Raw genomic sequence first — 52,731 nt, 5'->3', positions numbered from 1 at the left:
CCGCCGCGTTTCAGGTTCCCGGAAGTCCGGGCGACGCCGTTCCCGGCAGTCGTCGGCGGCCGCCCTGCGGATGCTCTCCGCCGCGCCGCCGTGTCCCGAAGGCGCCGGGTCCCCGAAGGCTCCAGTGACGCCGTTCCCGCCGGGCCGAGCGACCGCGGGAACGGCGCCGCCTGCTACGGCCTGCGGAGCCAGACGGTCGTCTCGCCGGGCAGTTCGCCCTCGCCGAGCGGGCCGCTCGCCAGGAGCACCTCGCCCTCCGGCAGCGGCACCGGGTCGGATCCGAAGTTCGCCACGGCCTCCCAGCCGTTCGAGCGGCGGATGTGCAGCACCGCATTGGAAGCGTTGTGGACCCACTCGAGCGTCTCGCCGGTCTGGAGCTCGCGGCGCAGCGCCAGCGCGTCCCGGTAGAGCGAGAGCGTCGAGGACGCGTCGCCGGTCTGCGCCTCCACCGACAGCTTCCCGAACCAGTCCGGCTGCGGCAGGTGCGCCGGCCCGGACCCGAACCCGTACGACGGGCCCTCGACCGTCCACGGGATCGGCACGCGGCACCCGTCGCGGCCCACGTCCACGCCGGGGCTGCGGAAGAACGTCGGGTCCTGCCGCGCCTCGTCGGGAATGGTCGCGACCTCGCCGAGGCCCAGTTCCTCGCCCTGGTACAGGTACGCGGACCCGGGCAGCGCCAGCATCAGCAGCGTCGCGGCCCGCGCCCGGCGGAGCCCCTGCGCGGTGTCCAGCTCCGGCTCGGTGCCGCGCGAGAGCAGCCACGCCCGGTTGTACTTGCGCGGCTCGTCCCCGTTGGGCGGCAGGCCGTACCGGGTCGCGTGGCGGACCACGTCGTGGTTGGAGAACACCCACGTCGTAGAGGAGCCGGTCTCGACGGCCTGCTCGAGGTTCTCGGTGATGATGCGCCGGAAGGCGGCCGGGTCGAAGTCGGCTTCGAGGAGGTCGAAGTTGAACGCCTGGCCGAGCCCCTCCGAGCTGGCGTAGCGGGCCCGGCGCGCGGGCGGGTCGACCCACGCCTCGGCGACGGCGATCCGCGGCGGGTCGTACTCGTTGAACACCGACCGCCAGGAGGCGTAGATGTCGTGGACCTCGTCGCGGTCCCACAGCAGGTGCATGCCGGTGGCCTTGTCCATCGCCTCGAGTTCGGCCTGCGAGGGCAGGTCGGCGGGGAGGTGCTTGGCGAGGGCGTGCGCGACGTCGACGCGGAAGCCGTCGACGCCCCGGTCCGACCAGAACCGCAGCGTCTTGAGGAAGTCCTCCCGCACTTCCTCGTTGCGCCAGTTGAAGTCGGGCTGCTCGGGCGCGAACAGGTGCAGGTACCACTGGCCGTCGCCCACGGCCGTCCACGCGGGGCCGCCGAACATGGAGACCCAGTCGGCGGGCGGCAGTTCGCCGTTCGCGCCGCGGCCGTCGCGGAAGACGTACCGGTCGCGCTCGGGGGAGCCCTTCGGGGAGGCGAGCGCGGCCTGGAACCACTCGTGCCGGTTGGACGAGTGGTTCGGGACGATGTCCACGATGAGCTTGATGCCGGCGGCGTGGAGCGCGGCGATCATGGTGTCGAAGTCATCGAGCGTGCCCAGGCGCGGGTCCACGTTCCGGTAGTCGTCGACGTCGTAGCCGCCGTCGGCGAGCGCGGACGGGTAGAACGGGCTCAGCCACACCGCGTCGACGCCGAGCCGCGCGAGGTAGTCGACGCGCGAGGTGATGCCGCGCAGGTCGCCGATGCCGTCGCCGTTCGCGTCAGCGAAGCTGCGCGGGTAGATCTGGTAGACGGTGGCCTGGCGCCACCAGTCGGCCGCGGTGGGAGAGGCCGGGCTCGGAGCAGCCATCATGGGTGCCTTTCGGTGTGGTGGATCCGCGCCGGAGCGCGTGACGGTTCCTTGTGATTAAATCTAATACCAAAATCAAATCACTCCAGTCATGCTGCGACAGCGAAGGCGAGGTGTCAAGCGCGATCATGGAACCCGACGGACCCGACGACCGGGGTGCCCACCCCCAGCGGCGCCTGAACACGGCGGCCGTCCTGGATCTGGCCTGGGAATCCGAGGCGTTCACCGCCAGCGATGTGATTGCCGCCACGGGACTGACCCGCTCGACGGTCATCGCGCTCTGCGACGAGCTCGTCGAGCGCGGCTGGTTCGCCGAGCTCCCCAACGCCCGCGCCGCCGGCGGCGAGTACCGCAAAGGCCGCCCCGCCCGCCGCTACGAGCTGCGCGCCGACGCCGGAGTCGTCCTCGGCGTCGACGCCGGCCAGCACTGCATCACCGCCACCGCCGCGGACCTCCGCGGCCGCGAACTCGCCCGCGCCCACACCGAGATCGACCCCGACGGACGCGACGGCGCCGAGCGCCTCGCCGCCGCCGACGCCACCGTCGCGGCCGTCCTCGACCGCGCCGGCGCCCGCCCCGAAGCGGTCCTCTGCACCGCCGTCGGCGTCCCCGCCCCCACCGGCCTCGACGGCTCCTCTCCCGAAGGGGAGCAGCGCTTCTGGGAGCGCATGAACCCCGGCTACGCCGCGCACTTCCGCGCTCGCGGCTGGCTCACCGAGGTCGAGAACGACGCCAACCTCGCCGCGCTCGCCGAAGGCGCCCTCGGCGCGGGCGCCGGCGCCTCCTCCTACATCGCACTCGTCTCCGGCGAGCGGTTCGGCGCCGGCTACGTCGTCGACGGCCACCTCGTGCGCGGGCGACGCGGCGCCGCCGGCGAGCTGCGCCTGCTCGCCCTCGTCGAAGGCGTCGGCTCCACCCACGGCATCGGGAACCTGCTGCGCCGCTGGGCACTCGAGGTCCGGGCCGAAGGCGCCGCCGACCCCGGCAGCCCGCTCATGACCGCCCCCGCCGACCGGCTCGGCGCCGAACTCGTCCTCCGCGCCGCCGAGGCCGGTGACGGGGCCGCGCTCGCGCTGGCCGAGCGCATGGCCGAGCGCCTGGCGCGGATCTGCGCGGTCCTCGGCGGCCTGCTCGACGTGGAGCGGATCGTGCTCGCCGGGGCGGTGGCCGCGTCGCTCGACGTGGTCCTCAAGCGCGCGGCGCAGCGCCTCGACGAGCTGACCCACCCGCCCGCGCCCGAACTCGTGGCCTCGACCCTCGGGGGCGGGGTCGTCAGCCTCGGGGCCGTGACCCGAGCCCTCGAGGTCGTCCGGGCGAACGCGATGGACCTGCAGCCGGTTCGTCCCTAGTGGACGAGCCGGCCCGCGGCCTCAGACGTGCTCGTGCGGCTGCGCCTGCGGCTGCGCCTGCGGCCGCGGCTGCGGCGCGCCCGCCGGATGCGGCTGCGGCGACACGGGCGCCGCGGACCGGCGGCGCCTGGCCCGCCACCGGAGCGGGACGACGACCGCGGCGGCGGCCAGGGCCGCGAGCGGCAGGAACGGCAGGAGCACGCCGAGGACCACCGAGAGCGCGACGACGACGGCCACCGCGCCCTTGAAGCCGGTCACGAGGCCGTCCCAGAAGCTGTCGGGCCCGGTGTAGCCCGACTCCTCCGCGACCGGCACGTACGGTGCGGTGACGGTGAAGTCGATGGTGGACAGGGCGATCCGGTCCTCCAGGTCCGCCAACTGCTGCTGGAGCGAGGCGAGCTCGCCCTCGCGTTCGGCGAGCTCGGTCTCCAGCTCCAGGATCGCGGTCACCGACGTCGCCTCGGCGAGCAGCTCGCGCACGCGGGCCACGCTGGCGCTCTTGGTCGCGATGTAGGACTCGAGGTCGACCACGGCCTCGGTGACGTCCTCGGTGGTCACCGAGCGGCGGACCTCGGACTCGGCGAGCGCGGTGAGGCCGTCCATCGCCTCCTGGAAGTGCTCGGAGGGGATCCGCATGGACAGGTGCGCGCTGCCATGAACCGCGTCGCCCGCGGTCGAGAGGTCCCGCTCGTCGGCGCTGACGTACCCGCCGAGCGACTCGGCGAGGTCCCACGCCTCCTCGGCGACCCGGTCCGGATCGGGATCGGCCACTTCGAGCGTCGACTCGTAGATCACGTCGCGGTTCCCGGCGTCGACCTGAGGATCGGCCGCACCGGAGGCGCCGTCGACCGCGCCTTCCTCGACAGCGCCGTCCTCGACCGCGTCGGCCGCCTCGGGCTCGGCGGAGCCGCCGGAGGAGTCGGCGCTCCCGCAGCCGACGAGGAGCAGCGCCGCCGCAGCGGCCACAATGGATATCCTGAAGGTGCGCATGTGCTGCCTCGCAAAGGGGTGAGGAGGGGTGGCGGCCAGGGATCCGCCGCCGCCTCCAATGATCCCGATCCCGCGTAACGGACCGGAGACGAACCGCTATCGAACGGGAGGGATCAGACACCGGTCCGGAAACTATTGCCATAGACTTGCAATAAGCGGCATCATCCCGAGCCGCCAGGAATCGAGGAGACCCGTTGGCGACCGACCACACCGAAGCGGGCACCGGACCGAACCCAGGGGACCGGGGCACGGCCCGTCCCGTCGTCCGCTACGGCGAGCCCGTGCTGCACCGCGCGTGCGCGCCCGTCGAGCGGTACGACGACGCGCTCGCCGGTCTCGTCGAGGACATGTTCGCGAGCATGTACGCCGCGAACGGGGTCGGCTTGGCCGCCAACCAGATCGGCGTCGACGCCCGCGTGTTCGTGCTCGACTGCGAGGACGCCGACGGCGAGCGCACCGTCGCCGCGGTCGTCAACCCCGTGCTCATCCTGCCCCCGCCGCCGCGCGAACTCGCGGTCGACGACGAGGGCTGCCTGTCGGTCCCCGGCGCGTTCACCGAGACCCCGCGCTCGGCGACGGCGGCCGTCGAGGGCTTCGACCCGGCCGGGAACCCGATCCGCATCGAGGGCACCGGGACCCTCGCGCGCTGCCTGCAGCACGAGTGCGACCACCTCGACGGCACCGTCTACGTCGACCGCCTCCCCGCCAAGACCCGCAAGCGGATGCTCGCCGACGCGGGCCTGCGCTGAGGGCCGGCCCCGCCCCTCCGAGCCATGTCGCACCCCTCGGGCACCATCGCCCCATGGGATACGAGAAGGTCAAGGCCGACCTCCGCGCGGCCTACGACGCCGACGCCGACGCGCGCGAGGCGATGGAGGACGCGGTGTGGAAGCAGGACGAGCGGACCCGCTTCCACGCCCACCTGCGGGAGGCGGGCGCGCGGACCCTCCTCGAGATCGGCGCCGGACACGGCGTCAGCGGGCGCTTCTTCGCCGACCGCGGCCTGGCGGTCACCTGCACCGACCTCTCCCCGGAGCTGGTCGAACGCTGCCGCGCCAAGGGTCTCGACGCCCGTGTCATGGACTTCTCCCGACTCGACTTCCCCGACGGCGCCTTCGACGCCGTGTTCGGCATGAACTGCCTGCTGCACGTTCCGAAAGCCGAACTCCCCGGGGTCCTGGCCGGCATCGACCGCGTCCTCGCCCCCGGCGGTCTGTTCTACTGGGGACAGTACGGCGGACGGGACTCCGAAGGCGTCTGGGACACCGACCGGTACGAGCCCAAGCGGTACTTCTCGTTCTTCACCAGCGCCCGCATCGAGGCCGCCGCCGAGGAGTACTTCCGGCTCGGCGAGACCGCCCATGTCCCCATCGACGGCGGCATCGACCAGTACCAGGGGCTCGTCCTCCACAAGCGCTGAACCGCAACGCCTCCGATCGGCCCTGGCGACGGGGCCGTTCCGGCTCTATCCTCGCCTCAGGCCGCCTCGCCGCGGCTCCACGGCCCGGAAAGGGGGACGCGCATTGTCCGCAGAGCGCCACCAGATCGCCGAACTCATCGCGACCGGCAAGGACGGGCGCATGTACGCGACCGAGCCGGACAGGCTCCGCCGCCTCGTCCACTTCGAACTCGCCCGCGAACCCCGCCTCCCGCAGCCTGAACTGCGCCAAGCGGGCGTCGGACTCATCGCCCTCGGCGACTTCGCCGCCGCCCAGAAGGTCCTCGCCGCCGCCGTCGACCGCGCCGAGACCCCGCAGCAGCAGGTGGCGGCCCTCGTCAACCTCGGCGACGCCCACCGCTACCCCGGGCGGCTCGACGCCGCCGAAGCGCACTACCGGCGCGCGATCGAACTCGCCCGCACCCGCTGCCCCGACTACGTCCACTACACCCTCCAGCACTACGGCAAGCACCTCATCGACGCCCGCCGGCCGCACCTCGCCGTCGACGTCCTCACCGAGGTCCTGGAGATCCGCGAACGCATCGGCGACCCGGCGCTCATCGCCTCGACACAGGACGCGCTGAGCGTCGCCCGCGCCGCGGTCGGGCAGCGTACTATCTGACCGCGCCGTTTTCCCGCCGCTTCCGACAGCCGCTTCCGACCGAACGGCCGCAGACCCCGGCCGCGTTCGGGCCGAACCGCTTCCGAACCAGCCGTTTCCGACCGAGCCGCGTACCGATCCGAAGGAGCGCCATGGCAATCGACACCGCCGACGCGAACGGGCGGGCCGCCGGCGGCCTCGCCCGCCTCTCGGGGATCCTCCGCGCCGAGGCCGCCAACGGCCTCTTCTGGGGCGCCGGACCCGCCGAGGAGGCCCGCCTGCGCCGCCTGCGCGAACTCGCCGCCGGACTCCTCGCCCAGGTCGACCACCGCCCCTACGAGGCGATCCTCGCCGCGTACGAGGCCGACACCGGGCTGCGGACCCCCATGCCCGGCACCGAGCTGCGCATCGACTGCGCCGACGGCACCCGCCTGGTGCGGCGCCGCCGCCTCAGCCGCACCTCCGGCACCCTCGGCCAGCGCCTCGAGACCGTCGCCGCGGCCCTGCGCACCCGCGTCCCGCCCGAGCCGGTCGCCATCGCCGACACCGACCTCGCCGGCCTGCCGTGCCCGCACACGTTCCTGCTCGTCTTCGAGTTCGAGACCCACCTCGACGCGCCCGCCGCCGCGGCCCTCCTCGAACCCACCGAGCCCGACCTGGAAGGCGAGGTCCCGAGCCTGAACCCCTCGGCCACCGCAATCGTGCCCGACCGCGGGCCGCTCCCGGTGTCCCCGGTCGTCAAGCAGCTCCTCGACGCGGTCGCCGCACTCGCCAAGGAGTCCCTCGCCGAGACGACGGACTTCTATGAGCGCGAACGCCAGCAGCGCGTCGCCGCCCTGTGCGAAGCCGCCGTGGAGACCGAACTGGAATACCCGCGCATCGACTGCGGCGACCTCACCGCCGACTGCGTCTCCACCGGCGCCGACGCCGCGGTCTTCGACGAGGCCGGGCGCCTCCTCGTCATCCGCCGCACCGACACCGGCCAGTGGGCCGTCCCCGGAGGCGCCGCCGAAGTCGGCGAACCGGTCGGTCTCGCCGCCGTCCGCGAAGCCTTCGAGGAGACCGGCCTCGACGTGGAGCTCACGGGCCTGTCCTGGGCGTTCGACAAGCGGGACACGAAACTCGGCGACGACCGCATGCCGATGATCATGAGCTACACCGCCAGGGCCCTCGACCCCGCGCAGCCGCTGCGGCTCGCCGAACTCGAGGCCTCCGAAGCCCGCTGGATCTCCCGCGAGGACGCCGACGGCATGGACTTCTTCCGAGGCCATGAACTGCGCATCCCGGCGGCGTTCGCCCGCCACCGCGGCGAGCGCTGAGCCGGACCGCCGGGACGCGGGGGACTACCAGAGCCAGGTCGCGCAGGACTCCTGCAGGGCGAGCTGCGCCTGGGTCTCCTCTTCGGAGCCCTCCTCGGTGTTGTAGAACCACGCGAGGTCGTCCAGGCATGCGCGCATGGACTCCGCGTCCGCGGCCTGCACTTCGAGCTCGCTGACCTGCGTCTCGGCGGCGTCCAGGTCCTCCTGGAGCTGCGCGATCTCCGCGTCCCGGTCATCGAGCTGCGCGTCGGCGTCGTCGAGGTCGCCGCTCGCGCGCAGCCACAGCGCCAGCGACAGGGCCGCGCCCGCGAACGCGATCACCGCGACGATGGCCAGGACCGGGACGAGCGGCGAGCGCCGCTGCGCCGGCGGCCCGGGCTGGAGCAGCGGCTGCGTCATCATCGGCGCGCCCGGCTGCGCCGGGACCTGCTGCGTCGGCGCGAACGCGGGGGCGCTGGGCGGCACCGGCGAGTACGCGGGCGGGGCGCTCTGGGGCTGCTGCGGAGCGTAGGAGGGCGGGGCGCTCTGCGGGGGCGGCCCGTACGACGGAGGCGCGCTCTGGGGCTGCTGGGGCTCGCCCGAATCCCCGAAGCTGTAATGCGGGGGCGGGTTGTAGGTCATGACGGGCTCCTTCGACGGGTGTTGTTCGTCCAAGGTAGGACGATGGTGCGAACCGGGAGCTGCACCTGAACTCTGACGAGTACCTGAGTGAACCGGTTGCACCCGTGATGCAACCGTGACACACCGGTCCGACGGTCCCTTTTTCGCACACCCGCCCGGGGACCCCTCCCGGAAGCCGGCGCAGGGGCCCCGGGCGGAGGCCGCGTCCGACCTCCGCCCGGGCCCCTCCGCCCGCCGATCCGCTACGCGGCCTTGAGGGTGCCGCCGTCGATCACGTGGTCGGCGCCGTGGATGTTCGCCGCCCGCTCCGAGAGCAGGAACGCCACCAGGTCGGCGACCTCCTCGGGCTCGCCGATCCGGCCCGAGGCGATCCCGAACTGGCCGGGGATGTTCGCGAGCAGCTCCTCGTGCCCGACGCCGAACGCCTCGGCGACCTTGCCGCCGAACCGCTCCCGGTCGCGCCACAGCGGCGAGCCGATGACCCCCGGCGAGACCGTGTTCACCCGCACCCCGAGCGGCGCGACCTCCTCGCTGAGCCGCTTGGAGAACATCGTGAGAGCCGCCTTCGCCTCGGCGTACCCGACGGGCGCGCCCGAGGGGACGCGCCCGTTCACCGACGAGACGTTCACGATCGCGCCGCGGCGCTCCACGATCCCCGGCAGCGCCGCCCGCGTCGTCCAGACCGCGCTGAACAGGTTGAGGTCGAAGACCTCGCCCCACTGCTCCGCGGGGACGTCGAGGAACCCGCCGATGACCATGCGGTCGGCGTCGCCGCCGCCGACATTGTTGACCAGGAAGTCGATCCCGCCGACCGCCTTGGCGGCCTCGCCGACGATCGCCTCCGCGCCTTCGCGGGTGGACAGGTCGGCGGCGACGGCGGCCGCGGCGACCTTCTCGAGTTCGGGCGTGACGGTCCGGGAGGCGCCGACGACGCGGACGCCCTCGGCCGCCAGGGCCTCGGCGATCGCCAGGCCGATGCCCCGGCCCGCGCCGGTGACGAGCGCGGTCTTGCCGTTGATTCCCAGTTCCATGGTGGTGCCTTTCCTTAGGTGGTCACGATTTTTGAACTAGAAGTCAAAAATCACGGTGAGAAAAACGCCCTCAGGTGAGGGCGCGAGGACTCAGAAGCCGCTCAGGGCGGTCTCGATGATCTGGTGCAGGACGGGGCCGTCGTGGGTCCGCGCCATGACGCGCAGTCCCACGATCGTGTTCATGAGCAGGTGCGCCTGCGCGTCGGCGTCCACGTCCGGGGCGACGTCGCCGTCGCGCTGGCCGCGGCGCAGCCGCTCGGCGAGGAGTTCGATGGTCCGGTCGGTCATTCGGCGCACGGACTCGGTGGCCTCGGGGTCGCGGCCGCCGAGTTCGAGCGCGGTGTTGGCGGCCAGGCAGCCGCGCCGCACGGGGCCGTCGAGGTCGGTGTCGACGAGGAACGCCAGGTAGGCGCGGATGCGCTCCTTGGCGGTCCCCGGTTCGTTCAGGTACGCCTCGGTGATCTCCGAGCCGGCCCGGCCGTACAGGTCGAGGGCCTTGTCGAACAGCTCCCGCTTGGAGCCGAACGCGTGGTACAGGCTGCCCTTGCCGACGCCGGTGGCCTCGGCCAGGTCGGCGGGGGAGGTGCCCGCGTACCCGCCGGTCCAGAACGCGTCCATCGCCTTCGCGACGACCACGTCCGGTTCGAATTCCTTCGGCCTGCCCATGTCCGGAAGCCTACACCATTCTTGACTCGAAGGTCAACAACGGGTCCGCGTATCGACGCCGTCGTGAGACCTATTGGGGCCGAACCGGTTTGACTCGGACTGAACGGGCGGTGTCGCCTAGCCGTCGCGGCGGTTGCCGCCCTTGCGGGGCCGGGCGATACTAGAGCGGTGCTCAAACCCCTTGTGATCGCCTCCGATCTGGACGGCACCCTGCTCGCCCCGGACGGCTCCCTCTCCGACCGGACCCGCGAGGCCCTCGCGTCCGCCCGCGCCGAGGGGATCTCGGTCGTCGCCGTCACCGCCCGCACCCCGTACGGCGTCGACATGCTCCCCGACCTCCTCCCGCTGCTCGACGGTGCGATCTGCGCGAACGGCGCGATCGACTACGTCCCGGAGACCGGCCGGATCCGCATCCTCCGCTCGATCCGGGTCGGCCCCGGCCGCCGCGTGGCCGCCGCCATCGCCGACCGCCTCCCCGACGCCGTGTTCGCGGTCGAGACCGGCACCGGCATCATCGGCGAGGAGGCGTACCGCCCGCTCGTCGGCTCCTCGAACTGGGAGTTCGTCCCCGGTGTCGACGCGGTCTTCAAGCGCGCCAAGCGCGCTGTGAAGATCAAGGTCTACTGCGCCGGGCGCACCGGCGAGGAGATGGCCGCCGCCGTGGAGGGCGCCGACCTCGGCGGCCTCTCGATGTGCCACTGGGGCGACTTCGGGATGCTCGACTTCAACGCCCGCGGCGCCGACAAGGCGTTCGGCCTCGCCGCCTGGTGCAAGGACCGCCGGGTCGGGCCCGACGGCGTGATCGCCTTCGGCGACATGCCGAACGACGTCCCGATGCTCGCGTGGGCCGGCCGCTCGTACGCGATGGGCGACGCCCACCCCGAAGCCGCCGAGGCCGCCACCGACCGCACCGCGACCAATGCCGAGGACGGCGTCGCCCAGGTCATCGAGGCCCTCCTCGCGGGCGACACCGCCGCGGCGGCCTAGCGCCCGTCCTGTGAACGGGCCGGAGACCCCTTCGCCCTGATGCGCGGGATCGACTCCTGGGCCGATCCGAGGCGCGCTCCGCGCTCGGCGATCGCTCGACCGCTACCGCAAAGTTGCATCCATTGTGTCCGGATATGACGGAAGTATCGGGACTTGTCGGTCAAATGTATGATTAGGATCCCTTTGACCGCCCCTTCAGTCCGTCGTCACCGTCGGCGGGCCGAGAAAGGAACGGACACATGCAGATCAAGCGAAGGCTCGCGGCCGCGGGCGTCGCCCTCGGAGTCGCCGCGGCGGCCACCGGCGCCGCCGCACTCAGCGCACAGGCCGACCCGGCCGGACCGTCCTCTCCCACCGAACCCGTCACCTGGACCGTCGGCGGGCTCACCGCCAGCGACGTCGCCGAGCTCGAGCAGCTCGGCTTCGACGTCGCCCACGAGCACGGCGGCGACGTCCACATCATCGGCGACCAGGCCGTCGCCGACGACCTCCGCGCGCTCGGCCACACCCCGGAGTTCCACGACACCGTCTACAAGGATCTCGAAGTCACCGCCCAGCAGGAGGGCACCTACTACGGCGGCTACCGCACCGTCGACGCGATCGAGGCCCACCTCCACGGCGTCGCCGACGCCAACCCAGCCCTGACCCGCCTCTACGACATCGGCGACTCCTGGCTCAAGACCCAGAACGAAGGCGGCCACGACATCTACGCCGTCTGCGTCACCGCCATCGCCGCGGGCGACTGCGAGCAGGACCCCGACTCGGCCAAGCCCCGCTTCACGCTCATCGCCCAGATGCACGCCCGCGAGATCGCCACCGGCGAGATCGCCCTCCGCTGGATCGACGACCTGGTCGCCGGCTACGGCACCGACACCGAGGTCACCGACCTCCTCGACACCACCGAAGTGTGGGTCGTGCCCGTCGTCAACCCCGACGGCGTCGACATCGTCGCCTCCGGCGGCGACGACCCGATCCTCCAGCGCAAGAACGCCAACGACTCCGCCGGGAACTGCGGCAGCCGCTTCGGCGTCGACCTCAACCGCAACTCCACCTTCGAGTGGGGCGCCGACTCGACCAACCCGTGCGCGGAGACCTACCAGGGCTCCGCGGCCGGATCCGAGCCCGAGACCCGGGCCGTCGAGGACTGGCTCCGCTCCCTCCACCCCGACCAGCGCGGCGAGGCCGAGAGCGACCCGGCTCCCGACGACGCCCGCGACGTGTTCATCACCCTCCACTCGTACGGCGAGTACATCATCATCCCGTGGGGCTACACCGACACGGCCGCACCGAACGACGCGCAGCTCCGCGCCCTCGGCAAGGCGATGTCCGCCTCCAACGGCTACTTCGTCGGCACCAACGACGACACCGTCGGATACAGCACCAGCGGCACGACCGACGACATGGCCTACGGCGAACTCGGCGTCGCCTCCTTCACCTTCGAAGTCGGCCCCGACTTCGGCGACTGCGGCGGGTTCTTCCCCGCCTACTCCTGCGTCGAAGACACCCTCTGGCCCGAGAACCGGGGCGCCCTCATGACCGCGGCCCAAGCCGCGGCCGCCCCCTACACCGGCTGACGACCACCGGTCCCGGCGGGCAACGGCCCGCCGGGACCGCCCACTGCGGAGGACGACGCCTCGGGCCGTGCTCGCGGAGGACTGTCGGACCCCCGGGGCACCCTTGAAACCAGGGGCGCCGACGAATGACCGATTCGCGAAGACCCGCCGCAACACTCCCGACTCACCCGGCCAGTGCCATGTGACGCGCCGCTTACCGGCTTGCCCGCCCGGCTCCCGCCCCCGATACTCGAACCGTGCCTCTCCCCAAGGTGATCGCCACCGACCTCGACGGAACCCTCCTCGGCCGCGACGGCCGACTCTCACCCCGCAACCAGAAGGCCCTCCAGACCGCCCGCGAACACGGCGTCCTCACCGTCGCCGTCACCGCCCGCGCACCGCGGGCCGTCTACCGCGTCCCCGAACTCTCCCCGGTCCTCGACGCCGCCATCTGCTGCACCGGCGCGATCGTCTACGACACCGCGACCCGGACCGCCGACTTCCGCCACCCCATCCCGCTCGACACCGCCCGGGAACTCCACGAGCGCCTCCGCGCCGCCCTCCCCGGCGCGCTCTTCGCCGTCGAGACCGGCGAACGCCAGGTCGCCCAGTCGACGTTCTTCCAGCAAGGCGTCCACTACGGCGACCCCTGGACCTTCCTCGAACCCGGCGACGACCTGATCGCGGCGGCCGACGCCGTCGCCGAACTCATCGTCCGCGTCCCCGGCTCGAACGGCACGGACATGTACGAGGCCACCCGGGGCATCGAGCTTCCGGGTGTCGGCCTCTGGCACTGGGGGAGCTTCCCCGAGATCGAATGCACTGCGGCCGAAGCCACCAAGGGCCTCGCGCTGGCGTCCTGGTGCGCCGACCGCGGCGTCGACGCCGCCGATGTGATCGCCTTCGGGGACATGCCGAACGACGTCTCGATGCTCGCCTGGGCCGGCCGCTCCTACGCCATGGGCGGCGCCCACCCCGACGCGGTCGCAGCGGCCGACGACCGCACCGGCCCCGCCGCAGACGACGGCGTCGCCCAGGTCATCGAGGCCATCCTCGAACTCGAGGCCGCCTGAGACCCCAGTCGCTGAACTGGTCGACCGGCCCTGGCGCCCGGTGCTGCGCTGACACTTCGAAGGCACCGGCACGCCTCCAGGGCGAGCCGCGAACGCCGCCGCACCGCTCGCTTCCCGCAGTGCATAACAAGATATATATATCGAACCCGATGTTTTCTATTGCTGAGGAATGCCCGTAAGATTTTGGCTGCGAGTGCGGAGCAGCCGGAAGGCTTGGCGAGGTGCTCAGGCAATGGTTCGTGAGGTGTTCAGGGACCGGGCGAAGTCGGCGAGCGCGTGGAAGTCGTTCTCCCGTAGGCCGATCCGCGGATTGACGTGGTGCAAGAGCCCGGCACCCTGGTGGTGGGCGGTCACGTAGGTCTGATCCAGCTCGCTCTGCTCGTCGTCCACCCAGGCGAAAGGACGGCCGTCTGCGTAGTCCACCAGCGGCCCGGTCTTCCAGTGGACCCCATCAGGGCGTTCTCGGAGCAGGACGTCGCCGAAGTCTACGAAGGGAAGTTCTGGTAGGCCCAGGACCGGTGCGATCCACCGGTTGGCGTCGCCCATCCATGTGGTGGCCCAGCACAACTCGAAGCCGAGCTGGAGCAGGAGCCCTCCGTGCTCTGGGTTGAGCCGAACCTGCGAAGGTCGTCGAGAGGAGACACCTCTGTCGTGTTGATGGGCATCGTTCCGGGGAACGCTGATTGTGGTGTAGCCGTCGGGACGCCTCTCCGGCGCGGCCGCGTAAGGGCTGAGCGGCCCGTCCACGTCGAGGAACAGTAGTGGTCGGTTCAAGTCTCCCCCGGTCTTGGGCACTGTGGACTGCCCCACCAGCGTAACTGGAGGGTTGTCTCAGCACTGGGCCCACCTGCGTGATGATCATGCAGTGGCGAGGTGGTCACGGCATCAGAACCGACTTGCAACCCCGCTCACTGGCTGAGTCCGCGTTGCGGGACGACCGCGTCTTCTTCGCCGCCGTCGTCCGGTCATCCGGCTCGTCTGGTCTGCGCTGCCGAGCCCGGGTCAGTCCGCGTCGGGTCCGAGGGCTGCGCGCAGCGTCCGGTAGGTCGCCTCGATGTCCCCGGGGACGCTGTCGATCGCGATCGCATGCGGCCGTTCGGCGGCCAGCCGGTCGATCAGGGAGTGCCAGTCCCGCAGCGCATCATCGCCGCCGGCGAGCAGTTCATGCGCCTCCGCGTCGGCCGGATCGGCGGCGGCGCGGGTGCGTTCGGCGAAGCGGTGCACGATGCTCTCCACGCCGTCCAGCAGGAACACCTCGTCGAATCGCGCCCCGGACTCCGCTGCGGCGGAGGCGAGCCGTTCGATGAACTCGACCCGGCCCACGAGCTGGGGCACCACCACGTCGTATCCGGCCGCCAGGTGCTCCCGTGCGGCGGCGAGCGCGATCGATCGGATGCGGATCCCGGCTGCGGACGGGTCGTCGCGCCAGCGTCCGAGCATGCGCCGCAACCGGTCGAGATCGAGCACGAGCGCCAGCGGATGGTCCTCGGCGTAGCGGCATGCGAGCGTCGACTTGCCGACCGCCGGGGCGCCGTTGAGCAGGATCAGTCGGGGCACGGCACGATGCTACCGGTTTCCCGGGGAGTGCTCCGGCCTTTAGGCCGGTGGTGAATCCGGGACGATTGCCTGCTCGCGGTCCCGCGTCAGCGGGACTGGGAGCCTAGCTCGGGCGCTGCTGCCCTTCGATGTACCGGCGGACCACGTCCAGGGGCGTGCCCCCGACGCTGGCGGCGAAGTACGAGCCCGACCACAGCCGCTTCGCCCTCCAGTAGTGTCGCTCCAGCTCAGGGAACTCCTGACTCGAGACGGCGACCTTGGGCGGGAAGTTCACCACCAGGTGCACGTGGTCGCCCTCGCCGTTGCACTCCTTGAGCTCGACTTCGAAATCCGCGCACACGTCCCGCATGATCGCCTCCATCCGGGTCAGGTGCCGGTCGGTGAGCGCGCGGGCAGGACCTTCGCGGCAGTGGACCGGTACTTCCCGTCCACGCGCCTGTGCTCGGCCTGCGGTGTCCTCACCGGACCGAAGGGCCCCGAGGGCCTGAAGGTCCGAGCGTGGGCGTGCGGGTGCGGCGCGGTCCACGACCGGGATGCCAACGCCGAAATCAACATCCGCCGCGAAGGCAAGCGGATGGTCGCCGAGGGACACGCGGAGACCTCAAACGCCTGTGGAGGGCTGGTAAGACCGGGGAGACCCGGCGCGGCCCGCTGAAACAGGAACCCACCCGTAGTCGGACCGCACACGCGGACCGCAAGCCGGGAATCTCCTCTCTTCAGGGAGGAGAGGATGTCAAGCACCCGGACTCGGCACGAGCCCGCCGGCTGTGGCGACGGGATCCCGCGCTCTCGGCCTCAAGCTCGGTCGGACTGCTTGTGGCGCTGGTAGTGGCGGGCGACCCTGGCGCGGTTGCCGCAGCCGGACGAGCACCATTCCCGCCTGGGGTGGTTGCGGACGAAGTAGAGGACGCAGCCGGGGCCGTAGCAGGCGCGGAGCGGGAGTTCGGATGTCCCGGTGAGCAGGTCGGCGCCCTCGAAGGCGAGGTCGACCAGCGTCCGTTCGAACCCCTGCGCGGTGGAGCGCCAGTGGTGCCGGAAGCCCTCGTCCCCGTGCAGGAGTTCGGGCGTGCAGGTCGCCATGAGCGCGTTGAGATCCGCGAGTGCCGTCTCGACGCTCAGGGCGGTGTCGACGGCGCTGCGGCGGTCGTCGGCGACGGCCGCGGCCGCGAGGCGCCGGAGGGCGCCGCGGAGGGTTCGCGCGCGGTCGAGGTCCGCCGCGCCGGCCCGACCGGTGTCCGGCAGGCCGCACTGCGCCGTCCACCGCTCCAGTTGCGCGGTGGTGGCGAGCGCGTCGTGCACGCCGTCTTTGTCTGCCCAGACGGTGTTCATCAGGCGGACGGCGCGCGGCTCGGAGGGGTAGAGGTCGGGTACGTCGTCGGCCATGCGGGCTCCTCGTAGCGGATGGGCGACCCCCATCCTAGCGCGCCGCTAATGAGAAGCAGCACGGCTTGCATTAGGCAAGTTCAGGTGCGCCGACGGTTCCCTTGTATGTGATCCACGGCTCACTAATGATTAGTGGATTGTCTTTCATTAGATTGCCGGATAGCGTCATGTCTAACGGCACGCGAGCTTACAACCATTAGTCACCTGAGGTGGGTGGCGAGCCCGTGCCCTATCTGGAGGACGACGTGAGCAAACCGGCTCTCAAGACCGGCCACGTGGCACTGAACGTCACGGACCTGCAGCGGTCGATCGACTTCTACAAGGCGCTGTTCGACTTCGACGTCCTCGCGCGGTCGGACGACGAGCGCGCGTGGGCCCTGCTGGGAACCGAAGGCGTGCTGCGCATCGCGCTGTGGCAGCAGAGCGAGGGCGCCTTCGCGACCGGTCTCCCCGGTCTCCACCACCTGTCGTTCGAGGTTCCCGACATCGACGCGGTGCGCGAGGCCGAGCTGACCCTGAAGGGGCTCGGCGTCGAGTTCGCGTACGACGGGGTCGTCGCCCACGGCGAAGGGGCGCCGTCCGGCGGCGTCTTCTTCAGCGACCCCGACGGCGTGCGCCTCGAGATCTACGCGACGACCGGCGCCGAAGGGGCTCCGGCCCCCGTCGCGAACGCCCCCACCTGTGGATTCTTCTAGAGACCGATCGACCGGGCCCGGGGCCGAGCGCCCCGGGCCCACGGAAGGACCGACCATGTTCCATCCGGGCGAGACGAGCGTGCAGCGACGCGCCGGCATCCATGCCGCCGCCCACGGCAGCGCCGCCGTCGGCGACGAGATCCCCGCCGTGGCAGAGGAGTTCCTGTCCGCGCAGCGGATGGTCGTCGTCGCCGCCGAACGGGACGGAGCGATGTGGACCAGCGCACTCGCCGGGCCGCCGGGATTCCTCCAGGCGGTCGGCGCGTCGACCGTCCGCATCGGCGCCGAACTCCCCGAAGGCGATCCGCTCGCCGGCGCCTTCGACGCCGCCGCGGAGATCGGCATGATCGCACTCGAGCCGGCGACCCGGCGGCGCATGCGCATCAACGGCCGCGCCCGAGCCGAGGCGGGCGGCCTCCGCGTCGACGCCGCGCAGGTCTACGCCAACTGCCCCAAGTACATCCAGACCCGCCACGCCGAGCCGGCGCCGCCGACTCCTCTGCACCGGACCGAGGGCACGTCCCTCACCCCGTCCCAAGTGGACTGGGTCAGCGGGGCGGACACGTTCTTCATCGGCACCGTCGCCCCCGGTCTCGGCGCCGACGCCTCCCACCGCGGAGGCAGCCCCGGCTTCGTCGAAGCGGATGCGCACCGGATCACCTGGCCGGACTACACCGGCAACTCGATGTACATGACGTTCGGGAACCTCGAACTCGACCCCCGCGCGGGCCTGCTGTTCATCGACTGGGACACCGGGCACACCCTGCACGTCAGCGGCACCGCCGCCGTCGACTGGGACCCCGACCGCGCCGCCGCGCACCCCGGCGCCCACCGCCTCATCGACTTCGACGTCGAACGCGTCGTCCAGCTTGACCACCGCCTCCCGCTGCGCTGGCGGCTGGAGCGGCGCTCCCGATTCAACCCACCCGCGAAAGGCCGCTGACATGAGCATCGAAGTCGACATGGACACGTGCGAACTCCACGCCCAGTGCGTGTTCGCCGCCCCCGACGTCTTCTCCATCGACGAGGACGACGAACTGCGCTACGACCCCGACCCGGATCCGGCCCACGACGACGCCGTGCAGCGGGCCGCGCTCGCCTGCCCGGTCCAGGCCATCCGCCTCGGAATCCGATGAGGACGGTCGTGGTCGTCGGCGCGGGCACCGCCGGGCTCAGCGCGGCCGCCGAACTGCGGCGCCAGGGCTGGGACGGCCGACTGGTCGTGATCGGCGAGGAGCCCGAGCACCCCTACCGGCGCCCGCCCCTGTCCAAGGAGTACCTGCTGGCGGCGGCCGCGCCGACCGTCCACTTCCCGCTCCCGGACGACCTGGGCGCCGAATGGCGCCTCGGCACGGCGGCGGTCGGCCTCGATGCGCCGGGCCGGGCCGTGCTCACAGGCGACGGCGACCGGATCGCATACGACGGCCTGGTGATCGCCACCGGGGCCCCGGCCCGTCGTCTGCGGCCCGAACTCGCACACGAGCGGGTCCACACGCTCCGGACCCTCGCCGACGCCGCCGGGCTGCGGGCGGCCCTCGCCGAGGGCCGCCGCGTCCTGGTCGTCGGCGCCGGGTTCCTCGGCGGCGAACTCGCCTCCGCGATCACCGCGGCCGGCGGGTCCGTCACACTCGTGGACCGCTCGCCGCTGCCGCTGCTCGCCGCGGCGGGACCGGCGGTCGGCCGCTGGGCCGCCGGACTCCACCGCGCGCACGGCGTGGACTACCGGCCCCGCACCGAGGTCGTCGGCATCGCCGACGCGGACGGGGCCGCCGCCGTGCGGCTGTCGGACGGCACCACCGTGGCGGCCGACCTCGTCGTCGCCGCGACCGGGGCGAGCCCGGACACGCACTGGCTGCGCGGCTCGGGGCTCGCCGCCGACGACGGCGTGCTCCTCGACCACAGCGGGCTCGCGGCCCCGGGGGTCGCCGCCGCCGGGGACGTCGCCCGCGCGCCGCAGCCGCTGCTCGGCGGCGAAGCGGTCCGCGTCGAGCACCACTCGAGCGCCGTCGCCCAGGGCGTCCGCGCCGCGCGCGCCCTCCTCGGCCTGCCTGCGGGACCGGCTCCGGTGCCGTCGTTCCAGTCCCACCTCCACGGCCGGCGGATCCACTCGGTGGGCTTCACCGGCCGCCGCTTCGCGTTCACCGCCGTCGAAACGGGCGCGCGGGACGAGCCCGGCCTGCTCGGCGAGTACCGCCACCGGGGGCGCCTCGTCGGCGCCGTCGCGACCGCGCCGCGCCATCTGCGGTCGCTGACCCGCTACCGGCAGATCCTGGAGGCGTCCTCCTGACCGCGCCGGGCAGCGCCGCGGGGGGAGTGGCAGGGCGCATCGCGGCGGCGCAGCGACCGGCCGGCGACGAGGTCCGCGCCGACCCGTCGATCGATCGGCGCGCCGCATGTCTGGATCGGCGGGGACGGGGCAAGCGGCCCACGGTGACTCCGCCGGTTGCGACCCGGCTCGCCGTCAACGGCAGCGGTAGAAGACCGATTCCTTGTTGAAGTCGAAGGTCTCGTGGTGGGCGAAGTGGTCGGCCAGGAGCTGCTCGACCGCGCGGACGATGTCCTCGAACTCGTTGTCGCCGCAGGCGAAGAACGACCTGGCGGACCGCAGGAAGTCGAGGAGCGGCCCCGGCTCGGGCACGGCGACGACACCGCGGCGCTCGTACGCCTCCACCGAGTCGAACGCCGCCTCCAGGTATGCGGGCGCGTTCGCGGAGTCGAAGTGCGCCACGGTCGTGGTGCCGGTGTAGCCGACGGCCCCGGGCACCGCGGCCACGGCCCGGTTCCACAGGTCGTACAGCTCGGCCATGTCGGTGTGCGCGTTGGTCGAGACGACCAGGGTGCCGCCGGGCCTGAGGACGCGGCGGAACTCGCCGACCGCCTTCGCGACGTCGGGCACGTGGTAGAGCATGTGCATGGCGAGGACCGCGTCGACGCTGCCGTCCGGGTAGGGGATCGACTGGGCGTCGGCGACCATGGCGGGTTCGGGGACCTCGGCGAGCATCCCGGGGGACTTGTCGAGGGCGACGACCACCGCTTCGGGCCGCTCGGCGCGGATGCGCTTCGTGTACCGGCCGAAGCCCGCCCCGACGTCGAGGACGTATCGGAGGTCGTCGGGCAGGAGTTCGAGCGCGAGCGCCTCGAGGTCGAAGTCCGGTTTCCGGTACCGGTAGATGTTCACGCGGGATTTGAGATTGCCGGCGTCCCGGTAGTTGCCCATGGTGCGTTCGACGTCCACCGCCATGCAGTGCCCCTTTGCGACTCGCCATACGGAGCCGCTCACGCTACCGGAGCGCCCGCGCCCGGGCAAGCGGTGTCCATTGCGGTGCCGCCCTCAACCTGGATCAGTCCGGGCAACTCGTGGTCCCCGATCGGTTCTCTGTGAATCGTTCGGAAATCCGAGTCATCCGCGCATCGTCGTGCGAGCCAACGCGTTGCGCCGCGGACCGCCCCGCACCGGCGCCGACCGGGCTATGGTGGGCCGTATGCATGTCGTCATCGCCGGAGGGCACGGACAGATCGCGCTGCTCCTGACCGAGATCCTGGCCGCCGAAGGACATTCCGTCACCGGGCTCATCCGCAATCCCGATCACGCCGAGGACATCGCCGCGATCGGCGGGCGCCCGATCGTCATCGACCTCGAGCAGGCCGACGCCGAGCACCTCGCGGGGCTCCTCGCCTCCGAGACCGAAGCCGCCGTCGACGCGGTGGTGTTCGCCGCGGGCGCCGGACCCGGCAGCGGCGCCGCCCGCAAGGACACCGTCGACCGCGCCGCCTCCGTGCTCCTCGCCGACGCGGCCGAGCAGGCCGGCATCCGCCGCTTCCTCCAGGTCTCCAGCATGGGCGCCGGGACCGCGCCCGACCCGTCCCGCGGCGAGGTCTGGACCGCCTACATCGAGGCCAAGACCGCCGCCGAGGACGACCTGCGCGCCAGGGACCTCGACTGGGTCATCGTCCGCCCCGGCTCCCTCACGAACGACGGGCCCACCGGGACGGTCCTGCTCGCCGAACCTCCCGCGGGTCGCGGCGACGTCACCCGCGCCGACGTGGCGGCCGTCCTCGCCGAGCTCCTGCGCACGCCCGCGGTCTCCCGCAGGGTCCTCGAGCTGCGCGGCGGCGACGTCCCGGTGGCCGATGCCGTGGCCGCCTTCGCCTCAGCGTCCTGACACCGTCCGCAGTGGTCTGATCGCCCGCCGCAAACGCATATGCGGATTGCGTCGCCGAAACGGAGTGCTCGATACTGTACCGATGCGATTTGGTGTGGTTCCTTCCTCTGTCCGCCGCGACGTCCTCAACTGGCACGGAGGCGCCGGCCAGGCCTGGCTCGACGAGCTCCCCAGGACGGTCTGGAGCCTCAAGCGCGCGTGGGCGTTCCGGATCGACGGACCGCCCTACGGCGGCGGATCGCACTCGTACGTGGTCCCGGTGCTCCTCGAGGACGGCACTCCCGCCGTCCTCAAGGTGATCTACCGCGACGAGGAGAACCGCGCCGAGCCGACCGCCCTGCGCCAGTACGCCGGCGACGGCGCCGTCCACCTCTACGACTACGACCCCGAGACCGGGGCGATGCTGCTGGAGCGGGCCGTCCCCGGCAACCGGCTCAAGTCGACGCGGTTCTTCGGCCACAAGACGCCCGCGGCCGCATGGCGCCGCATCGGCATCGCAACCGGCCTGTACCGGCGGCTCTGGCGCCCTTACGAACCCGAGGCCGGCTACCCCGAACCGCCCGCGGCCACGGGCATGCTCGACGCCTGGCGCGCCGAGTACGCCGACGCGACGCCCGAGCTCATCGAGCGCGTCGGCGACGACCGCCTCCGCGACGCGCTCGCCCTCTGCGACGCCCTCGCCGACCCGCCCGAGCTCGGCATCGGCAACCGCGACACCCACCTGGGCAACATCGTCTCGGCCGAACGCGAACCGTGGCTCGTCATCGACCCCAAGCCCTACCTCGCCGAACGCGCCTTCGACGGCGGCTACTTCCTGTTCATGCAGCAGCTCTACGGCCCACACAGCGGCGGTGAGCTGCTCCGCGCCGTCGCCGAGGGGCTCGGCGCCGACGCCGACCGCGTCCGCGCCTGGGCGCTGCTCCGATTCACCGACCACCTCGCCGAGACCGACGACGAGCGCGACATCGAGGCCGCGTCCAAGGCCATGCGGGAACTCGAAGACGCCTGAACGGCCGCGGGCACCGCCGCGGCCGTGCACCCGCCGAATCAAGCGCTTTCAGGCTCGAACGGGTGAAAGCACCCGGGTCGGATTCCCGACTCCCGGGCGAGTCGCCAACGGGTCGACGATCCTTTCAGGACCCGTCGCGGCCCGGACGGCGGCTCGCCCGGAGCCCCCGCAGGCCGATCACCCCGACCGCCGTCCCGAGTCCGAACGACGTCACCGCGAGCGCGAGGTGCACCCAGAAATACGCCGTCGGATCGCCTGCGGCATCGAACGCCAGGCCGCTCGCGTCCCGGAACAAGTTGCGCACGAACGTGATCCAGATGAACCACGACCACACGCCGAAAGCGAGCAGGAACACCGAGACACCCCGACTGAGCTTCATGCGCCCAGTATCCGGCCCGCGCCTGACCGGGCCGTCGCGGGCGCGCGACGGCCGGTCGCCGGTCACGCACAGGACGGGCCCGAACGCCACCTGAGGACGGGCAAGTCGGATGCGCCTACTATCCTGGTCGTTGCAGACCCGGTGTCACTCTGTGCGGCACTTGCGTGCATACCGTGGTCTGCGATGATGGAGACCGGATTGTCATCTATACATGGAATGGCTGGCCCGGAATGAACGGATCCGAGACCTCGCTCCCGAGCGGGTACCCCGACCCAGAGACCGTCGGCTGGCTCCGTGCCGAGGACATAGCGTTCCTCGACTTCCACATCAGAATGACGATCACCCCCGGCGACCGCATCGTGCAGCTCTGGGAACTCGAGGAGGGCCGGCCGGTCCGCTGGATCGGCAACGTCTTCCGCATCGACTCCGAACCGCCCTGGCTCCGCCTCACCCACCAGTACGAGCGCCGCTTCAACCGGTCCCAGCGCGAATCCCTGGCCCGCCTCGGCGCCAAGTTCTGGAAGTCCTGACCGGCGGCGCGACCCGTCCGGAACCATCCATTGACCCTTTTAGAGGCACGGCATACAGTGGTGGCCCTGCGGCACGTGATCACGGGGGTGCGGTTATGGCGGCCAAGCAGGCGCGGGGACGGGAGACCGTGGAGCGGCTGCTCGACGCCGCCCTCGACCTCTACGACCGCTCCGGCCCCGAGGGCTACACGATGACCGGCGTCATCAAGGCCAGCGGCGTCAGCGTCGGCAGCCTCTACCACCACTTCGGCTCGTTCAACGGACTCACCGCGGCGCTCTACTCGCGACTGTCCGCCGAGCTCCTCGACCGGCTCGTCGAGACGCTCGAACCCCGCCGCACCGCCAAGACCGGCGTCCAGGCCTGCGTCACCGCCTACCTCACCTGGTGCGTCGAGCACCGCTCCAAGGCCCACTTCCTGCTCGCGATGCCCTACCAGGCCCACCTGATCACCCCGACCGAGGCGCTGCTGGCCGAGACCGCGCCGCAGCTCGCCCGCATCCTCGCGTGGGTCGCGCCGCACGCGGCCGCCGGGCGCATCGTGGACGTCCCGGACGGCATCCTCGGCTGCCTGCTCATCGGGCCCGTGACCGAGGCGGTGACGCGCTGGCTCATCGGGATGCCCGGCGCCGACGACATCGCCGAGGCGTTCAAGTACCTGCCCGACCGGATCTGGGCGTCCGTGAAGGGCCCCAACGCTTTACTCCCGGTCCGACCCCGGCCCTGCGGCACGCCTCGGCGGCCCCGGCCGCCGGCTCGTCCACAATGGTTTGACGGTCAGGCGCCGATGCGCTCCAGGGCCTCGACCAGCGGTTTGAAGTCGGGGTTCGCGCGCGCCTCGTCGAGCGCCTCGGCCAGCGCGCCGTCGTGGGTCGGCCGGGCGGCGGCCAGGAGCCGGTGCCCCGCTTCGGTGACGTTGGTGTAGATACCGCGCCGGTCGTCCTTGCAGATGGTGCGGGCCAGGAGTCCGCGGTCCTCCATCCGGGTGACGAGCCGGGTGGTGGCGCTCTGGCTGAGGACGATCGCCTCGGCGACCTCGCGCATCTGGAGGTGGCCGGCCTTGCCTTCGTACTGCCGGCTCAGGACGGTGAGCAGCGAGAACTCGCGCACGCTCAGGCCGTGCTCGGCTTCGAGCCGCCGTCCGATGCGGTCGGCGATGCGCTCGTGCAGTGCCGACAGCGCGCACCAGTGCTGCGCCAGGGCGGTCATGGTCTCAGGGGCGGCGGTCACGGCGTCCCTCCCTCGGGCTCGGACGAATCCACCTATCCTAGCGTACGGGGGCATACGCGCACCGACGATAATCATTGCTTGCAATAGCCCGCGTCTGCAAGTATCGTGGTCGGAGTGTTGCTGCGAACCGAAGGAGAACCGATGAGCGACCAGCTCGCCGTGGCCGTGCTCGGCACCGGGATCATGGGGGCCGCGATGGCCCGCAACCTCGCCCGCGCCGGCCACCGCGTCACCGCATGGAACCGCAGCCGCGACAAGGCCGAACCGCTCGCCGCCGACGGCATCCGCATCGCCGACACCCCCGCCGACGCCGCTGAAGGCGCCGACGCCGTCGTCACCATGCTCTTCGACGGCCCCGCCGTCAAAGACGTCATCGCCCAGGCCGCGCCCGCCCGCGGCACCCGCTGGATCCAGTCCACCACCGCCGGCCTCGACGGCATCGCCGACCTGGCGGCCTACGCCGCCGAACGCGGCCTCGTGTTCTTCGACGCCCCTGTCCTCGGCACCCGCGCGCCCGCCGAAGCTGGGCAGCTCACCGTCCTCGCCGCCGGACCCGGCGACGACCCCGTCGCCAACGCCGTCTTCGACGCCGTCGGCGCCAAGACCCTCTGGACCGGAACCGACGGCGCCGACGGCAGCGCCTCGCGCCTCAAACTCGTCGCCAACGCCTGGGTCCTCGTCCTCACCCACGGCATCGGCGAAGTCCTCGCCCTCGCCCAGGGCCTCGGCGTCGACCCGGGGCAGTTCTTCGACCTCATCAAGGGCGGACCGCTCGACGCCGGGTACGCCCACGCCAAGGGCGCCCTCATCCTCGACGGCACCACCGGCAGCACCAGCTTCGGCCTCGACACCGCGCTGAAGGACACCCGGCTCATCGTCGAGGCCGCCCGCGCGAACGGCGTCCGCCTCGACCTCGCCGAAGCCGGCGCCGAACGCTTCCGCCGCGCCTCCGAACAAGGACACGGCGACGAGGACATGGCCGCGAGCTACTTCGCGAGCTTCGACAAGTAACAGCACAAGGGGGAACAACACCATGGCGAAGATCCTGTTCATCATGACCGGCGCGAACGAGTGGACGCTCAACGACGGCGCCAAGCACACCACCGGCTACTGGGCCGAAGAGGCCGTCGTCCCGCTCGAGGCGTTCAAGGACGCCGGCCACCAGGTCACCGTCGCCACGCCCGGCGGCGTCGTCCCGCCCGTCGACCCGGTCAGCCTCCACGACGACCCCGCCGGCGGCGCCGAGAACGCCGCCCGCTACCGCGACGCCGTCGCGAACGCGCCCGAGTTCGCCGCACCGGTCGACCTCGCCTCCGTCGACACCGCCGACTACGACGCCGTGTACGTCCCCGGCGGCCACGGCCCCATGGAGGACCTCGCCGCCGACGCCGACGCCGGCCGCGTCCTCACCGAGGCGCTCACCGCCGCCAAGCCCCTCGGCCTGGTCTGCCACGGCCTCGCCGCCCTCCTCCCCGCCCAGGGGCCCGACGGCGCCAACGCCTTCGCCGGCTACCGCATCACCGGCTTCACCGACCGCGAAGAACGCCTCGGCGACCTCGCCGACAAGGCCCCCTGGCTGCTCCAGACCCGCCTCGAGCAGGCCGGACTCCGCTTCGAAGCGGGCGAGCCGTTCACCCCGCACGTCGAGGTCGACCGCACCGTCGTCACCGGCCAGAACCCGCAGTCGTCCCACACCGCCGCCGACGAACTGCTGAAACTCATCGGCTGACACGTACGCTTGGGGCCGCCGGGACCCGGCGGCCCCGCCGAGTCGCCCACCTCGAAGACGCACACTCCTGAAGGACTGCACGTGACCAGCAACCTGTTCTCGCCGCTCACCATCCGCGGCACCGAGTTCCCCAACCGCGCCTGGATGGCCCCGATGTGCCAGTACAGCGCCGACACCACCGGCCCCGGCACCGGCGCCCCCAACGACTGGCACGTCCAGCACTACGGCTCCCGCGCCGTCGGCGGCGCTGGCCTCATCCTCACCGAGGCCACCGCCGTCACCGCCGAAGGCCGCATCAGCATCGGCGACCTCGGCATCTGGAACGACACCCAGCTCGAAGGCCACCGCCGACTCACCGCCCTCATGCGCGCCCACGGCACCGTCCCGGGTATCCAGCTCGCCCACGCCGGCCGCAAGGCCACCTCCGACCTCGAGTTCAACGGCGGCCGCGCCCTCGACCCGAGCGAAGGCGGCTGGATCCCCGTGGCGCCCAGCGCCGTCCCCTTCAGCGAATCCCGGCCCGTCCCGCACGCCCTCACCATCGACGAGATCCAAGGCGTGGTCGACGCGTTCGCCGCCGCGACCCGCCGCGCCCTCGACGCCGGCTACGAGGTCATCGAGATCCACGGCGCCCACGGCTACCTCCTCCACGAATTCCTCTCCCCGGTCTCCAACCGGCGCGACGACCGGTACGGCGGCTCCTTCGAGAACCGCACCCGCCTCGCCGTCGAGATCACCGACGCCGTCCGCGCCGTCACCGGCGACCAGGTCCCCGTCTTCTTCCGCGTCTCCGCCACCGACTGGATCGAACCCGAGGGCTGGACCGCCGACGAGACCGTCCGCCTCGCCGCGATCCTGCGCGAGCACGGCATCGACCTGCTCGACGTCTCCAGCGGCGGCACCGTCACCCGCGCCGACATCCCCACCGCGCCCGGCTACCAGGTCCCCTTCGCCGCGCGCGTGCGCCGCGAGACCGGCCTCCCCACCGGCGCGGTCGGCCTCATCACCGAGCCCCGCCAGGCCGAGAAGATCCTCGCCGACGGCGAAGCCGACGCCGTCTTCATCGGCCGCGAACTCCTGCGCAACCCCTACTGGCCCCGCCAGGCCGCCCGCGAACTCGGCGACGACGTCCCCGTCCCCGCCCCTTACCGCCGGGCCTGAACCGCCGCGCCGCCGCGGGACCGGTCCCGGCCCCGCGGCGGTACAACGGACACGACCCGAACTCCAGGAGGCGGCGTGTCCGACACCCGAGCACAGGCGCTGGCCCTCATCGCGGCCGCCATCGAACGCGCGGTCGGCGTCCAGGCCACAGACACGCAGCTCGCCATCGCGTTCGCCCTGCTCGAACGGCGCCGACGCAGACGCTCCGCCCGCGCCGTCAAGACCCTCAACCCGACACTGCGGACGCGCCGCGACCGGTCCGTCGCCGCCGCCTTCCCCGTCCTCTACCACGCGGCCTTCGCCGGCGCGCCCGTCACCGTCATGGTCCCCACCGGCGAACTCGCCGGCGACGACGCCGCCCTGTACCGCAAGATCATCGACGAGATCGGCGCCCCCACCACCGTGGGAACCATCAAGGACGCCCGGCAGGCGGTCGAGCTGCAGCACGCCGAGCGCGACCCGGTGACCATCGCCACGCCCGAGGCACTCGCCGCGGTCGCCGGCCACCGGTCGAAGATCGTCGTCCGGCTCGACCCGCCGGCCACGAAACGGGTGACCGCCATGATGCCCGGCACCGCCGGACTGCCCGACCTCTGACGGTCCGCCGAGCACCTCGCACCGAGATCGGCCGAGACCTCCGCAACCGAACCGCATCGGACGATCCGGCCCGCCTCCATGACCGCGACGCGGTGCGCGAAGCCGCGCACCGCCTCCAGGTCGTGGCAGATGAACGGCTAGCCCGGGCCGAGCCGCTCCTGCAGCGCGATGCGGAGATCGAGGATCCCCTGCCGCAGCGGTGCGTCGAGGGTCGGTCGGCTCGTCGAGCACCAGCAGCCGCGGGTCGCCGGCGAGCGCCCGCGCGAGGTTCACGCGAAACCGGCACTGCCCACCTGAGAGCTCGTGCGGACGCCGCTCGGCCAGTTCGGGGACCGGGTGGGCAGCCCGAGCGGCCCGGCGTCGAGGCCGAGCCCGGCGGGGATCGCCGCCGGCGCCTCCAGCGTGGTCTCCTGCTCGGCGGACTTGGCGCGCGGCACCGTCGGCGCGGGGTCGTTCGCGCGACAGCCACGGCGGCAGCTCGACGAGCGCCGGCAGCACCACGAGCGCCGCGAGCGCCGCGAGCCTCGCCAGGATCGTGCGCACCGCTGGACCAGCCGCGTCTCGGGGCCTCGACCCGCCCTCACGCGGGTCCTTAATAGACCCGGTCACGGTCGCTGCGTCGCCTTGGATGACCCGTTCGTACAAGAGCGGGATCGCGGCGTCCGCATTCAGGATCAACGTCTCCGCCTCCAGGACCGCCGCACGTCGCGCCTGCCCGGGACCGCGGCGGAGGCCGCGTCCACGGCTGTATTCACTGAGGTTCGGTCGATGCTTTGTCCGAGCTCACATCACCGGCCACCCGTGAATACGAGCGCTCGTCACCGGCCGGAACCGTCGCACCCCCGTGCAACGGTCGTTGAACCGGGGGCCCGCGAATAAGGAGGGCCGCCCGTCGAAAGTCGTCCCCCTCCCGCCCCCTCGCCGGAACGGATACGCTTCCGCCCAGAACGGAGGAGCACCATGGACCCTCGACCAGCGAACGGCCGCCCCATCGAGGACTACGCCCTGCTCTCCGACCGCCACTCCGCCGCCCTCGTCTCCACCGACGGCTCCATCGACTGGCTCTGCCGCCCCCGCTTCGACAGCCCCGCCGTCCTCGGCCGCCTCCTCGACCCCGACGCCGGCCACTGGTCTATCCGCCCCGCCGCCCCCTTCCGGAGCACCCGCGCCTACATCGGCGACACCTTCGCCCTCCGCACCGAGTTCACCACCGACACCGGCACCGCCGCCCTCACCGACGCCCTCGCCCTCGGTCCCGCCACCGGCACCGACGCCGGACGCATCCGCCTCGCCGCCCGAGCCCCACTCGCCACCGTCCGCGTCCTCGAATGCACCGCAGGCGAACTCGACCTCGACTTCGCCTTCCGACCCCGCCCCGAGTACGGCCTCGTCAACCCCATCTTCACCACCGTCCCCGGAGGCGTCCTCGCCACCGGCGGACCCGCCCGCTTCGTCCTCTCCTGCCCCGTCCCCCTCGACTTCGGCGACGACGGCGCCACCACCCGCATCGCCCTCCGCGCCGGGCAGCGCCTCCACTTCGCCGTCCAGACCGCCGGCCTCGCCCAACCACCCCGTCCACCGTGGACGCCAGACGAGATCCAGGCCGCCCTCGACGAGACCGTCCGCGGCTGGCAGGACTGGAACGACGCCCACCCGCCCTGGACCGGACCCGCCCCCGACCTCGTCAAGCGGTCAGTCCTCGTCCTCGAGGCCCTCCGCTTCCAGCCCACCGGCGCGATCGTCGCCGCCCCCACCACCTCCCTGCCCGAAGCCGTCGGCGCCGGCCGCAACTGGGACTACCGCTACGCGTGGGTCCGCGACGCCAGCTTCACCGTGCAGGCGCTGGCCGCCGCCGGCTGCCACGGCGAAGCCGTCGAGTTCTTCGAGTTCATGACCCGCGCCGCCGCCCGCTACCAGCCCCAGAAACCGCTGCAGATCATGTTCGGCATCGGCGGCGAGCACGACCTGTCCGAACGCGAACTCGGCCACCTCGCCGGCTGGCGCGGCTCGCGCCCCGTCCGCGTCGGCAACGCCGCCTGGCTCCAGCCGCAGCTCGACGTCTACGGCGAACTCCTCGACGCCGCCTGGCATCTGCGCGGCCACCTCCGAGGGCTCGACGAGCCGGCGCGGCGCTTCCTCTCCGGGATCGCCGACGCCGCCGCCGACCAGTGGGAGCAGCCCGACCAGGGCATCTGGGAGTCCCGCGGCGCACCGCGCCACTACGTCTACTCCAAACTCATGTGCTGGGTCGCCCTCGACCGCGCCGTCAAGTCCGCCCACCGCCTCGACGCCGCCGACCGCGCCGGCCGCTGGGCGGCCGAGCGCGACCGCATCCGCGAAGCGATCGAGACCGAAGGCTGGAACCCGCGCGTCGGCGCGTTCTGCGCGGCCTTCGGCGACGACGACCTCGACGCCGCCGTCCTCGCCATGCCCGCCTCCGGGATCCTCCCCGACGGCGACCCCCGCCTCGTGTCCACCGTGGACGCCATCGACCGGCGGCTGCGGGACGAGCGCGGCCTCGTGCGCCGCTACGAGGCCGGCAGCGACGGCCTCGAAGGCGTCGAAGGCTCCTTCGTGATGTGCACCTTCTGGCTCGCCCAGGCGCTCGCGCTCACCGGCCGCCCCGACCGCGCCGCCGACGCGTTCGCACTCGCCGCCTCATGCGCCAACGACCTCGGGCTCCTATCCGAGGAGATCGACACCGCGATCGGCGCGATGCTCGGGAACTTCCCGCAGGCGTTCAGCCACATCGGCCTCCTCAACGCCGCCGTCGCCATCCGCGACGCCCGCCGACCCGCGACGCGGTGACGGGCCGCCTCCGCGGCCCTGCCGAGCCCGCGAGCCGCCGACATGCGTTGCGGGCGAACGGACTCGGACACCGCCTCGCGCCGATGCGCAGGACGGGGCCTAGCCTGGCGTTCGTGACGCTCTTGATGACCGACCTCGACAACACGCTCATCGACCGCGACGCCGGGTTCCGCACCGGCCTGCTCGCGCTCCTCGCCGACCGCGGCGCCCCCGCCGGCCACGCCGACTGGATCATGGCCGTCGACGACCGCGGCTACACGCCCCGGCCCGTCGTCGCCGAGGCGATCCTCGACCGCCTCGACCTCGGCCTCGGCGAGGGCGACCTGATCCAGGCCCTCCTTCGCTGCTCCCAGGACAACGCCCGCCTCGCACCCGAGACCGCCGCCGCGCTCGACCGCGCCCGCGCCGCCGGGCACCGGGTCGTGATCGTCACCAACGGCCCGGTCGCGAACCAGACCGCCAAGATCCGCAACGCCGGGCTCGACCGGCACGTCGACGCCGCGATCGTCAGCGAGGCCGTCGGCGCCGACAAGCCCGAGCCCGCGATCTTCCACGCCGCCGCGGCGGCGGTCGACGGCTCGCTCGAGGACGCCTGGATGATCGGCGACCGCGACGACGCCGACATCCTCGGCGCCCACCGCCTCGGCGTCCCCAGCGTCTGGCTCCACCTCGGCCGCGAATGGGCCCGCGCCGACTACCGGCCCACGCACACCGCCGGCTCGATCGTCGAGGCCATCGACCACGTCGTGAACGCCTGAGCCCTGCCACGTCCACCACCAAATCTGAATAGACCTCAAATCAGGCGCTTCGGGCGTTACGGTGGCGGTGTGAGCCGCGCCGGCGGCGACGGCTCCCGCAAGGTCGGACTAAGGAGGGCGGCGACATGGCCGCACACACCGTTCACACCGAGCACGCGCACCGGCACGGCCAGGACTGCGGCCACGTCGCGATCGCGCACGGCGACCACACCGACTACGCCCACGACGGCTGCCTGCACCGCGTCCACGGCGACCACGTCGACGAATGCGAACCCGAGGGCCACCACGTCCACGACGGCCACCAGCACCAGCACGGCCAGGACTGCGGCCACGTCGCGGTCGCCCACGGCGACCACACCGACTACGCCCACGACGGCCACCGGCACGCGGCCCACGCCGGCCACTGGGACGACCACTGACACGACGGCACTGACACGACCGGCCCCGACACGACCGGCGCTCACGCGGCCGGCACCGGCTCCGCCGGCACTGACGCGGCCAGGCCGGTCAGGGCTGCGCCCACTTCCCCCGCACGTGGCTCAGGTGCAGCTCCATGACGTTCCGCGTGCCCTCGGGGTCGCGAGCCAGCAGGCATTCGACGATCTCGAGGTGCTCGACCGCGGACTCCTCCAGCTCACCGAGCTCCAGCAGCGCCGTCAACCCGTACAGGCGCGAGCGCAGCCGCAGGTTCCGCACCGTCTCGACCAGCGTCCGGTTGCCCGACAGCGACAGCAGCGCCAGATGGAACCGCATGTCCGCCTCGACGTACGCGAGCAGGTCCTCCTCGGCCGCCGCGTCGACGATCGCCTGCGCGAGCGGGCGCAGCGCCTCCACCTCGACCGGGTCCGCCGTCGACGCCAGCGCCACGACCGTGGGCACCTCGATGAGCTCGCGCAGCCGCGTGTACTCGTCGAGCCGCTCCTCCGAGACGGTCGTGACCCGGAACCCCTTGTTGGGCACCGGCTCCAGCAGCTCCTCCTTGACCAGGTCGAGCATCGCCTCGCGCACGGGCGTGGCCGAGACGCCGAACTGCTCGGCGAGCGCCGGGACCGAGTAGACCCGTCCGGGGCTCAGGTGCCCGGCGATGATCGCAGCCCGCAGGGCCTCGCCGACGCGCTCCCGGTAGCTGGCGCGGCGGCCCTCCAGTTCCGGCAGGGTCATCGGGGTGTCCGGCCGGGCGACTCGGGCGGGCATCGCGGCTCCTCAGTGCTATGTGACATGGCGGTCACCCATTATGGGGCCCGGTCTCCAGCGGCGCGCTCGCGCACCTCGTCGAGCAGCCGCAGGTAGTCGCTGAGCTGCGCGGCCGCGTCGAGCATGGCCAGGCCCCGCCGGGTCAGCCGGCGCCGCCAGTCCTCAAGCGACTCGGCGAGCGCCTCGGCGCCGCCCGCGGTGCGCACCTGCCGGACCACCGTCGCGATGTGCTCGAGCGGGTAGCCGCCGCGCCGGAGCAGGTGGGCGAGTTCGGCGTCCCGCACGTCGGCCGCGTCGAACCGCCGGTACCCGGTCGCCCGGTCGCGCTCGGGGGTGAGGATGCCGGCCTCCTCCCAGTTCCGCAGCGTCGCGGGGGTGACCCGCAGCCGGTAGGCGAGCTCCCCGATCGTGAAGGGCGCGAGCGGCCGCGGCGGCCCGGGCGCCTCGCCGGTCAGCCGGCCGACCGACGCGCGGACCGCGTCGAGCGTGCCGCGGTCGCGCAGCAGCTGCTCGTGGCCGCGGTCGATGATCATCAGGACGTCGTCGACGCCGCCGTCGCGGATCGCATGCATGACCTCTCCGGCGACCGCGTGACCGTACGCCCGGACCAGCGCGAGGAAGGCGCGGAGCGCCGCCGCGTGCACCGGCGTGTACACCCGGTAGCCGCTGGGGGTGCGCTCGGCGGGCGGAATGAACCCGTCGCGCTCGTAGTTGCGGACCGCCTGGGCCGTCAGGCCGTGCTCCCGCGCCAGATCCGAAGGCCGCAAGTTCACCATCGTTTGACACTTTACCGCACGCGTGCGAGGTCAGACCCGGTCAAAGTCTCAACCGGTCTTTCAACGATACGTTTGCGACCATGGAACTTGCAGACGTCATCAGGGAATCCCACGAACTCATCGGGCTCGGCGAGCCGTCGCACGGCGACACGGCCCTCGCCGACGCCCGCTTCGAACTGCTCACCCGCCTGGTCGACGGCGGCGTCCGCTCGATCGCGTTCGAGTCCGACCGCGTGGCCGGGCTCGCCGCGGACGACTACGTCCAAGGCCGCGCCGGCAGCCTCGACACCGCCATGGCCGAAGGCTTCACGCACGGCTTCGGCGCCTTCGACGTCAACCGGCGCCTCGTCGCCTGGATGCGCGAGTACAACGAGCAGCGCCCTCCGGCCGAGCGGTTGTCCTTCCACGGCATGGACGCGCCGCTCGAGTTCACCGCGGCGAGCCCGCGCGGCCACCTCGAGCACGTCCGCGACTACCTCGGACTCGACCTCGACCTGGCGCCGCTCGCCGGCGACGACCAGCAGTGGAGCCGCATGGAGGCGGTCACCGACCCGGCCGCCTCGCCCGGCGACACCCCCGAGGCCCACCGGCTCCGCGCCGTCGCCGACGACCTCCTCACCGCCCTTTACTCGCGAGCGCCGCACCTGATCGCGGCGACCTCCCGCGCCGCCTGGGACCGCGCCAGGATCCACGCCGCCACCGCCGTCGACCTCCTGCGCTACCACCGCCAGGCCGCGGAGCGCATCGACGAGGCCGAGCGGTGGAGCCGCCTGTCGGCCGTCCGCGACGCGATCATGGCCCGGAACCTCCTCGACATCCGCGACCGCGAAGCCGGGCGCGGACCGACGGCGGTCCTGGCGCACAACATCCACCTGCAACGCAACGAGAGCCGCATGGAGATGGCGGGCATGACCCTCACCTGGTTCGGCACGGGGGCCGTCGTCGCGGCCCTCCTCGGCCCGAAGTACGGCTTCATCGCCGGCAGCCTCGGATTCGCCGGCGGCGAGGACTTCGGCGGCGCCGACGCGGTCCTGGTCGCGGACGGCGACAAGACGGCGCTCGCGCCCGCACCGGACGACGAGCCGGACCGGGACTGACCGCGAAGGGGCCGGACCGCGACGGCCGGGGCCGGGACTGACCGCGAAGGGCCGGCCCCGTCCGCTTCACGCGGCCGCGTCCGCCTTCGACTCGCGCCGGTCCTCCTCGTCGAACGACTCCTGCTCGGCGATGTCGCGCGCCAGGCGGGCGACCGTCCGGTCGAACACCTCCCGGTCACGCGGGTCGGCCAGGTCCCAATCGTCAAGGTGCCGGTCGAGCCAGCGCCGCCAGGCCGCCACGAACAGCTCGAACTCGGCCCGGCCGCGCGGGGTCAGGCTGAGCCGCCCCGCGTCGACCGCGAGATAGCCCTCCCGGACCGCCTGCACGAACACCGGCTGCAGCACCTGCGGCGGGAGCCGGTGGGCCGCGGCGATCCTCGGCAGTGTCGCGTCGATCCCGGCGACCTGCCGCATGTAGACCTGCCGCAGCGCCCACGACCCGGCCCGGTCGAGGGCGCTCACGCCGGACGCCGACTCGTACACCTCGGTGTAGACGGTGCGCCGGTCGCGCCGCATCAGGTCGGCGACCATCCGCGCGAGCCGCTCCTCCGACGGCGACGGGTCCGGGGCGCCGAAGCCCTCGCCCATGTCGACCGCGCGGCCGCGCGCCGCGTCGTGCAGCGGCCGCTCCTGGAGGAACCACGCCACCAGGAATCCGAGCACCGCGACCGGGACGGTCCACAGGAACACGAAGCCGATCGAGTCCGCGTACGCCTCCACGACCGGGGCGATCACATCGTCCGGGAGTTCGTGCAGCGCACCGGGACTCGCGACCGCGGCCGGGTCGAGCCCGGTCTGGGCGTACGCGGCGGCGAGCAGCGGCGGCGAGTGGTTGCTGAACAGGGTCCCGAAGATCGCCGTCCCGAACGTCGAGCCCACGGTCCTGAAGAACGTCACGCCCGAGGTCGCCGCGCCGAGCTGCGCGTACGGCACCGTGTTCTGGACCGCGATCGTGAGCACCTGCATCGCCAGGCCCAGGCCGAGACCCAGGACCAGCATGTACGCCGACTCCAGCCACACGCTGGTGCCCGGGCCCATCGTGGACATCAGGTACAGGCCCGCGGCCATGGTGCCGGTGCCGACGATCGGGAACACCTTGTACTTCCCGGTGCGGCTGACGACCGAGCCGGACATGATCGAGGTGGCGAGCATCCCGGCGACCATCGGCAGCGTCCGGTAGCCCGAGACCGTCGCCGAGTCGCCGTCCACGTACTGGAGGTACGTCGGCAGGAACGTCATGGCGCCGAGCATCGCGAACCCGACGATGAAACTCAGGACCGAGCACACCGTGAAGACCGGGTTCGCGAACAGCCACATCGGCAGGATCGGCTCGGCGGCCCGCCGCTCGACCGCCACGAACACCGCCAGGGCCGCGACCGCGCCCGCGAACATGCCGAGGATCGCCGGCGAGTCCCACGCGTACTCGTCGCCGCCCCATTCGAGCGCGAGGAGCAGCAGCGAGGTGCCGATCGCGACGAAGATCAGGCCCCAGTAGTCGATGACCGGCTTCACGGCCGAGCGCACGCGCGGCACCGTCGCGGCCGCCATCGCGATCATGACCACCGCGATCGGCACGTTCACGTAGAAGCACCACCGCCACGACAGGTGGTCGGTGAACAGCCCGCCGAGGGTCGGGCCGAGCACGGTCGTCACCCCGAAGACCGCGCCCATGGCACCCTGGTACTTGCCGCGCTCGCGCAGCGGGATCACGTCGGCGATGAGCGCCATCGCCGTCACCATGAGGCCGCCGGCGCCCAGGCCCTGGACCGCGCGGGCGACGATGAGGAACACCATGTCGCCACTGAACCCGGCGAGCGCCGAACCGCCGACGAACACGATCGCGCTGAGCTGGAAGATCGCCTTGCGCCCGAACATGTCGCCGAACTTGCCGACGACCGCCGACGCGATCGCCTCCGCGAGCAGATAGGACGTGACGACCCACGCCATGTGGCCGGCCCCGCCGAGGTCGGCGACGATCGTCGGCAGCGCCGTCGAGACGATCGTCTGGTCCAGCGCCGCCATGAGCATGCCGAGCAGGATCGTGACGAACACCAGGTTCCGGCGCGACCTGCCCAGGGCGGGGGGCGCGGGTTCCGCGTCGGCGGCCCGCTCGGCCGTGTCGACAGTGCTCATAGGCGGAACGATAGCCGCAAATCATGCCATGATCTCCGGATCGGAGGCCGGGCCCGCGACCTAAGATCGCTCCAGGCACGACCGACTCGGAGGCCGGATGGAACTGGTGGCGATCCTGTTCGCCCTCACCGTGGGCGGCCTCCTGCTGACCGCCGCCGCCGAGTGGATGCGCATCCCCGCACCGGTCCTCGTCTGCCTCTACGGACTCGCCCTCGGGCTCGTCCCCGGCATGCCCGCGCTCGACCTCGCCCCCGAGCACCTGCTGCCGGTCCTGCTGCCGCCGCTGCTGTGGGCCGCGGCCCGCAAGTACTCGTGGCGGCACTTCGCCGTGAACTGGCGCCCGATCGTCTTCCTCGCGGTCGTCCTCGTCTTCGTCACCGCCGCCGCCGTCGCCCTGCTGGCCGCCGCGATCAGCCCGGCCCTGCCCGTCACCGCCGCCGTCGTCCTCGGCGCGATCTGCGCCCCGCCCGACGCGGCCGCCGTCAGCGCCATCGCCGACCGGCTCGGCCTGCCCCGCCGGCTCGTCACCATCCTCGAAGGCGAGGGCCTGTTCAACGACGTCACCGCCCTGACCCTCTACAACGTCGCGGTCCTCGGCGTCGTCACCGGCTCGGTGTCGGCGATCTGGTCGGCCGGCCTGTTCGCGTACTCCGCGGTCGTAGCCGTCGCGGTCGGCCTCGGCGTCGGCTGGATCCTTGTCAAACTCGGATCCTTCGTGGACGACACCCGGGTCAGCACCGCCCTCGGCCTCACCGGCCCCTACATCGCCTACCTCCTCGCCGACGGCGTCAAGGCCTCCGGCGTCCTCGCCGTCATCTGCGCCGCGTTCTACATCGTGGCCCGCTCGAACGACCCCGACGACTACGAGGGGCGGCTCGTGCAGGGCTCGGTGTGGGAGGTCCTCGAGACCGCGCTCAACGCCCTCACCTTCGCGGTTGTCGGGATGGAGCTCGTCGACATCATCCAGGCCGTCGGCGACGGCGTCGGCGACCTGCTGTGGAAGGCGCTCGCGGTGGCGGGCGCCGTCATCGCCGTCCGCGCCCTCTGGCTCGGGCTCGCGATCATCTTGGGACGCAAGGGAATCGGCTGGAAACAGTTGGGGGAGCACCCGCGGCTGGCGGTCGTGACCGCCTGGGCCGGCATGCGCGGCGTCGTCACGATCGTGACCGCGCTGGCGCTGCCCGAGACGATCGCCGACGGCTCGCCGTTCCCCGGCCGCGAGCAGATCCAGTTCCTGTCCGTGGTCGTGGTGATCGCGACGCTGCTCGCGCAGGGCCTGACGCTGCCGGGGCTCATCGCGTTCCTCGGCGTCAAGGCCGACACCGCGAAGGAGACCGAGGCGCTGCGGTCCATCATGGCCGAATCCGGGAGGGCGGCCACGCAGCGGCTGCGCCGGCTCCGAGAGGAGGGCGAGGTCGACGACGAGGTCGCCGCCAGGATGGAGCAGTGGTACGACCGGCGCGCCGCCCAGGCCGCCTCCCTCGTGGAGGACCGCGAGGACCCCGAGACCGAGCGGCTCGCCGAGCGGTACGACGCGATGCAGCGCATCGAGGCCGAGATGCTCTCGGCCGCGACCGCGCGCCTGCTCCAGATGCGCGCCTCGCCCGGCCACGACCCCGCGCTCATCGACCGGGTCCTCGCCGCCCTCGACCACCGCGCCGTGGGCCGGCGCCGCCCGAACACCTGAACCGGGCCGCCCGCCGCGCTCGGCCTCCGCTGAAGGACCGCCGATGTGCCATATGACATGTCACATGGCACTCGACCGATGGGCCCCCGGAACCACCCTGACCCACGGGTACGACAACCGGATCCCCTTGAGGGACACTCGCATTGAGGGCTGCGCGGTGATTGCGGACCGCCGGTATGTCGCGGCCGGGCGCGGGGCCTCCTCGCGCTTAAGGTGGCGCTTGTGGAGAGACGAGACGCGATCGCGGCCGCGGGCCGATATGGGGCGCCGCTGTTCGCCGCGGCCCTGGCGCTGGCCGTGACCGGATGCGGCGCCGGCCAGGACGCCCAGACCAGCAAGATGGAGACGGCCATTTCCGGGGTCGACGTGGACGCCGGGGACCTCGCCCTGCGCGACCTCCAGATCGACTTCGGCGACAGCGGCTCCTACCCGGAGGGCGGCCAGGCGCCGCTGCGGGTCTGGATCGCGAACGACGGCGACGAGGCCGTGATCCTCGAGTCGGTGACGAGCCCGGACGCCGAGGCCGTCACGCTCGCGAACGAGACGGCGCCCGAACCCGAGCCCGAGACCCCGGTCGAGGAGACCCCCGGCGAGGCGTCCCCGAGCCCCGGCGAGGGCGGCGAGAGCCCCACGGCCGACGCGACCGCGACGCCCGACGCCGCCGAGTCGCCCGAAGGCGAGACGACCGCCACCGAGTCCCCTGCAGGCGAAGGCGAGGCCACCGCCGGCGCCGCCGGCGAACGCGAGTTCACCGTCGAGATCCCCGCGGGCGATTACGTGCGGCTGTCCCCGTCGTCCGGTTCCTTCCTGCTCCTGGAAGGACTCCAAGACGACCTCGCCATGGGATCCACCGTCGATCTCGAGTTCACCTTCTCGAACGGCGAGGTCGTCGAGGTCGCGATCCCCATGGGCAACTCCGAGGAGTCCGGCGAGCGCTCCTATTTCGGCGACCCGCACGAGCCCGCCGCCGAATAGGCGACACCGCGCTCCAGCGACACCACGACTCCGGCAACACCGCGACTCCGGCGGCTCCGCGTCCCGCGGGGCCGCCGTCGGCGTTCACCGCGACGGGCCCGGCACCTCGATGATCAGGATCGTCAGGTCGTCCGTGCGCAGGAACCCGCCCCGCTTGAAGTCGTCCTTGAGCCGGTCCTGGAGCCGCTCCGGGTCCCGCAGCCCCGACGCGATGTGGGCGTTGACCATCGAGACCAGCGGGAACGTCTGCCCCGCGGCGTTGCGGCCCTCCACGATCCCGTCGGTGAACGCGACGATCACGTCCCCCGGCATGAGCGCGGCCTCGCGGACCTCCGTGCTTTGCAGCCCGAAGTCGGTCAGCCCCAGCGGCGGCGTCGGCCGGGCCGGGATCGGCTCCGCCGCACCCCGCACCAGCAGCGGCGCCGGATGCCCGCACAGGACCACCCGGATCGTGTCGTGCCGGGGCGTGATCTCGATGAGCACCGCCGTCGCGAACGACTGCTCCCACTCGCCGCGCCCGCGGTTGTGCAGCCGCACCCGCCGCTCCAGGCGCGCGGCCAGCGTCGCCAGGTCCGGGTCGTCGAGCGCGCGCTCGCGGAACGTCCCCAGGAGCGCCTCGGTCAGGTGCACGGTGCTCAGACCGTGCCCCTGGACGTCGCCCACGACCGCGCGGATCCCCGCGTCGGTCTCCTGCACGTCGTAGAAGTCCCCGCCGAGCAGGCCCGGACTGCCGTCGTGCGTCTTGTACGCCACCGCGACCCGCAGCCCGCCGACCGTCGGCGGCAGCTCGGGGAGGATCGCGCCCTGGACCGCCTCGGCCACCAGCGTCATGTCCAGCAGCCGCATGACGATCCGGTTCCTGACCCACGCGAGCACCGTGCAGACCACGCCGACCGCGATGATCGGCGGCAGGTCGCTCCAGGCGCTCTGCGGGTACGGCAGCAGCCCGAGCGCCTCGTCCCCGGCGCCGACGATCGCGGCGACCGCGAGTGTCGCGACCGCGGTGGCGACCGGCCCGTTCACGAGCGCGGTGAACGCCGGCAGGAACACCAGCGTGTAGTCGGCGTACGGCCGCATCCCGGGGACGGCGAACGCGAGCGGCACGGTCGCGGCCAGCAGGATGACCGGCAGCAGCCGCAGCGTCAGCACCGAGGCGGGGTGGCCGGAGGCGATCCGGTCCCACGGGGTGTCGGGCATGACGTAGGACCGGATGTAGCCCGGCACGTCCGCCGGGTCGGCCCGCCGCTTCATGCCGAGAGCCTAGCCAGGATGCCGGTTCGCCGAGTTCCCATCAGGGAAAACGGACGGCGGCGCTGGGAGCCGCCGCCGTCCGCCCGTGCTCGCAGCGGGGCCGGCTTCAGGAGGTCTCGGCCCCGACCGCGTCGATGGTCTCGCGCAGCCGCTGCTCCTCCTCCGAGGAGAGGTTCGTCTGGAGCAGGCGCCCCTGGTAGCGGCCGCCGAGCTCCTCGACGACGCGGTCCTCGGTGGCCGAGACGACCAGGAGGACCAGCGCGGCCGTGCCGGGCGCCAGCTCGGTGCCGAGCTCCTTCATGAACGAGTCGTCGACCCCCACGTCGGTGAGCGCGCCGCCCGCGGCCCCCGCGGCCGCGCCGACCGCCATGCCGAGCAGCGGCGCGAAGAACAGCAGGCCGATGAGGCCGCCCCACAGCGCACCGCCGGCGGCGCCGACGCCGACCGTCGAGTTCGCCTGGTGCAGCTTGACCTTGCCGTCGTCCCGCCGTTCGACGACCACGGCGTCGGCGAGCTTGATCAGCTCCCGCTTCTGCATGCCGACGAGTTCGCCCAGGACCGTTTGGGCGGTGGGGACGTCCGGGTAGGCCACGGCGATCAGTTTGCTCATGGGCGCTTCCTTCCTGCAGGGCCGCCGGCGGCGGCATCTGGGCCGATTCTGGCCCCCGCCCGGTGGCGTGTCCGGCGATCGCGCAAATCCCGGACGGCGGCCGGCGCCCCGCCCGCGCCGGGCCGCTCCCGGGATCCGACGCGGCTTCCCGCGTTTCGGGATCGGCGGTTGACGCCCGCCCCCGACCTGTCTATATTTCCCATAGATTTGGTAGAGATTTTTGCCCGGTTGCCGTCTCGGAAGGCCTCGCTTGTGAAATCCCTAGTCCTCCTCGGGCTGGTCGGCCTGGTCGCCCAGCTCATCGACGGCAGCCTGGGCATGGCCTACGGCGCCACCTCGGCGACGCTGCTGCTGGCGATCGGCACCAACCCCGCCTCCGCGTCGGCCACCGTCCACCTCGCCGAGATCGGCACGACCCTCGCCTCGGGCACCGCGCACTGGCGCTTCGGGAACGTCGACTGGAAGGTCGTCCTCAAGATCGGCGTCCCCGGCGCGGTCGGCGCCTTCCTCGGCGCGACGTTCCTGTCCTGGCTCTCCACCGAGTCGGCCGCGCCGGTCATGTCGCTCATCCTGCTCGCGCTCGGCCTGTACCTGCTCATCCGCTTCACCCTCCGCGGGCTGGACAGCCGCAACCTCGGCAAGCCCCTGCGCAAGCGCTTCCTGACCCCGCTCGGCCTCGTCGGCGGCTTCATCGACGCGACCGGGGGCGGCGGCTGGGGCCCGGTCGGCACCCCGGCCCTCCTCGCGAGCGGCCGCATCGAGCCCCGCAAGGTCATCGGCTCGGTCGACACCTCTGAGTTCCTGGTGGCCGTGGCCGCCTCGATCGGCTTCCTCATCGGCCTCGGCGGCGAGAACATCGACTTCGCGTGGGTCGGGGTGCTCCTGCTCGGCGGGCTCATCGCCGCCCCGATCGCCGCCTGGCTGGTCCGGCACGTCCCGCCGCGCGTCCTCGGCTCCGCCGTCGGCGGCATGATCGTCCTGACGAACGCCCGCACGCTCCTGCGCTCGGAGTGGATCGACGCCTCGGACGCCGCCCGGGTCGCCGCGTACATCGCGATCGCGGTCGTGTGGGCCGCGGCCGTCGTCTACTCGGTGCGCCGCCACCTCGCCGAACGCGACGTCGGCGGCCCGGTCCTCGACAAGGCGAACCACCCCGCGCCCAAGGACGAGCCGGCCGCCGAGACGGCCTGAGCCGCCGCCCGACCCCGTCAAGCCGCAGCGGGCCCGCACCCACCGAGGTGCGGGCCCGCTGCGCATTACTCGGACCTCGACTGTCCCTATTGGATTTGGGGGACGACCTCCGGACCCGCCTCCAGTAGCATGTTCCCTCAACGTGGCCGCTGACGCACCGCTGGAGGCACTGTGGCGCTGTTCTACCAGGCAGTACTCCGCGACGGCGGGCAGCGGCTCGGCCCGCGGCTGCGGCGGTGCTTCGCCGCGTGGGCCGGCGTCGACGACGACGGGTCGCCCCGGCTCGAACGCTCCCGCGGCCGCACCCGGATCACCTTGGCCGACACCGAAGTCTGCGGCCGCTACAGTCTCGACGAACCGACCGGCACCGGCCGCCTGCGCACCACCGCGACCTGGGCCGCCGGCCCCCGGCCCGAGCGGAGCTGGGTCCAGGTCACCGTCGAAGGCGACCTCTCGGCGACCGCCGAGCCCGTCCGGGCGCCCGGCTTCATGCCTGCCTACCTCGCGACCGGCCGCGCCACCGACGGCGCCGTCCCGGTCGAGGCCGGCGTCCACGTCGTCGGCCCCGAGGAGGTCAAGGACCTCACCGGCCGGCTCGCCGACCGGTCCCGGGCCGTCCCGATCATCGTCCTCACCGTCGACCGCACGGACCCCGCCGTCGCCGCCTCCTGCGCCGGCCACCTCGCCGAGGCCCTCGCCGGCATCGCGTCCGTCGTCCGCCTCCACGACGCGAAGACCCAGGACGAGCTGAACACCTGGCTCGGCCCCGACCTCAGCGTCTTCGGCGGCGGCCTGCGCACTTACCTGCCCGGCGTCCGCCCCGGCGCCGAGTCCTACGCGATGCGCCACCAGCCCCGCGGGGGCAACGCCATCCGCGAGATGGGCACCCGCGCGCTCGACGTCGTCATCACCGGCGTCGTCGAGCTGTCCGCCCACCGCCCGGTCCCGCCCGACATCCGCCCGACCGCGCCGCGCGTCTCCCGCATCCTCGCCGGGGCCCTCGACCCCGCCGCGCTCCACGCCGCCCCGCCCACCCCGGCCGCGATCGCCGTCCCGCGCCAGCCGAAGGCCCCCGGGCCCGCCGAGCCGCCCCGGCCCCCGATCCCCGAGCAGCCCGGCGAACCGGCCCCGGACCCCGAACCACCCGCCGACGCGGCCCCGGCCGGACCCGCCACCGCTCCCGCCGCCGCGGGCTCGGACGCCCCCGGTGCCGCCGGACCCGCCCCTGCCGCTCCCGCCGCCGACGGCACCGGCGCCCTCGCCGCCGACATCGCCGAGCGGCTCGCCGACCACCTCGACGACGCCGTCCTCGAAGCGCTCGTCGACATGGCCCGCGGCGGCGACTCCGAGACCACCGCCCTCATCAAGACCATGTCCGCCCACCTCGACGCGCTCACCCGCGCCGTCGAGTCCACCGGGCTCCTGGGCCGCCGCGGCCGCGGCGACGAGTTCGAGCGCCTCCGCCGCGAATACGACCGGCTCGAACTCGACTACGTGGAACTCCAGGAGCACGAACGCAAGGCCCAGGACCGCATCCGCTGGCTCGAGAGCCGCCTCGCCGAGCACGCCGACCCGGTCTACGGCGTCCAGGCGCCCGACGGGCCCCCGGAGGCCGAGAGCCTCATGGACGTCGTCCAGCGCGCCCGCAAGCAGCTTCGCCGCCTCGACCTGCCCGACACGCTCGACACCGAGGTCTCCCGCCTCGACGTCACCTACCCCCGCCAGCGCCGCCGCTGGACCGGCCGGGCGTGGGACGCCCTGCGCGCCCTCGACGCCTACGCCGCCGCGCGTGCCGAGGACCGCTTCACCGGCGGCTTCTACGACTGGTGCTCCCGGCCCCTGCCCGGCGAGCCCCACATCATCCCGACCATGGTGTCCATGAAGGAGTCCGATTCGGTCTCGGGCAACCCGAAGTTCTACCGGGCGCGACTGTTCCGCGTCCCCGCCGAGCTCGATCCGTCCGGGCGCGTCTACATGCCCGCCCACATCAAACTCCAGCCCGTCGGCTCGCCCGCGCCCCGGATGCACTTCCTCGACGACGCCGGCGGCGCCACCGGGAAGATCTGGATCGGCTACCTCGGCGACCACCTGCCGAACACGCGCACCAACTGAGCGGACCGGCACCCCCGCCCGACGCGGCGCTCCCGTAGGCTCGGGGAGAACCCGGGAGGAGCGACGATGGACTTCATGAGCCGCAACGCGCGCTGGATCGCCCTCGCGGCGGTGCTCGCGGTCATGGCCCCGTTCCTCGCTTGGGGGCTGGGCGCCCTCTTCGCGGTCGACACCTTCCTCGTGGCCGTGATCCTGCTGGCGGCCGTCGTGGTGGCCGTCGTCCTCCTGGCCCGGTCGCAGAACGACGAGGAGTGATCATGGCACGAAGGAGCCACCGCCTCTTCGCCCGCTGGTACCCCAAGGCCGCCGCCTCCATTGAGGACCGCGGCCTGGGCGAGCAGCGGGCGCGGCTCCTGGCAGGACTGAGCGGACGGGTGCTGGAGGTCGGCTGCGGCCACGGCGCCAACTTCCGGCACTACCCGGGGGCCGTGACCGAGCTGGTCGCGGTCGAACCCGAAGAGGCCCTGCGGGACCTCGCCCGCGAGGAGGCCGGGGCCGTCGGCCGCGAGGCCACCGTCCTCGACGGGCAGGCCGAGCAGCTCGCCTTCGAGAACGACTCCTTCGACGCGGTCGTCGCCACCCTGGTGCTGTGCTCGGTGGAGGACCAGGGCCGCGCGCTCGCCGAGATCCACCGGGTGCTCAAGCCCGGCGGGCGCCTGGTGCTCCTCGAGCACGTCGGCTCCGCCAACCGCAACGTGCGCGCGCTGGAGTACCTGTTCGACGTCGTGCTCTGGTCGCACGTGATGGGCGGCTGCCACACCTCCCGCGACACCGGCGCCGCCCTCGCGGCCGCCGGCTTCGACACCGCGGGCCTGGAGGCGCACCGGCTGCCGTACCTGCCCTACCCGCTGAAGGCGAGCCCCCACCTCGCCGGCGAGGCCCGCAAACCCGCATAGCCGACGGCCCCGCCTCGCGAGGCGGGGCCGCTTCACTGCTCGATGCGGCCGTACGCCTTCAGGGTCCGGAGCCGGGCGAGGGTGAGGAAGCCGCCCCATTCGTGGACCACCGCAGGGGTCCACATCGCGAAGTTCGGCGCCCACCCGCCGTCGTCGTTCTGGGCCTCGACCGCCCGGTCGAGGTGGAGGTCGATCTCGTCGTCGCTGAACAGCCGGCGCGCCATGGTCCCCGGCGCCGGTGCGAGGTCGATGGGGGAGTGGACGTGCCCGGGCGCGTCGGGGTCGATCGCGGCGGCGGTGCGCAGGGACGCCCGCAGCCGCTGGAACTCGGACTCGGCGCGCTCGCGGTCGGGGACGCGCTCGAGGAAGTTCAGGATGCACATCGCGTCGTACGCCTGGATCTCGCCGATCTCGCCGATCGCCTTCCAGCAGAACTCGGTCGCCGGTCCCAGCCACGGGTGGTCGACGCCGTGGGCGTGCAGGAGGCCGGCGATCGGCGCGGTCGGGTTGAGCGCGGCGGGCGGCTTCTCGCCCTGTGGCTGCCACCAGGGGGCGCGCTCGTCGTCGAGGACGCTCGGCAGCACCCACGGCACCCCGCCATCCTCAGTGGAGTGCGCTTGGAGCCAGTCGCACACGCGCAGGAGCATCGGCTCGTCGGGGGCGGCGATGCCGTCGACCATCCACAGTGCGATCTCGGCGCCCTGCGGCTGGCTGCCCGAGCCGCGCAGGTCGGGCTCGATCGCGTGGCCGAAGCCGCCGTCGAGGTTCTGGTAGGCGGCGACGGCGTTGCGCACGAGTTCCCCTGGGGCGCCGAGGAACGCGTGCTCGAACCTGAGCCGGTCGACGAGCCTGGCGTGCAGTTCCAGGTACCGCTCCGCGGCGGCGAACGCGGTTTCGCTGAGCGTCTTCATTCGGTGCCCTTCGTCGGTTGCAGGCGTCCGACCGTACCGGCGGGGTGCGACAGCCGGGTGGCGCGGCCGTGGTGCGGTCCGGTCCGGCGGCTCAGCCCATCTCCCGCTCGAAGGCCGCGTAGACCTCGTCGTTGAACAGCACGAACCGGATGTCGTCCACTTCGGTCCCGCTCGCGCGCACCGTGTCCACCGCGATCTGCGCGGCCGATTCCGCCGACCAGCCGTATACCCCCGCCGAGACGGCGGGAAACGCGACGGACGCGGCCCCCAGTTCGCCGGCGACGCGCAGCGACTCGCGGTAGCAGGAGGCCAGCAGCGCGCTCCGGTCCTCGTCGGCGGAGTAGACCGGCCCGACGGTGTGTATCACCCACCGCGCGTCGAGCCGCCCGGCGGTGGTCGCGACGGCCTGCCCGGTCGGGAGGCCGCGCCCGTACTTGGACGCCCGCAGGGCCCGGCACTCGTCGAGGATCGCGGGCCCGCCGGCGCGGTGGATCGCCCCGTCGACACCGCCGCCGCCCATGAGCGAGGAGTTCGCGGCGTTGACGATCGCGTCGACGCGCTGCCCGGTGATGTCGCCTTTGAGGATCGTGATGGCCATGCCCGCATTCAAGCACGGGCCGCGGTTCGGGAGCGGCCGCGCCCGTTCGCCGGCCGCCGCCCGCACCGGTCGGTAGCGTGCGAACGACGGGCCCGTTGCGCAATCGTGACGTCTGCGCGTCATGGAACCGGGTTGACGAAGCCACAAGGAGCCATGTATAACCAAATGAATCCAAGTGAAACGGGGGTGGAACCACATGTTCGCGGAAGAGCGGCAGCAGCGCATCGCCGAACGTGCGCGCACCGAGGGCCGGGTGGACGTCGCCGACCTCGCGGCGTCGTTCGGGGTCACCACCGAGACCATCCGCCGCGACCTCACCGCCCTCGAGCGCCGGGGCGTCGTCAAGAAGGTCCACGGCGGCGCGATCCCCCTCGAGCGCCTCGGCTTCGAGCCCACGGTCGCCGCCCGCGACACCGTCCAGACCGCCGCGAAGGAGCGCATCGCCGCCGCGGCCCTCGCCGAGGTCCCCGAGGAGGGCGCGATCCTCCTCGACGCCGGCACCACCACCGCCCGCCTCGCCGAGGCCCTCCCCGGCGACCGCGACCTCACCGTCGTCACCAACTCCGTCCTCATCGCCTCGCTCCTCGCCGCCAAGCCCCGCCTCACCGTCCTCATCGTCGGCGGCAAGGTCCGCGGCCGCACCATGGCCGCCGTCGACGACTGGGCCCTGCGCGCCCTCGCCGACACGTTCGTGGACGTCGCGTTCCTCGGCGCGAACGGCATCAGCGCCGAACGCGGCCTGACCACCCCCGACACCGGCGAGGCCGCCGTCAAGCGCGCCATGATCAACGCCGCCCGCACCGCCGTGGTCCTCGCCGACCACACCAAGGTCGGCAACGACTGCCTGGCGCGCTTCGGCACGCTCGACCAGGTCGACCTGCTCGTCACCGACACCGGCCTCGACGCGGACCTCGCCGCCGACCTCGAGGCCGCCGACCTGAAAGTGCGGCTCGCATGATCGTCACCGTCACCGCCAATCCCAGCCTCGACCGCACCATCGCCGTCGACCGGCTCCGCCGCGGCGAAGTCAACCGGGCCGCCAGCGACCGCGTCGACCCGGGAGGCAAGGGCGTCAACGTCTCCCGCGCGCTCATCGCCAACGGCCACGCCACCCGCGCGGTCCTCACCACCGGCGGGCACGCCGGGACCGAGCTCGTCGACCTCCTCGCCGAAGCGGGCGTGCCGATCATCGACGTCCCCGTCTCCCAGGGGATCCGCTCGAACCTCACCATCGCCGAGGCCGACGGCACCGTCACCAAGCTCAACGAGTCCGGCCCCGCCCTGCGGGTCGAGGAGGTCGAGGAGCTCCTCGACGCCGCCGTCGCGGCCCCGCCGAACTACGACGAGCAGGCGGCGTCGAGCAGCATCGACCGGCCCACCGCCTGGATCGCCGGCTGCGGCAGCCTCCCGCCCGGGGTCGGCGCCGACTTCTACGCCGTCCTCGTCGAGCGCACCCGCGCCGCCGGGGCCCGCGCCGCCGTCGACACCTCCGGCCCGGCCTTCGCCGCGTGCCTCCAGGCCGGGCCCGACCTCGTCAAACCCAACCGCGAAGAACTCGCCGAAGCCGCCGGCGCGCCGATCGCGAACCTCGGCGACGCCGTCGCCGCCGCCCAGGCCCTCCGCGCCCGGGGCGCCCGCGCCGTCCTCGCCAGCCTCGGCGCCGACGGCGCGATCCTCGTCGACGACACCGGCGTGCACCACGCGGTCGCGCCGCCCGCCGGGCCCGTCGCCAGCACCGTGGGCGCCGGCGACGCCGCCCTCGCCGGGTTCCTCGCGGCCGGCGGCACCGGCCCCGAAGCCCTCGCCGCCGCCGTCGCCTGGGGCACCGCCGCGGTCGCGCTCCCGGGCTCGATCATGCCCGGCCCCACCGACATCGATCTCGGCGCCGTCGAGGTCACATCGACCCCGGACCCCGGCCGGGCCCTGCGCTGAGCACCAGAAGGAGCACCACATGTCCGAGCTGATCACCGCCGACCTGGTCGACCTCGACCTCCGCGGCGCCGACCGCCACGAGGCGACCGCGGCCCTCGCCGGCCGCCTCGCCGCCGCCGGACGCGTCACCGACACCGAGGGCTTCCTCGCCGACGTGCGCGCCCGCGAAGCGCAGATGCCGACCGGCATCGAAGGCGGCATCGGCATCCCGCACGCCCGCAGCGCCCACGTCACCGCGCCGAGCCTCGCCTTCGGGCGCTCCGAGGCCGGCATCGACTTCGGCGCCGACGACGGCCCCGCCGACCTCGTCTTCCTCATCGCCGCACCCGAAGGCGGCGGCTCCGAGCACATGACCATCCTCGCGTCCCTGGCGCGCAGACTCGTCCACCGGGACTTCACGACCGCGCTGCGCGACGCGCCCGACGCCGCCGCGGCCGCAGCCCTCATCAACAGCGCCCTCGCCTAGCGGGCCCGCATCACGAAGAAGGTGCACGAACAATGAAGCTCGTCGCAGTCACCTCATGCCCCACCGGCATCGCCCACACCTACATGGCCGCCGAAGCCCTCGAGCAGGCCGCCAAGGACGCCGGGCACGAGATCCACGTCGAGACGCAGGGCGCCGCCGGCGCCGAAGCGCTCGACCCCGCCGACATCGCCCGAGCCGACGCGGTCATCTTCGCCGCCGACGTCGACGTCCGCGACAAGGACCGCTTCGCCGGCAAACCGCTCGTCTCCGGCCCCGTCAAGCGCGGCATCAACCACGCCGCCGACATGGTCGCCGAAGCCGTCGCACAGGCCGAGGCCGCGCCCGCCGGACCGGCAGCCGCCGCGGCGCCCGCCGCCCCGGCCGGACCCAGGCTCGGACCCGGCGGGAAGCTCCGCCTCTGGCTCATGACCGGCGTGTCCTACATGCTCCCGTTCGTGGCCGCCGGCGGCATCCTCATCGCCCTCGCGTTCGTCATCGGCGGCGCCGAGATCGCCAACGTCGTCAACGGCGGCGAATTCCAGGGCACCACCTACGAGGCCATCACCGACCCGACGCAGATCCTCGGCCAGGCCGGCATCGCCGGGCTCATGTTCGCCATCGGCGGGCTCGCGTTCTCCATGCTCGTGCCGATCCTCGCCGGGTTCATCGCCTTCGGCATGGCCGACCGCATGGGCATCGCGCCCGGCGTCGTCGGCGGCCTCATCGCCGTCAACGTCGGCGCGGGCTTCCTCGGCGGCCTCGCCGCCGGCCTCATCGCCGGCGCGATCGTCATGGCGCTCAAGCTCATCAAGGCCAACCAGGCGTTCGCGGGCATCATGCGGATCGTCATCATCCCGCTCGTGGGCGTCTTCGCCGTCGGCTTCATCATGCTCGTCCTCATCGGACAGCCGATCGCCGACGCCCAGGCCTGGCTCACCGACTGGCTCGCCGGGCTCTCCGGCGTCAACGCGGTCCTCCTGGGCGTCATCCTCGGCGCCATGATGGGCTTCGACCTCGGCGGCCCGGTCAACAAGGTCGCGTACCTGTTCGGCGTCGGCGCCCTCGCCAGCGGCGACTTCACCGTCATGGCCGCCGTCATGGCCGCGGGCATGGTCCCGCCGCTCGGCCTCGCACTCGCGAGCGTGGTGCGGCCCAAGCTGTTCACGCAGGCCGAACGCCAGTCCGGGAAGGCCGCCTGGCTCCTCGGGGCCTTCTTCATCACCGAAGGCGCGATCCCGTTCGCCGCGGCCGACCCGCTCCGCGTCATCCCGTCCACCATGGTCGGCGGCGCCGTCGCGGGAGCCGTCTCCATGGCCTTCGGGGCGAGCCTGCGCGCCCCGCACGGCGGCATCTGGGTCATCCCGCTCATCGGCGACCCGGGCGGCTTCATCGTCGCCCTGCTCGCCGGCACCGTCGCGACCGGCCTGTGCGCGGTCGCCCTCAAAACCGCCTGGAAGTCGAAGGCCGCCCAGGCCGTCGACGACTCGGCCCTGGTCACCATCTAGCCAACGGGGAAGCACATGTCCGAACGCACCGTCGTCATCGGCTCCAGCGTGGGCCTCCACGCCCGGCCCGCCGCACTGTTCGTGCAGGCCGCCGCCGCGCAGCCGGTCCCGGTCACCATCGGCAAACCCGGCGGGGAGCCCGTGGACGCCCGATCGATCCTGTCGGTTCTCGGCCTGGACGCCAAGGGCGGCGAGGAGGTCGTCCTCCGCGCCGACGGCGAGGGCGCCGAAGCGGCCCTCGACGCCCTCGAAACGGTCCTCGCCACCGACCACGACGCCTAACCGACCGCGATGACCGCACGAGGGGAGCGACCATGAACGTCGAGCTGACCGGTATCGGAGTGAGCCCCGGAGTGGCGACCGCGCCCGTCGCGCGCCTCGCCGCCCCGCCCGAACTCGGGGCCGACACCGGACCCGAACCCGACCCCGACGCGGCGCTCGCCTCGGCGAAGGCCGCCCTCGAAGCGGTCGCCGCCGACCTCGAAGCCCGCGCCTCGCGCGCCGAGGGACCGGCCGGGGACGTCCTGTTCGCCCAGTCGATGATGCCGCGCGACCCGGCGCTGGCCGACCGGGTCGCGAAGGCCCTCGCCGAGGGCCGCTCGGCCCCGCACGCGGTCGCCGCGGCGTTCGCGTCGTTCCGGGCCGCCCTGGAGGCCGCCGGCGGCTATCTCGCCGAGCGGGCCGCCGACCTCGACGACCTGCGCGACCGGACCGTCGCGACCCTGCTCGGGCTGCCGATGCCCGGCGTGCCGGACCCGGGCCACCCGTTCGTCCTGGTCGCACGCGACCTCGCACCGGCCGACACGGCCGCGCTCGACCCCGCGCAGGCCGTCGCGGTCGTGACCGAGCAGGGCGGTCCCACCAGCCATACCGCGATCCTCGCGAAGTCCATGGGGCTGCCCGCGGTCGTCGCGTGCCCGGACGCCGCGTCCCTCGAGGACGGTGTCACGGTCCTGGTGGACGGCCGCGCCGGCACGGTCGCCGTCGATCCCGGCCCCGAGCGGGTGCGGCGGGCCTTGGAGGGGGAGGCCCGCCGCACCGAGGCCCTGTCGGGCAGCCGCGGACCCGGCCGCACCGCCGACGGCCGGGCCGTGCAGCTGCTGGTGAACCTCGGCTCCCCGGCCGATCTCGCCGCGGCCGCCGAGGCCGACTGCGAAGGCGTGGGCCTGTTCCGCACCGAGTTCCTCTTCCTCGATCGCGCGACCGCACCCGCGGTGGAGGAGCAGACCGAGGTGTACGCGCAGGTCTTCGCGTCCTTCACCGGACGCAGAGTGGTGGTGCGCACGCTCGACGCCGGCGCCGACAAGCCGCTCGCGTTCGTCGACCACGGCCAGGAGCCGAACCCGGCGCTCGGCGTCCGCGGCATCCGCTTGGCGCGCAGCGCGGCCGGCGCCGCGCTCCTGGAGGACCAGCTCGCCGCGATCGGCGCCGCGGCCGCCGCGACCGACGCCGACGTGTGGGTCATGGCCCCGATGGTCGCGACCCCGGGCGAGGCCCGCGCGTTCGCCGCGCGCTGCCGCGACCACGGCCTGGACACCGCCGGCGCCATGATCGAGGTCCCGGCCGCGGCCCTGCGCGCCTCGCGCATCCTCGACGAATGCGACTTCGCGAGCCTGGGCACCAACGACCTCGGCCAGTACACGCTCGCGGCCGACCGCATGAACGGCGCGCTCGCCGAGCTCCTGGACCCGTGGCAGCCGGCCCTGCTCGACCTGGTCGGTCTCGCCGCCGAGGCCGGCCGCGAGTCCGGCAAGCCCGTCGGCGTGTGCGGTGAGGCCGCCGGCGACCCGCTGCTCGCGTGCGTCCTGGTCGGATTGGGCGCCACGAGCCTGTCGATGGCGCCGTCGGCGATCGCGGCGGTGCGGGCCGAGCTCGCCACGCGCACCTACGAGGAGTGCGCTGCGCTCGCGGCCACCGCGATCGGCGCCGACGACGCGCGC

General features: G+C 73.0%; 52 protein-coding genes and 4 pseudogenes. 36 read left to right on the top strand and 20 right to left on the bottom strand.

All coding sequences use genetic code 11. The features are described 5' to 3' along the window. Positions 1-173: 173 nt before the first annotated feature. Positions 174-1,835 carry a glycoside hydrolase family 13 protein gene (locus GFD30_RS21100; protein ID WP_153026896.1) on the bottom strand — a complete coding sequence of 554 codons (1,662 nt, stop codon included), beginning with the start codon at positions 1,833-1,835 and terminating at the stop codon, positions 174-176. Positions 1,836-1,960: 125 nt separating this feature from the next. On the opposite strand from GFD30_RS21100, the gene GFD30_RS21095 reads away from it, so the two are divergent. Beyond that, entirely contained in the window at positions 1,961-3,181 is a 1,221-nt protein-coding gene (locus GFD30_RS21095; protein WP_153026897.1) for an ROK family protein, read from the top strand. Between the two features lie 21 nt (positions 3,182-3,202). On the opposite strand, the gene GFD30_RS21090 is transcribed toward GFD30_RS21095, so the two are convergent. Next, complete coding sequence (locus GFD30_RS21090) at positions 3,203-4,171, bottom strand: DUF4349 domain-containing protein (protein WP_153027142.1); 969 nt, start codon at positions 4,169-4,171, stop codon at positions 3,203-3,205. Positions 4,172-4,365: 194 nt separating this feature from the next. Between GFD30_RS21090 and def the strand changes: the two genes are divergently transcribed. The 4 genes from def to GFD30_RS26395 all read left to right on the top strand — a co-directional run bounded on the left by def (position 4,366) and on the right by GFD30_RS26395 (position 7,529). Further along, positions 4,366-4,920, top strand: coding sequence for a peptide deformylase (def, locus tag GFD30_RS21085; protein WP_153027141.1), 555 nt, complete (start codon positions 4,366-4,368; stop codon positions 4,918-4,920). A 53-nt stretch (positions 4,921-4,973) separates the two neighbouring features. Further along, a complete protein-coding gene (locus tag GFD30_RS21080; protein WP_153027140.1) occupies positions 4,974-5,591 on the top strand; it encodes a class I SAM-dependent methyltransferase in 618 nt (205 codons plus the stop codon). A 103-nt stretch (positions 5,592-5,694) separates the two neighbouring features. Continuing rightward, a complete protein-coding gene (locus tag GFD30_RS21075; RefSeq protein WP_194202049.1) occupies positions 5,695-6,231 on the top strand; it encodes a tetratricopeptide repeat protein in 537 nt (178 codons plus the stop codon). 131 nt (positions 6,232-6,362) lie between these two features. Next, the gene (locus GFD30_RS26395; RefSeq protein ID WP_227996779.1) at positions 6,363-7,529 is read left to right on the top strand and encodes an NUDIX hydrolase; all 1,167 of its coding nucleotides are present in this window, start codon (positions 6,363-6,365) and stop codon (positions 7,527-7,529) included. Between the two features lie 24 nt (positions 7,530-7,553). Here GFD30_RS26395 and GFD30_RS21065 read toward each other — a convergent pair whose 3' ends face one another. The 3 genes from GFD30_RS21065 to GFD30_RS21055 all read right to left on the bottom strand — a co-directional run bounded on the left by GFD30_RS21065 (position 7,554) and on the right by GFD30_RS21055 (position 9,847). After that, positions 7,554-8,150, bottom strand: coding sequence for a hypothetical protein (locus GFD30_RS21065; protein ID WP_153027138.1), 597 nt, complete (start codon positions 8,148-8,150; stop codon positions 7,554-7,556). A 242-nt stretch (positions 8,151-8,392) separates the two neighbouring features. Then, the gene (locus GFD30_RS21060; RefSeq protein WP_153027137.1) at positions 8,393-9,181 is read right to left on the bottom strand and encodes an SDR family oxidoreductase; all 789 of its coding nucleotides are present in this window, start codon (positions 9,179-9,181) and stop codon (positions 8,393-8,395) included. Between the two features lie 90 nt (positions 9,182-9,271). Continuing rightward, a complete protein-coding gene (locus GFD30_RS21055; protein ID WP_153027136.1) occupies positions 9,272-9,847 on the bottom strand; it encodes a TetR/AcrR family transcriptional regulator in 576 nt (191 codons plus the stop codon). A 168-nt stretch (positions 9,848-10,015) separates the two neighbouring features. On the opposite strand from GFD30_RS21055, the gene GFD30_RS21050 reads away from it, so the two are divergent. The 3 genes from GFD30_RS21050 (at position 10,016) to GFD30_RS21040 (ending at position 13,460) form a co-directional block, all read left to right on the top strand. Further along, positions 10,016-10,834 (top strand): HAD hydrolase family protein, encoded by an 819-nt coding sequence (locus GFD30_RS21050; RefSeq protein WP_194202048.1) that lies wholly within the window; start codon positions 10,016-10,018, stop codon positions 10,832-10,834. 239 nt (positions 10,835-11,073) lie between these two features. Next, complete coding sequence (locus GFD30_RS21045; RefSeq protein ID WP_153027134.1) at positions 11,074-12,408, top strand: M14 family zinc carboxypeptidase; 1,335 nt, start codon at positions 11,074-11,076, stop codon at positions 12,406-12,408. Positions 12,409-12,644: 236 nt separating this feature from the next. Continuing rightward, complete coding sequence (locus GFD30_RS21040) at positions 12,645-13,460, top strand: HAD family hydrolase (RefSeq protein WP_153027133.1); 816 nt, start codon at positions 12,645-12,647, stop codon at positions 13,458-13,460. A 225-nt stretch (positions 13,461-13,685) separates the two neighbouring features. On the opposite strand, the gene GFD30_RS21035 is transcribed toward GFD30_RS21040, so the two are convergent. The 3 genes and pseudogenes from GFD30_RS21035 to tnpA form a co-directional block, all read right to left on the bottom strand. Next, positions 13,686-14,234, bottom strand: a complete 549-nt coding sequence (locus GFD30_RS21035; protein WP_153027151.1) for a hypothetical protein — start codon at positions 14,232-14,234, stop codon at positions 13,686-13,688. A gap of 228 nt (positions 14,235-14,462) precedes the next feature. Further along, on the bottom strand, positions 14,463-15,017 hold the full coding sequence (locus GFD30_RS21030) for an AAA family ATPase (RefSeq protein WP_322633471.1): 555 nt from the start codon (positions 15,015-15,017) through the stop codon (positions 14,463-14,465). 103 nt (positions 15,018-15,120) lie between these two features. Next, positions 15,121-15,396: pseudogene (tnpA, locus tag GFD30_RS21025) on the bottom strand (IS200/IS605 family transposase); the annotation flags it as partial. Here tnpA and GFD30_RS27230 point away from each other — a divergent pair. Further along, positions 15,298-15,672 carry a zinc ribbon domain-containing protein gene (locus tag GFD30_RS27230; protein ID WP_322633470.1) on the top strand — a complete coding sequence of 125 codons (375 nt, stop codon included), beginning with the start codon at positions 15,298-15,300 and terminating at the stop codon, positions 15,670-15,672. The pseudogene tnpA and the gene GFD30_RS27230 overlap by 99 nt on opposite strands. Before the next feature lie 140 nt (positions 15,673-15,812). On the opposite strand, the gene GFD30_RS21015 is transcribed toward GFD30_RS27230, so the two are convergent. Next, entirely contained in the window at positions 15,813-16,400 is a 588-nt protein-coding gene (locus GFD30_RS21015) for a CGNR zinc finger domain-containing protein (RefSeq protein ID WP_194202047.1), read from the bottom strand. A 245-nt stretch (positions 16,401-16,645) separates the two neighbouring features. Between GFD30_RS21015 and GFD30_RS21010 the strand changes: the two genes are divergently transcribed. From GFD30_RS21010 to GFD30_RS20995, 4 genes are read left to right on the top strand one after another with little or no spacing between them, the layout of a single operon-like run. Continuing rightward, the gene (locus GFD30_RS21010; RefSeq protein ID WP_322633469.1) at positions 16,646-17,095 is read left to right on the top strand and encodes a VOC family protein; all 450 of its coding nucleotides are present in this window, start codon (positions 16,646-16,648) and stop codon (positions 17,093-17,095) included. A gap of 55 nt (positions 17,096-17,150) precedes the next feature. Next, positions 17,151-18,038, top strand: a complete 888-nt coding sequence (locus tag GFD30_RS21005) for a pyridoxamine 5'-phosphate oxidase family protein (protein WP_153027130.1) — start codon at positions 17,151-17,153, stop codon at positions 18,036-18,038. A 1-nt stretch (position 18,039) separates the two neighbouring features. Then, on the top strand, positions 18,040-18,231 hold the full coding sequence (locus GFD30_RS21000) for a ferredoxin (protein WP_153027129.1): 192 nt from the start codon (positions 18,040-18,042) through the stop codon (positions 18,229-18,231). After that, complete coding sequence (locus GFD30_RS20995; protein WP_153027128.1) at positions 18,228-19,382, top strand: NAD(P)/FAD-dependent oxidoreductase; 1,155 nt, start codon at positions 18,228-18,230, stop codon at positions 19,380-19,382. Before GFD30_RS21000 ends, GFD30_RS20995 begins: the two co-directional genes overlap by 4 nt. 174 nt (positions 19,383-19,556) lie before the next feature. Here GFD30_RS20995 and GFD30_RS20990 read toward each other — a convergent pair whose 3' ends face one another. Then, positions 19,557-20,336, bottom strand: a complete 780-nt coding sequence (locus GFD30_RS20990) for a class I SAM-dependent methyltransferase (RefSeq protein WP_153027127.1) — start codon at positions 20,334-20,336, stop codon at positions 19,557-19,559. 241 nt (positions 20,337-20,577) lie between these two features. Here GFD30_RS20990 and GFD30_RS20985 point away from each other — a divergent pair, with 241 nt between their 5' ends. Together GFD30_RS20985 and GFD30_RS20980 are read left to right on the top strand one after the other, a co-directional pair. Beyond that, complete coding sequence (locus GFD30_RS20985; RefSeq protein ID WP_153027126.1) at positions 20,578-21,258, top strand: NAD(P)-binding oxidoreductase; 681 nt, start codon at positions 20,578-20,580, stop codon at positions 21,256-21,258. 94 nt (positions 21,259-21,352) lie between these two features. After that, positions 21,353-22,267 (top strand): aminoglycoside phosphotransferase family protein, encoded by a 915-nt coding sequence (locus GFD30_RS20980; RefSeq protein WP_194202046.1) that lies wholly within the window; start codon positions 21,353-21,355, stop codon positions 22,265-22,267. Positions 22,268-22,391: 124 nt separating this feature from the next. Here the strand turns inward: GFD30_RS20980 and GFD30_RS27225 are convergent, their stop codons facing one another. Then, positions 22,392-22,646, bottom strand: coding sequence for an SCO4848 family membrane protein (locus GFD30_RS27225; RefSeq protein WP_227996771.1), 255 nt, complete (start codon positions 22,644-22,646; stop codon positions 22,392-22,394). A 230-nt stretch (positions 22,647-22,876) separates the two neighbouring features. On the opposite strand from GFD30_RS27225, the gene GFD30_RS20970 reads away from it, so the two are divergent. Both GFD30_RS20970 and GFD30_RS27220 read left to right on the top strand, forming a co-directional pair. Further along, on the top strand, positions 22,877-23,176 hold the full coding sequence (locus GFD30_RS20970) for a hypothetical protein (RefSeq protein WP_153027124.1): 300 nt from the start codon (positions 22,877-22,879) through the stop codon (positions 23,174-23,176). A gap of 95 nt (positions 23,177-23,271) precedes the next feature. After that, a pseudogene (locus tag GFD30_RS27220) lies at positions 23,272-23,430 on the top strand (TetR/AcrR family transcriptional regulator); the annotation flags it as partial. A gap of 521 nt (positions 23,431-23,951) precedes the next feature. On the opposite strand, the gene GFD30_RS20960 reads toward GFD30_RS27220, so the two are convergent. Then, the gene (locus GFD30_RS20960; RefSeq protein ID WP_322633468.1) at positions 23,952-24,404 is read right to left on the bottom strand and encodes a MarR family winged helix-turn-helix transcriptional regulator; all 453 of its coding nucleotides are present in this window, start codon (positions 24,402-24,404) and stop codon (positions 23,952-23,954) included. Positions 24,405-24,545: 141 nt separating this feature from the next. Here GFD30_RS20960 and GFD30_RS20955 point away from each other — a divergent pair, with 141 nt between their 5' ends. From GFD30_RS20955 to GFD30_RS20940, 4 genes are all read left to right on the top strand, one after another. Beyond that, complete coding sequence (locus GFD30_RS20955) at positions 24,546-25,415, top strand: NAD(P)-dependent oxidoreductase (protein WP_153027123.1); 870 nt, start codon at positions 24,546-24,548, stop codon at positions 25,413-25,415. A 22-nt stretch (positions 25,416-25,437) separates the two neighbouring features. Beyond that, positions 25,438-26,133 (top strand): type 1 glutamine amidotransferase domain-containing protein, encoded by a 696-nt coding sequence (locus tag GFD30_RS20950; protein ID WP_153027122.1) that lies wholly within the window; start codon positions 25,438-25,440, stop codon positions 26,131-26,133. Positions 26,134-26,214: 81 nt separating this feature from the next. After that, the gene (locus GFD30_RS20945) at positions 26,215-27,294 is read left to right on the top strand and encodes an NADH:flavin oxidoreductase/NADH oxidase (protein WP_322633467.1); all 1,080 of its coding nucleotides are present in this window, start codon (positions 26,215-26,217) and stop codon (positions 27,292-27,294) included. A 75-nt stretch (positions 27,295-27,369) separates the two neighbouring features. Next, a complete protein-coding gene (locus tag GFD30_RS20940; RefSeq protein WP_153027121.1) occupies positions 27,370-27,891 on the top strand; it encodes a hypothetical protein in 522 nt (173 codons plus the stop codon). A gap of 270 nt (positions 27,892-28,161) precedes the next feature. On the opposite strand, the pseudogene GFD30_RS27625 reads toward GFD30_RS20940, so the two are convergent. Beyond that, a pseudogene (locus GFD30_RS27625) lies at positions 28,162-28,389 on the bottom strand (hypothetical protein); the annotation flags it as partial. Between the two features lie 462 nt (positions 28,390-28,851). Here GFD30_RS27625 and GFD30_RS20930 point away from each other — a divergent pair. The 3 genes from GFD30_RS20930 to GFD30_RS20920 all read left to right on the top strand — a co-directional run bounded on the left by GFD30_RS20930 (position 28,852) and on the right by GFD30_RS20920 (position 31,876). Then, a complete protein-coding gene (locus GFD30_RS20930; protein WP_153027120.1) occupies positions 28,852-30,699 on the top strand; it encodes a glycoside hydrolase family 15 protein in 1,848 nt (615 codons plus the stop codon). Positions 30,700-30,812: 113 nt separating this feature from the next. Continuing rightward, the gene (locus tag GFD30_RS20925) at positions 30,813-31,457 is read left to right on the top strand and encodes an HAD family hydrolase (protein WP_322633466.1); all 645 of its coding nucleotides are present in this window, start codon (positions 30,813-30,815) and stop codon (positions 31,455-31,457) included. A 125-nt stretch (positions 31,458-31,582) separates the two neighbouring features. Further along, positions 31,583-31,876, top strand: coding sequence for a hypothetical protein (locus GFD30_RS20920; RefSeq protein WP_153027119.1), 294 nt, complete (start codon positions 31,583-31,585; stop codon positions 31,874-31,876). A gap of 88 nt (positions 31,877-31,964) precedes the next feature. On the opposite strand, the gene GFD30_RS20915 is transcribed toward GFD30_RS20920, so the two are convergent. Both GFD30_RS20915 and GFD30_RS20910 read right to left on the bottom strand, forming a co-directional pair. After that, on the bottom strand, positions 31,965-32,651 hold the full coding sequence (locus GFD30_RS20915; protein WP_153027118.1) for a GntR family transcriptional regulator: 687 nt from the start codon (positions 32,649-32,651) through the stop codon (positions 31,965-31,967). A gap of 38 nt (positions 32,652-32,689) precedes the next feature. Beyond that, positions 32,690-33,427 carry a TioE family transcriptional regulator gene (locus GFD30_RS20910; protein ID WP_153027117.1) on the bottom strand — a complete coding sequence of 246 codons (738 nt, stop codon included), beginning with the start codon at positions 33,425-33,427 and terminating at the stop codon, positions 32,690-32,692. Between the two features lie 80 nt (positions 33,428-33,507). Between GFD30_RS20910 and GFD30_RS20905 the strand changes: the two genes are divergently transcribed. After that, positions 33,508-34,524, top strand: coding sequence for an erythromycin esterase family protein (locus GFD30_RS20905; RefSeq protein ID WP_153027116.1), 1,017 nt, complete (start codon positions 33,508-33,510; stop codon positions 34,522-34,524). 66 nt (positions 34,525-34,590) lie between these two features. Here GFD30_RS20905 and GFD30_RS20900 read toward each other — a convergent pair whose 3' ends face one another. Beyond that, positions 34,591-36,657, bottom strand: a complete 2,067-nt coding sequence (locus tag GFD30_RS20900; protein ID WP_153027115.1) for an MDR family MFS transporter — start codon at positions 36,655-36,657, stop codon at positions 34,591-34,593. 97 nt (positions 36,658-36,754) lie between these two features. On the opposite strand from GFD30_RS20900, the gene GFD30_RS20895 reads away from it, so the two are divergent. Beyond that, positions 36,755-38,344 carry a cation:proton antiporter gene (locus tag GFD30_RS20895; RefSeq protein WP_153027114.1) on the top strand — a complete coding sequence of 530 codons (1,590 nt, stop codon included), beginning with the start codon at positions 36,755-36,757 and terminating at the stop codon, positions 38,342-38,344. Between the two features lie 222 nt (positions 38,345-38,566). Further along, positions 38,567-39,319, top strand: coding sequence for a copper chaperone PCu(A)C (locus GFD30_RS20890; RefSeq protein ID WP_153027113.1), 753 nt, complete (start codon positions 38,567-38,569; stop codon positions 39,317-39,319). 84 nt (positions 39,320-39,403) lie between these two features. Here the strand turns inward: GFD30_RS20890 and GFD30_RS20885 are convergent, their stop codons facing one another. Both GFD30_RS20885 and GFD30_RS20880 read right to left on the bottom strand, forming a co-directional pair. After that, positions 39,404-40,570: a PP2C family protein-serine/threonine phosphatase gene (locus GFD30_RS20885; RefSeq protein WP_153027112.1), complete on the bottom strand. Its 1,167-nt coding sequence runs from the start codon at positions 40,568-40,570 to the stop codon at positions 39,404-39,406. Positions 40,571-40,676: 106 nt separating this feature from the next. Beyond that, entirely contained in the window at positions 40,677-41,180 is a 504-nt protein-coding gene (locus GFD30_RS20880; protein WP_153027111.1) for a DUF1269 domain-containing protein, read from the bottom strand. Between the two features lie 252 nt (positions 41,181-41,432). Between GFD30_RS20880 and GFD30_RS20875 the strand changes: the two genes are divergently transcribed. The 4 genes from GFD30_RS20875 (at position 41,433) to GFD30_RS20860 (ending at position 45,379) form a co-directional block, all read left to right on the top strand. Further along, on the top strand, positions 41,433-42,371 hold the full coding sequence (locus GFD30_RS20875; RefSeq protein WP_322633465.1) for a sulfite exporter TauE/SafE family protein: 939 nt from the start codon (positions 41,433-41,435) through the stop codon (positions 42,369-42,371). 171 nt (positions 42,372-42,542) lie between these two features. Continuing rightward, positions 42,543-44,483, top strand: a complete 1,941-nt coding sequence (locus GFD30_RS20870) for a hypothetical protein (RefSeq protein WP_153027110.1) — start codon at positions 42,543-42,545, stop codon at positions 44,481-44,483. A 66-nt stretch (positions 44,484-44,549) separates the two neighbouring features. Further along, on the top strand, positions 44,550-44,738 hold the full coding sequence (locus GFD30_RS20865; RefSeq protein ID WP_153027109.1) for a hypothetical protein: 189 nt from the start codon (positions 44,550-44,552) through the stop codon (positions 44,736-44,738). 2 nt (positions 44,739-44,740) lie between these two features. Then, the gene (locus tag GFD30_RS20860) at positions 44,741-45,379 is read left to right on the top strand and encodes a class I SAM-dependent methyltransferase (protein WP_153027108.1); all 639 of its coding nucleotides are present in this window, start codon (positions 44,741-44,743) and stop codon (positions 45,377-45,379) included. A 32-nt stretch (positions 45,380-45,411) separates the two neighbouring features. Here GFD30_RS20860 and GFD30_RS20855 read toward each other — a convergent pair whose 3' ends face one another. Both GFD30_RS20855 and GFD30_RS20850 read right to left on the bottom strand, forming a co-directional pair. Then, the gene (locus tag GFD30_RS20855) at positions 45,412-46,290 is read right to left on the bottom strand and encodes a hypothetical protein (protein ID WP_153027107.1); all 879 of its coding nucleotides are present in this window, start codon (positions 46,288-46,290) and stop codon (positions 45,412-45,414) included. Positions 46,291-46,381: 91 nt separating this feature from the next. Then, positions 46,382-46,888, bottom strand: a complete 507-nt coding sequence (locus tag GFD30_RS20850) for an O-acetyl-ADP-ribose deacetylase (protein ID WP_153027106.1) — start codon at positions 46,886-46,888, stop codon at positions 46,382-46,384. Positions 46,889-47,084: 196 nt separating this feature from the next. On the opposite strand from GFD30_RS20850, the gene GFD30_RS20845 reads away from it, so the two are divergent. The 5 genes and pseudogenes from GFD30_RS20845 to ptsP all read left to right on the top strand — a co-directional run. Beyond that, the gene (locus GFD30_RS20845; protein ID WP_153027143.1) at positions 47,085-47,846 is read left to right on the top strand and encodes a DeoR/GlpR family DNA-binding transcription regulator; all 762 of its coding nucleotides are present in this window, start codon (positions 47,085-47,087) and stop codon (positions 47,844-47,846) included. After that, on the top strand, positions 47,843-48,820 hold the full coding sequence (locus GFD30_RS20840; RefSeq protein WP_153027105.1) for a 1-phosphofructokinase family hexose kinase: 978 nt from the start codon (positions 47,843-47,845) through the stop codon (positions 48,818-48,820). The genes GFD30_RS20845 and GFD30_RS20840 overlap by 4 nt, the downstream gene beginning before the upstream one ends. Positions 48,821-48,839: 19 nt before the next feature. Continuing rightward, positions 48,840-50,791, top strand: a pseudogene (locus GFD30_RS20830) (PTS fructose transporter subunit IIABC). 15 nt (positions 50,792-50,806) lie between these two features. Continuing rightward, positions 50,807-51,073 (top strand): HPr family phosphocarrier protein, encoded by a 267-nt coding sequence (locus tag GFD30_RS20825; RefSeq protein WP_153023458.1) that lies wholly within the window; start codon positions 50,807-50,809, stop codon positions 51,071-51,073. A gap of 32 nt (positions 51,074-51,105) precedes the next feature. Further along, a partial coding sequence (gene ptsP / locus GFD30_RS20820) for a phosphoenolpyruvate--protein phosphotransferase (RefSeq protein WP_153027104.1) occupies positions 51,106-52,731 on the top strand: 1,626 nt, incomplete at its 3' end.

The sequence above is a fragment of the Glycomyces albidus genome, from assembly GCF_009451885.1.
In the GTDB taxonomy this organism is placed as follows: Bacteria; Actinomycetota; Actinomycetes; order Mycobacteriales; family Micromonosporaceae; genus Glycomyces; species Glycomyces albidus.
Note: the sequence above shows the minus strand (reverse complement) of the source record. Positions and strands in the feature narration are given on the sequence as shown.

Bases quoted from the DNA above. Each gene is read 5' to 3' on its own strand.
- GFD30_RS20825 (WP_153023458.1), top strand. From the start codon at position 50,807: ATGTCCGAACGCACCGTCGTCATCGGCTCCAGCGTGGGCCTCCACGCC.
- GFD30_RS20840 (WP_153027105.1), top strand. From the start codon at position 47,843: ATGATCGTCACCGTCACCGCCAATCCCAGCCTCGACCGCACCATCGCC.
- GFD30_RS20860 (WP_153027108.1), top strand. From the start codon at position 44,741: ATGGCACGAAGGAGCCACCGCCTCTTCGCCCGCTGGTACCCCAAGGCC.
- GFD30_RS21015 (WP_194202047.1), bottom strand. From the start codon at position 16,400: ATGGCCGACGACGTACCCGACCTCTACCCCTCCGAGCCGCGCGCCGTC.
- GFD30_RS20955 (WP_153027123.1), top strand. From the start codon at position 24,546: ATGAGCGACCAGCTCGCCGTGGCCGTGCTCGGCACCGGGATCATGGGG.
- GFD30_RS21065 (WP_153027138.1), bottom strand. From the start codon at position 8,150: ATGACCTACAACCCGCCCCCGCATTACAGCTTCGGGGATTCGGGCGAG.
- GFD30_RS20865 (WP_153027109.1), top strand. From the start codon at position 44,550: ATGGACTTCATGAGCCGCAACGCGCGCTGGATCGCCCTCGCGGCGGTG.
- GFD30_RS20885 (WP_153027112.1), bottom strand. From the start codon at position 40,570: ATGAAGCGGCGGGCCGACCCGGCGGACGTGCCGGGCTACATCCGGTCC.
- GFD30_RS21060 (WP_153027137.1), bottom strand. From the start codon at position 9,181: ATGGAACTGGGAATCAACGGCAAGACCGCGCTCGTCACCGGCGCGGGC.
- GFD30_RS20905 (WP_153027116.1), top strand. From the start codon at position 33,508: ATGGAACTTGCAGACGTCATCAGGGAATCCCACGAACTCATCGGGCTC.
- GFD30_RS26395 (WP_227996779.1), top strand. From the start codon at position 6,363: ATGGCAATCGACACCGCCGACGCGAACGGGCGGGCCGCCGGCGGCCTC.
- GFD30_RS21080 (WP_153027140.1), top strand. From the start codon at position 4,974: ATGGGATACGAGAAGGTCAAGGCCGACCTCCGCGCGGCCTACGACGCC.
- GFD30_RS20910 (WP_153027117.1), bottom strand. From the start codon at position 33,427: ATGGTGAACTTGCGGCCTTCGGATCTGGCGCGGGAGCACGGCCTGACG.
- GFD30_RS20900 (WP_153027115.1), bottom strand. From the start codon at position 36,657: ATGAGCACTGTCGACACGGCCGAGCGGGCCGCCGACGCGGAACCCGCG.
- GFD30_RS21055 (WP_153027136.1), bottom strand. From the start codon at position 9,847: ATGGGCAGGCCGAAGGAATTCGAACCGGACGTGGTCGTCGCGAAGGCG.
- GFD30_RS27225 (WP_227996771.1), bottom strand. From the start codon at position 22,646: ATGAAGCTCAGTCGGGGTGTCTCGGTGTTCCTGCTCGCTTTCGGCGTG.
- GFD30_RS20845 (WP_153027143.1), top strand. From the start codon at position 47,085: ATGTTCGCGGAAGAGCGGCAGCAGCGCATCGCCGAACGTGCGCGCACC.
- GFD30_RS20855 (WP_153027107.1), bottom strand. From the start codon at position 46,290: ATGAAGACGCTCAGCGAAACCGCGTTCGCCGCCGCGGAGCGGTACCTG.
- GFD30_RS21100 (WP_153026896.1), bottom strand. From the start codon at position 1,835: ATGATGGCTGCTCCGAGCCCGGCCTCTCCCACCGCGGCCGACTGGTGG.
- GFD30_RS20970 (WP_153027124.1), top strand. From the start codon at position 22,877: ATGAACGGATCCGAGACCTCGCTCCCGAGCGGGTACCCCGACCCAGAG.
- GFD30_RS20950 (WP_153027122.1), top strand. From the start codon at position 25,438: ATGGCGAAGATCCTGTTCATCATGACCGGCGCGAACGAGTGGACGCTC.
- GFD30_RS20990 (WP_153027127.1), bottom strand. From the start codon at position 20,336: ATGGCGGTGGACGTCGAACGCACCATGGGCAACTACCGGGACGCCGGC.
- GFD30_RS20915 (WP_153027118.1), bottom strand. From the start codon at position 32,651: ATGCCCGCCCGAGTCGCCCGGCCGGACACCCCGATGACCCTGCCGGAA.
- GFD30_RS21090 (WP_153027142.1), bottom strand. From the start codon at position 4,171: ATGCGCACCTTCAGGATATCCATTGTGGCCGCTGCGGCGGCGCTGCTC.
- GFD30_RS21000 (WP_153027129.1), top strand. From the start codon at position 18,040: ATGAGCATCGAAGTCGACATGGACACGTGCGAACTCCACGCCCAGTGC.
- GFD30_RS20985 (WP_153027126.1), top strand. From the start codon at position 20,578: ATGCATGTCGTCATCGCCGGAGGGCACGGACAGATCGCGCTGCTCCTG.
- GFD30_RS20880 (WP_153027111.1), bottom strand. From the start codon at position 41,180: ATGAGCAAACTGATCGCCGTGGCCTACCCGGACGTCCCCACCGCCCAA.
- GFD30_RS20930 (WP_153027120.1), top strand. From the start codon at position 28,852: ATGGACCCTCGACCAGCGAACGGCCGCCCCATCGAGGACTACGCCCTG.
- GFD30_RS20895 (WP_153027114.1), top strand. From the start codon at position 36,755: ATGGAACTGGTGGCGATCCTGTTCGCCCTCACCGTGGGCGGCCTCCTG.
- GFD30_RS20920 (WP_153027119.1), top strand. From the start codon at position 31,583: ATGGCCGCACACACCGTTCACACCGAGCACGCGCACCGGCACGGCCAG.
- GFD30_RS20995 (WP_153027128.1), top strand. From the start codon at position 18,228: ATGAGGACGGTCGTGGTCGTCGGCGCGGGCACCGCCGGGCTCAGCGCG.
- GFD30_RS21045 (WP_153027134.1), top strand. From the start codon at position 11,074: ATGCAGATCAAGCGAAGGCTCGCGGCCGCGGGCGTCGCCCTCGGAGTC.
- GFD30_RS21095 (WP_153026897.1), top strand. From the start codon at position 1,961: ATGGAACCCGACGGACCCGACGACCGGGGTGCCCACCCCCAGCGGCGC.
- GFD30_RS20850 (WP_153027106.1), bottom strand. From the start codon at position 46,888: ATGGCCATCACGATCCTCAAAGGCGACATCACCGGGCAGCGCGTCGAC.
- GFD30_RS21005 (WP_153027130.1), top strand. From the start codon at position 17,151: ATGTTCCATCCGGGCGAGACGAGCGTGCAGCGACGCGCCGGCATCCAT.